The sequence below is a fragment of the Streptomyces sp. NPDC058092 genome, from assembly GCF_042884935.1.
Taxonomy (GTDB): Bacteria; Actinomycetota; Actinomycetes; order Streptomycetales; family Streptomycetaceae; genus Streptomyces.
Map to the genome: position 1 here is coordinate 279,629 of NZ_JBHVSY010000008.1, position 41,598 is coordinate 321,226.

Sequence of the window (41,598 nt, forward strand, 5' to 3'; positions counted from 1 at the left end):
GAAGCTCATGGCGTCAGGTCCTTCTGCGAAGGGGCGGGGATGGACAAGAAGCGGTCGGGAGAACAGGCGCGCACCGGGCTTCGCGAAACCGCTCCGCCCCTTGCGCACCATGGGCGCCGATCGTAGTGGGTGGCCGGGTGCTCCATCTCACGTCGTGTGCGTAATCTGGGTGAAATCCGGGGTCGTGATACTGGAGCTCCTCCCTTACCCCGGGCGGTGGTGCACGGACCGTCTGAACTGCAAGGATGTGGCTATGGACAAGCAGCAGGAATTCGTCCTCAGAACGCTTGAGGAGCGCGACATCCGCTTCGTACGGCTGTGGTTCACCGATGTCCTCGGCTACCTCAAGTCTGTTGCCGTGGCCCCCGCCGAGCTGGAACAGGCGTTTGACGAGGGCATCGGCTTCGACGGCTCCGCCATCGAGGGCTTCGCCCGGGTGTACGAGTCCGACATGATCGCCAAGCCGGACCCGGGCACGTTCCAGATCCTGCCGTGGCGCGCGGAGGCCCCCGGCACGGCCCGGATGTTCTGCGACATCCTGATGCCCGACGGCTCGCCCTCCTTCGCCGACCCGCGCTATGTCCTCAAGCGCATCCTCGCCAAGACCTCCGACCTGGGCTTCACCTTCTACACCCACCCGGAGATCGAGTTCTTCCTGCTGAAGGACAAGCCGGTCGACGGCAGTCGCCCCACCCCCGCCGACAGCTCCGGCTACTTCGACCACACCCCGCAGAACGTCGGCATGGACTTCCGCCGCCAGGCGATCACCATGCTCGAATCCATGGGCATCTCGGTCGAGTTCAGCCACCACGAGGGCGCCCCCGGCCAGCAGGAGATCGACCTGCGGTACGCGGACGCGCTCTCCACCGCCGACAACATCATGACCTTCCGCCTGGTGATGAAGCAGGTCGCGCTGGAGCAGGGCGTGCAGGCGACGTTCATGCCGAAGCCGTTCTCCGAGTACCCCGGCTCCGGCATGCACACCCACCTCTCCCTCTTCGAGGGCGACCGCAACGCCTTCTACGAATCGGGCGCCGAGTACCAGCTGTCCAAGGTCGGCCGCTCCTTCATCGCCGGCCTGCTCACCCACGCCGCGGAGATCTCCGCTGTGACCAACCAGTGGGTCAACTCCTACAAGCGCATCTGGGGCGGCTCCTCCCGCGCCGCGGGCGCCGGCGGCGAGGCCCCCTCGTACATCTGCTGGGGCCACAACAACCGCTCCGCGCTCATCCGCGTACCCATGTACAAGCCCGGCAAGACCGGCTCCGCCCGCGTGGAGGTCCGCTCCATCGACTCCGGCGCCAACCCCTACCTGACGTACGCGGTGCTGCTCGCCGCGGGCCTCAAGGGCATAGAGGAGGGCTACGAACTCCCGGCCGGCGCCGACGACGACGTCTGGGCCCTGTCCGACGCGGAACGCCGCGCGATGGGCATCGAGCCGCTGCCGCAGAACCTGGGCGAGGCGATCGCGCTGATGGAGAAGAGCGAACTGGTCGCCGAGACGCTCGGCGAGCACGTCTTCGACTTCTTCCTGCGCAACAAGAAGCAGGAGTGGGAGGAGTACCGCAGCGAGGTCACGGCCTTCGAGCTGAAGGCCCTGCTGCCGGTGCTGTAACCGCAGGTCAGCCGCACTGCGGCGACGCAGTGACGATCCGGGCCGGAGGCGGTGCGCCTCTGGCCCGGAGTCCGTTCATCCGCCCTGGGCCGTCTGTGGGCCGTCGGGCGTCGAAAGCGGTGGCCTCGGAGGTTGCTGTACTTCCCTGCTGTACAGCAGGGAGGTGATCGGGGTCGCTCGCCGTTACATCAGTCGGCCTCATTGGGCCGGGCCAAGTACTTCGTCGGCGCTGCGCGGTTCTGTGCGCGGCTGCTGGTTGAGCTTGTGGCGCTCGATGGAGGATCGCCGGTAGACCTCCTTGCGGGCCCGCATGATGTTGCCCAGGGGCGCGTGCTCGGCGGTGACCCGCCAGGGCGTGAAGGACAGCGCGTCCATCTTCTCCAGATTCTCCGGCTCGGAGATGTCCTGCTGCGGCAGCCGCAGCTTGGCCACGGTGACGGACGGTGAGAGCTGCTCGGGCCACTCCACGGTGGTGTCCTCCACCGGCATACGCTCCAGGTCGGTGCAGAGTTGGACCTGGACGTCGAAGGCGTAGGGCCGCTCCTGCAACTCGGCTTGCAGGGCCGGTCGGAAGACCTCGGCTGCCGAGGCCGGGTCGATGGTGCGCCGGACCACCGCGGCGGCGAAGGACGGGTCGGGGGTGATGCGCACCTTGGCGATGTAGTCCCCGTGCCGGACCGCGCCCATCGTCCAGTAGCTCGACAGCAGCAGGTTTGCCGGAGGGGTCTTTGACAGGCGCAGGAAGGCCAGGAACTCGTCCCACGCCCAGTCGTCCTGGTCCAGCGTTCCCTTCCCGGTCACGAAATCGGCGAAGAAACGATGTGCGCCGGGTCGGCCCTGGGAGAAGTAGGCCGGCGCGTTCAGGAACAATTCCTGGATGAACAGGTAGTGCTCGACTGTATTGCAGAAGAAGATCGGCCCGTTGATGTTGGCGTAGTCGAATGTGCTTGTGTCCGGTTCGTCTTCCAGCAGGGTCGGGCCGGGGATGTCGAACATCTTCAGCGCCAGTCCGGTGGCGGCGCCCAGCCGCGCGTCGGCTCCGGCATGAGGCGAGCCGTTGGAGAAGCGGATGAGCGCATCGTGGGTTCCCGGAGTCGCGTAGATGCCCTGGGCGTACTCGGGGGGCAGCCCGTCCAGGATCTCCACTTCCCCTCGGACCAGCCCGTAGCCCTTGGCGTGGGCGTCACGAAGGGCCCGTCCGGTACCACCGGCCTTGACCGACTCGGCGATGTAGCTCTCGGTCTTTTCGATCACCGTCTGCACGTTGCGGTCGAAGTTCGGATCGTCGTCTTCGACGTCAGGCGTGTAGCGGACGAACTGTGCTGCCATGACTTCGACCTCCTCGGAGAGCGTGATCGGACCTCAGGTGGAATCGCCGTCAGTCCTCCAGCTCGGCGAGCCAGCGCAGGGCACTCAGACCCGGCAGGAAGCAGTACTCGCCGCCGCGGGTGACCACGAAGCTGGGCAGGTTCCGCAGGCGACGTCGGACCGGCTTCTCCGGGATGGTGACGCTGCCGGTTCCACCGTGATGCCCGGCCACCGGGTCCTTCTCGCCGGGGTGGCCGATGAAGTTGCCGTCGTTGACCCATTCGGCCTTGATGAACTCGAACTGCCGTTCAAGGTGGGCCCCGATGAATGCTCCGACCAGGCCGCGGTCGGCGCCGTCGTCCTCCAGCACGCTCTCGGGCAGCGGCGGGCCGTAGGTGGTGCCGCGGCGGATGAGGCGGTGCATCCGTGCGTCGCCGATGATGGTGGCATCGCGGGGGTTGGTGCGCCGGATGTGCGCACCGGCGGGGCACCGGAACCCTCGGTCGTCGTTCTCCCGGTACAGGAAGTTGTTGACGCGGTGCGGATCGGCCGCCAGCTCCGGATCGTCGTGCTCCGGCGCCAGCGTCAGCGGCGCGCCGCTCGGCCAGCGCCCGACCATCTTGGCCGCCAGGAGTGCCTCCTCCTCGGCGCTGGAGCTGTTGGCGCGCAGGTACCGGCGCCAGGCCGCCACGTTGGTGTGGATCTTGCGAACGGCTACGTAGGTCCCGTTGCGCCCCAGCACATCAGGGCTGGGCATGGGCGGCAGGCTGCCGGTTTCGTCGGGGTAGCCGAGGATGAACTCGCCCGCCTTGATGGGGGCTTCCTGCGGGTTGGAGCCGGGCAGTCCGACACCCTCGATGTTCGGATGACTGATGCCGTCACGGAAGCCGAAGGTGGTGCGCCCGGTCGGGAGTTGGTGGACGTCCTGCTGCCAGATCACCTGGACGCCGGGTGTGTCCTCGTAGGCGACACGGGCCCGCTCCAGCTCCTTGTCCAGCTGTGCCGTATCGGAGGAGAGGGCGCTCAACGCGATGTGGACATCGCCGGTTCCGAACGGTGCCTCCCAGTGGGCCGGTGCACTCTCGCCCACGTCGCCGATCAGCTCCGCCCGAGCGGCCATGCCCTCACGAAACGCCTGTGGAAAGCTGTCCAGCGACTCCTGGGGCACCCTCAGCGCTTTCAGCCCCTGAAAGGTGAACGCCACAGCGACCCAGGCATCCTGGCTCCGGTCCGCGCTCGGCAGACCACCCGAGGTCACCGGGAGCAGCCGCTGCAGCAGGGCGCGTCCGGCGTGGCGGTCATCGACGCGCAGGAAGACGAACTTTCCCTCGTAGGGCACGGGCCGTGGACGCAGTGCCCCGCTCTGGACGTCGTCGATTTCGACGCTCACGCCGGCCGCGCTGCTGCTGTCCGCTGTGTTCATGGTCGCTCGTGCCTCCGCATCGGTCCCTGCCCGGACAGCCCGGCAGCGGCTGGTACGCGCCTGTCGGCGCGGTCCGACGATGTCGGGTCGGCGCCGAAGGTTGGCTGTGTCCCGCTTCTAACCTGCGGCTTCCTCCATCAGCTTCTGGAAGGCAGGCGTGGCCAGCAACTCGGCGTTCGCCGGGTTGTCCAGCGCCGCGCGGAACTCGGGGGTGTCCAGCACCGCCTGGAACGCCTCGCTCACGCGCTGGTCCTTCCAGACCTGCTGAACGGTCAGATCGGGATAGGAGCTGACGAAGACTCCCGCGGGCGCCTGGTGGGCGACGAACCAGTCCTTCACCCCCGGATCGGCGACGCCGGGGAACCCTTCGGTGTGCGAGAAGACCTTGTCGAAGCGGTCCCCGACTTCCGTCTGGGCAAAGTCGTCGATGTAGGTGTCCCAGGAACCGTCGAAGACGCTGGCGAACATGTGCCGGGTGTCATTGTCGAAAATCACATGCCGTGCGTCATGCAGGGTGCCGATCTGGCGCAACGCCGCATGGACGCGTTCGTCAGCCGTCGCGTCGGCAAGCGCGGCGAGATCCTCACGCAGCGCATCCGCATGGCCCGGCTTGATCTCCGTGAAGACGGTGAACTCGCTGCAGACCCCGTCCGACCTGCCCGGGCGCTCGGGGTGAGCCGTTTGGGTTGCACCTGTCGTCGCAGTCATCGTGGGACTCTCCTGCCACGGATCGGTGCGAGGGTCGCCCGAACATGAGGCGCCATCGCCCTTACAGATCAATCCTCACTGCGGATGCACTGCCTCGCATCCCGGGCCCTGGGCATGGTGGTCACCTGGGGCGGATTCCGCGGAATCTCCGGCACTGCGGGGACCAGCCTGATCCCTCCCGTCCCGAGAAGTTCCCGAGGACAGATCCGGCCAGGCGCAGGAAAATGGAACCGGTGGGACGTGCCGAGTACGTCGTCATCACCATTCTCGGGCAGCCACTTCCGCGCGGCCGTGAATACAGTGGCGCAGCCGATCGCACACCAACCCGTTGCGCCGCCGAGGCGGTCGGGGCACCTTCTCGCGCCAAACCCTGCTCAACCGGATCGCCACCCCGACCCCACACGGAGGCAACCATGGGCGCAGTTCTCGGTGACGTACTGGGTTTCGCAGCCGCCGTCGCAGTCAGCCCGCTCCCTATCATCGCCGTCATCCTCATACTCGCCACGCCTCGGGGACGTCTCAACGGCGTCCTCTTCACCATCGGCTGGATCCTGGGGCTCTCGGCACTGGGCGCGGTGATGCTGGCGATCGCTTCCCCGGCAGGTGCCTCCGCCCACAACCACCCGGCCACCTGGGTGGGAGCCCTCAAGCTCGCCCTGGGCCTGCTCCTCGTCCTCTTCGGCGCCCGGCAATGGCACCGGCGCCCAAAGGATTCCTCGCAAGCTCAGCTGCCGAAGTGGATGAGCGCGATCGACCGCCTCACGCCGGTCAAGGTCTTCGCACTCGGGCTGGCCCTGGCCGCGCTCAACGCCAAGAACGCCCCGCTGACCATCGCCGCGGGCGCCGCGATCGGCTCAGCCGGACTGCCGGTCGGGCAGCAGATCGCATCGCTGGCAATCTTCGTCCTGATCGCCACCCTCGGCCTGCTGGCCCCACTGGGAGTCTTCCTCCTCGGGGGCGAGCGAGCCAAGACCACGCTCGGCAACTGGAAGGACTGGGCAGCCCAGCACAACGTCGCCGTGATGGCGGCCCTGTTCTTCGTCCTCGGACTGAAGCTGCTGGGAGACGGCATCGGCATCCTCACCTCCTGACGGGCTTGCTCGCGTCGCCGTGTGGTTCGATCACAGACGTGCAACAGAGATGGTCGGCGTACTGATGGGCCGTCTGTGGGCCGTCGAAGGTCGGCTCATGGCGACCAACAACGACCACCGATGCCCCTGCAGTTGCAGCTCAGCGGGAACCTGGGGCTCATCATTCGAGGTGGCTCGGAGCGCGTACAAGTTCCTGCGCAAACGGAGACCCCCTCACCCATATTACCCCTGAGTGATATCATGTGTGGGTGATGTCCTGGTGATTGTTGTGGAACCGGCGAAAAGCTGGTTACACGGCTTGCGCCACAATGACAGGGACACGCTCCTCCAGATCGCTGCTGCTATCAACGTTCTGCAACGGGAAGGCCCGGCTCTCGGCCGCCCCCTGGTCGACCGCATCACTGGATCGAGCATCTCGAATCTGAAGGAGCTGCGGACGGGGTCGTCCGGAGCCAGCGAGGTGCGGGTCCTGTTCGTGTTCGATCCTGGGCGCAATGCAGTGATCCTCGTAGGCGGCGACAAGGCGGGCAACTGGTCCGGGTGGTATCGAACAGCGATCAAGGAAGCGGAAGACGCCTACAAGGCGTACGAGGAAGACCAGGAATGAGGAGACATGAGCGCCACCAAGCCGAAGACGGCCAGCGCCGTCGACTGGGATGACCTCAAGGACGAGTTCGGCTTCTCCCCTGAAGAGACCAAGGAAGTCGAGCAGCGCACCACCGCGTTGCTGTCGGAGGTGCGCGCGCATCGTCTCGCTGATGTGCGCAAGCGCCAGAAGATGACGCAGACGGCAGTGGCCAAGGCTCTCGGCGTCACTCAAGGGCGAATCTCGGCCATAGAGAAGGGCGCCATCAGTCGATCTGAGGTCGAGACTCTCGCCGCATACGTTGCAGCCCTGGGCGGGCAACTCAAGCTGGTAGCTGACTTCGGTGACGAATCACTGGTTCTGGGCTGAAGCGGCGGGCGGTCCCGGCAGCCTGGTGCGCGGACCGCTTTCATGCGCCGCTGCTCGTCAGGCTGTGACCAGCTTGAAAGGTGTGGCTGTCACCGAGGGGCTGGGTAAGTCGGCGGCCGGACCCTCCAGTCCCTCAGACAGTCGTCCACCGAAACCTGAGTCAGCCGTCGTCGCGGGCGTGGTGAACCATGGGGCTCGGCTGAGTCCACCTGGGCGCCTCGCTGATCGCCGCGGGTGTCAGCCTGCTGCTGCTCTGGGTCACCTTCGTCGGCAACGACTTCGACTGGCTGTCCTGGCAGACCCTCGTCATGGTCGGTGCCAGTGCCCTGATCCTGATCGCCGCCGTCGTGGTCGAGAGCCGGGTCAAGGAGCCGGTCGTCCCGCTCCATGTCGTACGCCGCCGCGACCCCGCGCTCGCCATCGTCGCGAGCCTCGCGGTCGGCATGGCGATGTTCGGCGGCGCGGTCTTCCTCGGCCAGTACTTCCAGATCGGCCGCGGCTACTCACCGACCGAGGCCGGACTCCTCACCATCCCGCTGATGTTCGGCGTGCTGGTCTCCTCCACCGTCGCCGGACGCCTGGTCTCCAGGACCGGCAAGGTGAAGCCGTACATCATCACCGGCGTCATCGTCCTCACCCTGGGCTTCCTGGGCCTGTCGACCATCGACCACGAGACCTCACTGGTCCTCGTCTCCATCGGCATGCTCGCGGTCGGTGCCGGTGTCGGCATGTCGATGCAGAACCTGGTCCTCGTCCTCCAGAACACGGTCCCGCTCGGCGAACTCGGCGCGGCCAGCGGCGCGATCACCTTCTTCCGCTCGCTCGGCGGCACGATCGGGGTCTCCGTGCTGGGGGCGGTGCTCGCCAACCAGGTCGCCACGAAGATCACCCACGGCCTGGCGAAGCTCGGCATCGACCCGGCGGCCTCGTCCTCGGGCGGCGCCACCCTGAACATCGACGCGATGCCGCCGCAGATCCAGGACGTGGTGCGCGCCGCGTACGGCGACGCGACCGGCACCATCTTTCTGATCTCGGCCGCCATCGCGGTGGTCGGCGTGATCGCCGCCCTGTTCCTGACGCCGACGAAACTGCGTGACAGCGTGGACCTTTAGCAGGTCCTGCCGTTCGTACGTGTGCGGCGGCTGCGGGGCGGGTCCGGGGGCGCGGTGAGCTGACGATCACTCGGGCCCGGGCCGCCGCGTACGCCGCGAGCCGTCCCGGCCGCAGGACATCGCCCGACGCCGCGACTGCGGTAATGTGACGCATCCCCACCCCGGGGACCGACCAAGGAGGTGAGACCCATTACCGCTGTATCAGGCTGGGTGCTCACCCCACACGATCGCGTGGTCGACCCGACATAATCGACCGCGGAGCGCCCATCGGCTTTCCCGAAAGGCTCCGCTTCATGTCGGTTCCCGCTTCACCACTCACCGTTGCCACCATCGTCACCACACTCCGCGCCGCCGGCTGCGTATTCGCCGAGGACGAAGCGGAGCTGATCGTCTCCACGGCCACCGACCCCGCCGAACTCGCCGCCATGGTCGAACGGCGGGCCGCCGGTCTGCCCCTGGAACACGTCCTCGGCTGGGCCGAGTTCAGCGGTCTGCGGATCGCCGTGGACCCCGGCGTCTTCGTACCCCGTCGCCGCACCGAGTTCCTGGTCCGGCAGGCCGCCGCCCTCGCCGGATCGGGGGCGGTCGTCGTCGACCTCTGCTGCGGCTCGGGCGCACTCGGCACCGCGCTCGCCGCGACGCTGGACCGCATCGAACTGCACGCCACCGACGTCGAACCCGCAGCCGTACGGTGCGCCCGCCGCAACATCGCCGACACCGGCCGGGTGTACGAGGGCGACCTCTTCGAGCCGCTCCCCGGATCGTTGCGCGGCCGGGTGGAGATACTGCTCGCCAATGTGCCGTACGTACCGACGGAGGACGTCGAACTGCTGCCCCCGGAAGCCCGTATCCACGAACCGCGCGTCGCACTCGACGGGGGAAGGGACGGCCTCGACGTCCTGCGGCGGGTCACCGCCGAGGCCTCGCGGTGGCTGGCACCGGGCGGGCATCTGCTGGTCGAGACGAGCGAACGGCAGGCGGCCCGGGCCGAGGAGACCATCTCCCGCAGCGGCCTGATCCCGCGCGTCGTCACCTCCGACGAGCTGTACGCGACCGTCGTCATCGCGACCCGGCCGGAGCCGTCCGGGAACTGAGCGCGGACGGGCGCAGGGGCGGCCCGGTCCGGTCCGGGCTCAGGATTCCGGCTTCCGCCGGACCACCGCCGTCCCGGCGTCCAGGTCCACCCCCATGCGGGGCGGCGCGCCGTCCAGCGCGTCGTCCTTCAGGACCTGTTCCTCCACCCGGTGCTCGATCTCCACGCGCTTCGCCGAGTTGAGGAACGCGTGCAGCTCATCGGCGACCGAGGCCCCCACGCCCAGCCCATGACGGGGCGTGCGGGCCGCGAGGACACGTCGCAACCAGTCGGGCCGGCCGGTACGGACGACGACGTAGCGGGCCGAGGCCAGCAGGAACGGCACCATCACCAGCACGGCCATCACTAAGAGGCTCGACATCATCACCATGCCCGTCCCAACGCCGGGCGCCGGGCCGACGTTCCCGCCGTCGTACGGTGAGCCCGGGACGCGCAGCCCCCGCTCAGCCGAACCGCCACCGCGTCTGGCTGAACGGGGCGCCCTTGCCGAAGCCGAAGACCGTACGCGGCGGCACCTCGAACACCAGCGCCACATGGCCCGCGTGCCGGAACGTGCCGTCCTGGACGTCGAAGTGCCACTGCGGGCCGTACTTCGACTCCCAGGCCGCGGCCAGCCGGTGCAGCCGGTCCTCGTCCGTCACCCGCTCCGCCCGGCCCTCGACCACCACGTCGAGCCCCTCCGAAAGAGTGTTGTCGCCGGTCGTCAGCACCACTTCCGGGTTGGCGGCCAGATTCAGGCCCTTGCGTTCCGACGCCCCCGTGCTGAAGTGCAGCGCGCCCTGCGACCACACCCCGATCAGCGGGGTGACATGCGGGCGGCCGTCCGGCCGGACCGTGCTCAGCCAGTAGATCTCCGCCCTGGTCAGCAGTGACTCCGCCACGGGCCACGGGCTCGCTGTCGCGCCCTCGGCGCTGTAACGGGCATCCAGCTCGGCGACGGGTTCGAATCCGGACATGCGGGCCTCCCGGTCGGGTCCTCGAATCGATCCTGCTTGCGCAGTGTGGACTGTGCACCCGCGCCGAATTCATCGGTGCGGGGCTAGGCTCGGAACGCTGGATGGTGTGTGGGCGGCGAGCAGGAGAGCACGGAATGACGACGGTGCCGGGGCGCAGGAGCAGCACGTTCACCCGACTGCTGCGGCACGGTTTCACCGACCCGTCCGCCGCGGAGCGGCTCCTCGACCTGCCCGAGCTGTCGTCCGTACGCTCCGATCCGGTGCTTCTCGACGCCCTCGGGGCCACCGCCGACCCCGATCTGGCACTGCGCGGGGTCGTCCGCCTCGTGGAGGCCGAGGAGCCGGACGAGCGGCAGATCCTGCTGGACACCCTCGTCACCGCCAAACCGCTGCGGGACCGGCTGCTCGGGGTGCTCGGGGCGTCCGAGGCACTCGGTGACCATCTGGCCCGCCACCCCCGCGACTGGCAGGCGCTCGTCACCTACGAGGCCACGGATCTGCACCCCGGGGTGCCCGAATTCGAGCAGGGGCTCGCCGGGGCCGACGACCCCGACTCGCTGCGCGCCGCCTACCGCCGGTGCCTGCTGGCCATAGCGGCCCGCGACGTGTGCGGTACGACGGACGTCGCCGAGACCGCCGCCGAACTGGCCGATCTGGCCACGGCGACCCTGCGCGCGGCGCTCGCCATCGCCCGTACGGCCGCACCCGCCGACGCCGCGCAGTGCCGGCTCGCCGTCATCGCGATGGGCAAGTGCGGCGGCCACGAGCTGAACTACGTCTCCGACGTCGACGTCATCTTCGTCGCCGAACCGGCCGACGGCGTCGAGGAGAGCGCGGGCGTGCAGGCCGCCACCCGGCTGGCCGCGCACATGATGCGGATCTGCTCCGACACGACTGTCGAGGGCACCATCTGGCCCGTCGACGCCAACCTCCGTCCCGAGGGCCGCAATGGACCCCTCGTACGGACGTTGTCCTCGCATCTCGCGTACTACCAGCGCTGGGCCAAGACCTGGGAGTTCCAGGCGCTCCTCAAGGCCCGGCCGGTGGCCGGCGATCCCGAGCTGGGTGCGGAGTACGTCGAGGCCGTCTCGCCGCTCGTGTGGCAGGCCGCGGACCGCGAGAACTTCGTTGCCGACGTGCAGAAGATGCGCCGCCGCGTCGTCGACAACATCCCCGCCGACCGCGTCGACCGTGAGATCAAGCTCGGCCCCGGCGGGCTGCGGGACGTCGAATTCGCCGTACAGCTGCTCCAGCTGGTGCACGGCCGCAACGACACGACCCTGCACAGCGGCTCCACGCTGGACGCCCTGCGGGCGCTCGCCGCGGGCGGCTACGTGGGACGGGTGGACGCCGCCCAGCTGGACGACGCCTACCGCTTCCTGCGCGCCATGGAACACCGCATCCAGCTCTACCGGCTGCGCCGCACCCATCTGGTCCCCGAGGGCGAAGCGGATCTGCGGCGGATCGGACGATCCCTCGGGATGCGCACGGACCCGATCACCGAAATCAACCAGGCGTGGAAGCGGCACGCCTCCGTGGCGCGGCGGCTGCACGAGAAGCTGTTCTACCGGCCGCTGCTGGACGCCGTCGCCCAGCTCGCTCCCGGCGAGTCCCGGCTCAGCGCGAAGGCGGCCGAGCACCGGCTCGAAGCCCTCGGATACGCCGACCCGGCCGCCGCGCTGCGGCATCTGGAGGCGCTGTCGTCCGGGGTGACCCGCAAGGCCGCCATCCAGCGCACCCTGCTGCCGGTGCTGCTCGGCTGGTTCGCGGACTCCGCCGACCCCGACGCCGGGCTGCTCGGCTTCCGCAAGGTGTCCGACGCACTCGGCAAGACCCCCTGGTACCTGCGGCTGCTGCGGGACGAGGGCGCAGCCGCGGAGAACCTCGCCCGGGTGCTCTCGGCCGGCCGGCTCGCCCCCGACCTGCTGCTCCGGGCGCCAGAGGCGGTGGCGATACTCGGCGACCCGCAGGGCCTGAAGCCGCGCGGCCGGGAGCACCTGGAGCAGGAGGTGCTGGCCGCGGTGGGGCGGGCGAAGGGCGCCGAATCCGCCGTCGCCGCGGTGCGCGGGGTGCGGCGGCGCGAGCTGTTCCGGACCACGGCCGCGGACCTCATCGGCTCCTACGGTACGGAGGAGCGCCCCGCCGAGCAGTACCCCGGAGCCCTCGTCGACCGGGTCGGCAACGCGGTCACCGATCTGAACGCCGTCACGATCGCGGGCGCCCTGCGCGCCGTCGTACGCGAACAGTGGGGGGACACCCTGCCCACCCGGTTCGCGGTCATCGGCATGGGCCGGTTCGGCGGACACGAGCTCGGATACGGCTCCGACGCCGATGTGCTGTTCGTCCACTCACCACGCGAGGGCGTCGACGACCACGAGGCGGCGCGGGCCGCGAACCAGGTGGTCTCCGAGATGCGGAAACTGCTGCAACTGCCCACCGCCGACCCGCCGTTGATGATCGACGCTGATCTGCGGCCGGAGGGCAAGAGCGGGCCGCTGGTGCGTACGCTGAGGTCGTACGAGGCCTACTACCGGCGCTGGTCGCTGGTCTGGGAGAGCCAGGCGCTGCTGCGCGCCGAGCCGATGGCGGGCGACGGGGAACTCGGCCGTGAATTCATCGAGCTGATCGATCCGCTGCGGTACCCGATGGAGGGTCTCGGGGAGGACGCGGTCCGTGAGATCCGCCGTCTGAAGGCCCGGATGGAGTCCGAACGGATGCCGCGCGGCGCGGATCCGACGCTCCACACCAAGTTGGGGCGCGGCGGGCTGAGCGATGTCGAGTGGACGGTCCAGCTGATGCAGATGCAGCACGGCTGGGCGGAGCCGGGGCTGCGGACGACCCGTACCCGCGAGGCACTGGCAGCGGCATGTGCCGCGGAGCTGATCCCGGGCGAGGACGCGCAGACCCTGGACGAGGCGTGGGTGCTGGCGACACGGGTCCGCAACGCGGTGATGCTGGTACGGGGGCGGCCGGGCGACACGTTCCCGTCGGGGCCGCGTGAACTCACGGCGGTGGGGCGGTACCTGGGGTACGAGCCGGGACATGTCGGGGACATGCTGGACGACTACCGGCGGATTACGCGGCGGGCGCGGGCGGTGGTGGAGGAGCGGTTCTACGGGGCGTGAGGGGGTGCGCTGCGCGGGCCTTCCGGGGCACCGCCCCGGACCCCGTCCTCAAGCGCCGGACGGATTTGATCTGCTCGCCCGGCGGTCGAGAGCGCAAGAGCGCCCGCTCAGTTGCGTCCCGCCGAGCCCGCGGACAGGACGGCCGCCGGCCGCGGCCTCTCCAGCGGCAGCGGCACCCGCTTCGCGAGGTGGTGCGGCAGTGAGCCGTACCAGGCGTAGGAGACCGCGTGACCGACGGCCAGACACAGCATGCCGCCCAGCGCGTCCAGCCAGAAGTGGTTGGCGGTCGACACGATCACGAGCAGGGTGACCGTCGGGTAGAGCAGGCCCAGGATGCGGGCCCAGGGCGCGGAGGCCAGTGCGAAGAGGGTCAGGCCGCACCAGAGCGACCAGCCGATGTGTATCGAGGGCATGGCCGCGTACTGGTTCGACATGTTCTTGAAGTTGCCCGAGGCCATCGAACCCCAGGTCTGATGGGCCAGTACGGTGTCGATGAAGTGGCCGCCGCTCATCAGCCGGGGCGGTGCCAGCGGATACAGGTAGTAGCCGAGCAGCGCCATGGCCGTGGTGGCGAACAGGGCCAGACGGGCCGCCGCGTAACGGCCGGGGTGACGGTGGAACAGCCACACCAGCACGCAGACGGTGACGACGAAGTGCAGCGTCGCGTAGTAGTAGTTCATCGTTACGATCAGCCATGTCACGGAATTCACCGCGTGGTTGACCGTCTGCTCGACGGCGATGCCCAGGTAGGTCTCGACCGACCAGATCCAGTCGGCGTTGCGCAGTGCGTCGGCCCGCTGTTCCGGGACGGCGTTGCGCACCAGCGAGTACACCCAGTAACTGGCCGCGATCAGCAGGACTTCGAACCGGACGCGTGGCCGGCGCGGGGACCGCAAGGAGCGCAGGGAACGCGGGGAACGAAGTCTTACCAGGCCGCTGTCGCACCGCCTGGCGTTCTGCTCCGCGTCCGCCGTCGGGGCCGCCTCGTCCACGATGGGTGACGGGGTGGCCCCCGACCGGGCCTCCTGTGACGTCACGCTCAATTCGCCCATAGCCGCAGAGTCTGCCAGAAAGGTCCTTCCCGCCCGGTCATCCTCCGGTCGGGTCCGGGCCGCACATCTGTGTGCCGGACTGCGGGCTAGGAGCGGGCGTGCGAACCTGGAGGAGGTCCGGCCGCCGGGGCCGGAGCGGGGCCGGGGCCCGCGGCCGTTGAACCGCGAACGACCAGCTCGGGCATGAAGACGAACTCGCTGTGCGGGGCGGGTGTGCCGCCGATCTCTTCGAGAAGGGTGCGCACGGCGGCCTGGCCCATCGCCGTCACCGGCTGACGGATCGTCGTCAGCGGCGGATCGGTGAACGCTATGAGCGGCGAGTCGTCGAAACCCACCACCGACAGATCGCGCGGCACCTCCAGCGACAGCCGGCGGGCGGCCCTGATCGCACCGAGCGCCATCATGTCGCTCGCGCACACCACCGCGGTGCACCCCCGCTCCATCAGCGCCGACGTGGCGGCCTGCCCGCCCTCCAGGGTGTACAGCGAGTGCTGGATCAGTTCCTCCACCTCGGCCGGAGCGAGGTTCAACTGCTCCTGCACGGTGGCGCGGAAGCCATCGATCTTGCGCAGGACCGGCACGAACCGCTTGGGCCCGACCGCCAGGCCGATCCGCTGATGCCCGAGCGACACCAGGTGCGTCACGGCGAGCCGCATCGCGGCCCGGTCGTCCGGCGAGATGAACGGCGCCTGGACCTTGGGCGAGAAACCGTTGACCAGGACGAACGGGACGCCCTGGGCGCGTAGTTGCTCGTAGCGCTGCATATCGGCCGAGGTGTCGGCGTGCAGCCCGGAGACGAAGATGATGCCCGAGACGCCGCGGTCGACCAGCATCTCGGTCAGCTCGTCCTCGGTGGAGCCGCCGGGGGTCTGGGTCGCCAGCACCGGGGTGTAGCCCTGCCGGGTCAGCGCCTGGCCGATGACCTGCGTCAGCGCCGGGAAGATGGGGTTCTCCAGCTCGGGCGTGATCAGCCCGACCAGTCCCGCGCTGCGCCTGCGCAGCCGTACGGGACGTTCGTAGCCCAGAACGTCGAGCGCGGCGAGGACGGATTCACGGGTGGCCGCTGCAACACCGGGCTTGCCGTTCAGTACACGGCTGACCGTCGCTTCGCTGACCCCCGCCTGAGTTGCGATATCGGCAAGCCGTGCGGTCATGGAAGTGGACTGTACCGGGCGTATGTCGGATTGCCCACCATCCGCAGGAATCGGGCGACCGTGCCTGTGAGGAGGTCCGGGGTCCCGTCGCGGCAACATCTTGCAAAGACTTGCGAGACCGGTTCAGGGGCCGCTGTCAGATCGTCGCACTTCTGGATTACGGGCTGTGGCCTGCCGCTGCCAGGGATCGACACCCCCCGTCAAGAGGCTTGACGGCAACCGTGCGGACACGCGAATGTAACGATCGCCGACGCTTGCAGAAATCTTCCGCAAACTCTTTCGGTGTTCTTTCATCCTTGTTACGTTCACGTCGACCCGGCGCCGCGACGGAGCGGTACGGCAGTTGAAGGAGTTCAGATGCGACGTGGCATAACAGCCACCGCCCTGGTCGCGGCCCTGGCGCTCGCGGCGACCGCCTGCGGCAGCGACAGCGAGTCCGAGGGCAAGAGCAAGAGCTCGGGCGAGCTCTCCGGCACGGTGACGTGGTGGGACACCTCCACCGCGGGCAGCGAGGACAAGGTCTTCAAGAAGATCGCCGAGGACTTCACCAAGCAGCACCCGAAGGTCCACATCAAGTACATCAACGTGCCCTTCGGCGACGCGCAGAACAAGTTCAAGAACGCGGCCCAGTCCGGCTCCGACGCTCCCGACGTCATCCGCGCCGAGGTCGCCTGGACCCCCGCGTTCGCGGACCTCAGCTACCTGGCCCCGCTCGACGGCACCGCCGCGCTGAAGAACCCGGACGACTTCCTGAAGCAGGCCGCCGCGTCCACCAAGTACAACGGCAAGACGTACGCGGTGCCGCAGGTCATCGACTCCATGGGCATCTTCTACAACAAGAAGATCTTCAAGGAGGCCGGCGTCGAGGTGCCCAAGACCGTCGACGAGCTGAAGACCGTCTCCAAGAAGATCAAGGACAAGACCGGCAAGACCGGCATGTACCTGCGCGGCGACGACGCGTACTGGTTCCTCTCCTTCCTCTACGGCGAGGGCGGCGACATGGTCGACGCCTCCACCAAGTCCGTCACCATCGACAGCCCCGAGGGCGTCAAGGCGATGAAGGTCGTCAAGGACCTCGTCGACTCCGGTGCCGCCAAGACCGATGCCACGGACGGCTGGGAGAACATGCAGACGTCCTTCAAGGACGGCAAGGTCGCCATGATGATCAACGGCCCGTGGGCCGTCGCCGACACCTACGCCGGCAAGGAGTTCAAGGACAAGGCCAACCTGGGCATCGCCCCGGTCCCGGCCGGATCCGCCGCGCAGGGCGCCCCGCAGGGCGGTCACAACCTGGCCGTCTACGCGGGCTCCAAGAACCTCGACGCCTCCTACGCGTTCGTCGACTACATGACGTCCGCGGACACCCAGGCCAAGGTCACCAAGGAGCTGAGCCTCCTGCCGACCCGTACCTCCGCCTACGCCAAGCAGGACGTCGTCGACAACGAGATCGTCGGCTTCTTCAAGCCCGTCGTCGAGACCGCCGTCGAACGCCCCTGGATCCCGGAGACCGGCAGCCTCTTCGCGCCGCTCGTCACCGAGTACACCAAGGTCCTGACCGGCCAGACCACGCCGGAGAAGGGCGTCAAGACGACCGGCGACTCCTACCGCAAGCTCCTCGAGGGCTGGAAGTAACAGGAAGGCAGGCCGGCTGATGGCTGTCCACACCGGCCAGTCGGTGGCGAAGGCCGCGGGCGACGACGTCGCCCGCGGCCGGAGCCGCGGTACTGGCAACCCCCCGCCGCCGGGCAGGCTCAGGCGGGCCCTGTCGACGCACTGGTACGCGTGGACCATGGTCGCCCCGGTCGTCGTCGTGATCGGCGTGATCATCGGCTATCCGCTGGTCCGCGGTATCTACCTGTCGATGACCGACGCCAACGAGCGCAACGTCGCCCGGTCCATCGGTGTCAACCACATGCCCGCCACGTACAAGTTCGTGGGCCTGGACAACTACACCGAGGCGATCACGGGCGCCCAGTTCCTCGACACGCTCGGCTGGACCCTGGTGTGGACGGTCTCCTGCGTGGCCATCACCTTCTCCCTCGGCATGGCCCTCGCCAACCTCCTCAACCGCCGGATCGCCGGCCGCTCCGCGTACCGGATGGCGCTCATCCTGCCCTGGGCCATCCCCGGCTTCGTCTCCGTCTTCGCCTGGCGCTTCCTCTACAACAAGGACAGCGGGCTGCTCAACAAGATCCTCTCCGGCGGCGGAATCGACGCCATACCCTGGCTGAACGACCCCACCTGGGCGAAGTTCGCCGTCATCACCGTCAACGTCTGGCTCGGCGTGCCGTTCATGATGGTCGCCCTGCTCGGCGGACTGCAGTCGATTCCCGGCGAGCAGTACGAGGCCGCGGAGATGGACGGCGCCACCGCCTGGCAGCGGTTCCGCCACATCACGCTGCCCGGACTGCGGCCGGTCTCCACCACGGTGATCCTGCTCTCCACCATCTGGACCTTCAACATGTTCCCGGTGATCTACCTGCTGACCGGCGGCGGACCCGGCGAAGCCACCCAGATCCTGGTCACCCAGGCGTACAAGTTCTCCTTCGAGATCAGCCCGCGCGACTTCGCGCAGTCCTCCACCTGGGGCGTGCTGATCCTTGTACTCCTGATGATCTTCGCTGCCGTCTACCGGCGAGTCCTGCGCACCCAGGGAGACGACTGGTGACCACCGCCCCCGCAACCGCCGCCCCGGCGACCCCCGCACGGCACTCCGTGCGCAAGGTCCGGCTGCGCGGCGAGCGTTCGCCGATCGCCTCCGTCGGGCTGCATCTCACACTCATCGTCGCGTCCGTGATCGCCGTCTTCCCCGTGCTGTGGGTCCTGCTCACCTCGCTGAAGCCCGCCGCGTACACGACGACCACGGACTTCTTCAAAGAGACGACGTTCGAGAACTACACGAACCTGATCCAGAACACGAAGTTCCTGACCTGGTTCGGCAACTCCCTGCTCATCGCGGGGCTCACCACACTTCTCGGCGTCATCGTCTCCGCCTCCACCGGCTACGCCGTCAGCCGCTTCCGCTTCCCTGGCAAACGCGGGCTGATGTGGACGCTGCTGATCACCCAGATGTTCCCGGTCGCCGTCCTCATCGTGCCGATCTACAACATCATGGCCGGCATGGGGCTGCTGAATCAGCCCGCCGGCCTCGTCATCACCTACCTCACCATCTCGGTGCCGTTCTGCGCCTGGATGATGAAGGGCTTCTTCGACACCATCCCGCGCGAGATCGACGAGTCGGGCCAGGTCGACGGCCTCACCCCGTTCGGCACGTTCTGGCGGCTCATCCTGCCGCTCGCCAAACCGGGCCTCGCCGTCACCGCGTTCTACTCCTTCATCACCGCGTGGGGCGAAGTGGCGTACGCCTCCGCCTTCATGGTCGGCGAGGACAACCTCACCCTCGCGGGCGGACTGCAGCTCTTCGTCAACCGGTACGGAGCCCAGTGGGGAGCGATGACCGCAGCGTCCGTGCTCATCGCGATACCCGCGGCCCTGGTCTTCCTCTTCGCCCAGCGCCACCTGGTCACCGGCATGTCCGCCGGAGCCGTCAAGGGCTGACGCAGCACGCCCCGTACGACCCGCACGCACCAAGTCACGGCGTCGCCGGAATCCCGACCCGGTCCCGGCGGCGCCCCCCACCCAGACACCCCAGGGACGACATGACCCAGCACCTCGCTGCCCCCTCCACCGGCACGTCCGCCGACGCTCCGGCCCACCAGACCGGCTGGTGGCAGGACGCGGTGATCTACCAGGTCTATCCACGGAGCTTCGCCGACGGCAACGGCGACGGCATGGGCGACCTCGCAGGCGTACGCGGCAGACTCCCCTACCTCAAGGACCTCGGTGTCGACGCGGTCTGGCTCAGCCCGTTCTACGCGTCGCCGCAGGCCGACGCGGGCTACGACGTCGCCGACTACCGTGCCATCGACCCCATGTTCGGCACCCTGCTGGACGCCGACGCGCTGATCCGGGACGCCCACGGCCTGGGCCTGCGGATCATCGTGGACCTGGTGCCCAACCACTCCTCCGACCAGCACGAATGGTTCAAGCGCGCCCTCGCGGACGGCCCCGGCTCCGCGCTGCGCGAGCGCTACCACTTCCGCCCCGGCGAGGGCGCGGACGGCGAACTGCCGCCCAACGACTGGGAGTCCATCTTCGGCGGCCCCGCCTGGACCCGGACCACCGACCCGGACGGCACCCCCGGCGACTGGTACCTCCACCTCTTCGCACCCGAGCAGCCCGACTTCAACTGGGAACATCCGGCCGTCGCCGACGAGTTCCGCTCGATCCTGCGCTTCTGGCTCGACATGGGCGTCGACGGCTTCCGGGTCGACGTCGCCCACGGCCTCGTCAAGGCCGCCGGCCTGCCCGACCTCGGCATCCACGACCAGCTCAAGCTGCTCGGCAACGACGTCATGCCGTTCTTCGACCAGGACGGGGTCCACGCGATCTACCGCTCCTGGCGCACCATCCTCGACGAGTACCCCGGCGACCGCATCGCCGTCGCCGAGGCCTGGACCCCGACCGTCGAGCGCACCGCCAACTATGTGCGCCCCGACGAGATGCACCAGGCGTTCAACTTCCAGTACCTCTCCACCGCCTGGGACGCCGCCGAGCTGCGCAAGGCCATCGACACCTCGCTCGACGCGATGCGTCCGGTCGGCGCCCCCGCGACCTGGGTGCTCTCCAACCACGACGTGACCCGGCACACCACCCGGTTCGCCAACCCGCCCGGCCTCGGCACCCAGATCCGCACGGCCGGCGACCCCGTACTGGGCCTGCGCCGGGCCCGCGCCGCCACCCTGCTGATGCTGGCGCTGCCCGGTTCCGCGTACGTCTACCAGGGGGAGGAGCTCGGCCTGCCCGACGTCACCGACCTGCCCGACGAGGCCCGCCAGGACCCGTCGTTCTTCCGCGCGGCGGGCCAGGACGGCTTCCGCGACGGCTGCCGGGTGCCGATCCCGTGGACCCGCGAGGGCAGCTCGTACGGCTTCGGCAGCGGCGGCAGCTGGCTGCCCCAGCCCGACAGCTGGGGTGCGCTGAGCGTCGAGGCGCAGACCGGCGACGCGAACTCCACGCTGGAGCTGTACCGGGCCGCGATCGCCGCCCGCCGGGTGCACCCGGGGCTCGGTGCCGGGACCGTGGTGGAGTGGCTCCAGGCCCCCGAGGGGCTGCTGATCTTCGCCCGCCCCGGCTTCATCTGCACCATCAACACGACGGGCCGTCCGGTACGCATCCCCGTGCGCGGCACCGTCCTGCTGTCCAGCACACCGGTCGTCACCGACGGCGCCGAGATCGAGCTCCCCGCGGACACCACGGTGTGGTGGACGGTGTGACGGTTCCCCTGCCCAGGGCCTCTTTTTCGGACGAGCCCGGCAAGATCCGGAAGACAGGCCCCGGGGTCGGTGGAGCGCCGAGGCTCTCGGACATCGCCGGCCAGGCAGCGGTCAGCGAGGCGACCGTCAGCCGGGTACTCAACGGGAAACCGGGCGTCGCGGACACCACGCGTAAGCGGGTGCTCGCGGCGCTGGACATCCTGGGCTACGAACGCCCCGTGCGGCTGCGGCAGCGCAGCGCCGGGCTGATCGGACTGGTGACCCCCGAGCTCACCAACCCGATCTTCCCGGCGTTCGCGCAGGCCGTCGAACAGGCCCTGGCCGGGCACGGCTACACCCCGGTGCTCTGCACCCAGACACCCGGCGGCGCCACCGAGGACGAACTCGTCGAGCAGCTCGTCGAACGGGGCGTCGGCGGGATCGTCTTCCTGTCCGGGCTGCACGCCGACCTGTCGGCCGACCCGGCCCGGTACGCCGCACTCGCCGAGCGCGGTGTGCCCTTCGTCCTGATCAACGGCTACAACGAACGGATCAACGCCCCGTTCGTCTCGCCCGACGACTCCGCGGCCGTACGGATGGCCGTCGGCCACCTCGCCGAACTCGGCCACCGCAGGGTCGGCCTGGCCATCGGGCCGCAGCGCTACGTGCCGTCCCGCCGCAAGCGGGAGGGCTTCATCGAGGCTGCCGTGAGCCTGCTGGGCCTGGGCTGTGCCGAGGCCGAACTCCTCGTCTGCTCCACGCTGTTCGGCGTCGAGGGCGGCCAGGTCGCGGCTGGTGCGCTGCTCGACCAGGGGTGCACGGGCATCGTCTGCGGCAGCGACCTGATGGCGCTGGGTGTGGTGCGTGCGGCCAGGGAGCGCGGGCTCGACGTGCCGCGCAATGTTTCGGTGGTGGGCTTCGACGACTCGCAGCTGATCGCGTTCACCGATCCGCCGCTGACGACGGTGCGTCAGCCCGTACAGGCGATGGCGGCGGCCGCGGTGAGCGCCCTGCTGGAGGAGGTCGGCGGCAGTCCGGTGGCAGCGTACGCGGAGTATGTGTTCCAGCCGGAGCTGGTGGTACGGGGATCCACCGCCGCGGTCCGCGGCGTCTGAGGGGCCGGTCGGACGCGTGGGGCCCTGACGTACCGGAACTCCCGGCCGACCGGGCCGTCTACGGCCCTGACGTACCGGAACTCCCGGCCGACCGGGCCGTCTACGGCCACCACCCGCTGATGGGCTTCGTCGACCACGACCGCGGCGGGTCCGGCGAACCGGTGGCAGGACTGCTCCGGCCGGGCAACGCCGGCTCGGACACCGCGGCCGACCACATCGAAACTGCCCGGCTCGCGCTCGCACAGCTACCCAAACGCTGCCGGCGCGGCCGGCAGACACTCATCCGTACCGATTCCGGCGGCGGCACCCACGAGTTCGTGGCATGGCTCGCCCAGCGCGGACGGTGGCTGTCGTACTCGGTCGGCATGACCATCACCGACGCCATCCACGCCGCTGTCCTGAAGGCCCCGGCCGGCGAGATCCGCGACGGCGCCCGGGTCGCCGAACGTACCGGCGACTGCCTCAAGGGCTGGTCGGCAAGGATGCGGCTGATTGTGCGCAAGGAACGTCCGTACCCCGGCGCCCAGTTGCGTCTCACCGACGCCGACGGGATGTGCCTGACCTGCTTCGCCACCGACACCCGGAACACCCCGATTGCCGCTCTGGAACCGCGGCACCGACAGCGGGCCGGAGCCGGGGACCGCATTCGCGCCGCGCGGGCCACCGGCCTGCGCAGCCTGCCCCCTGCACGACGCGGCCCAGAACCGACGCGACAGCCGGGCCACCAACATGCCCACAAGCAGAAATCTCTGCCCTGAACAAGCAGAGAGGGTCCGTCAGCAAGCCGACGGACCCTCGGGCAGGACCGAGGCCGACCTCGAGGCTCGTCCGCTCAAGAGCGAGTCGGGCATCGGTTCCTTGCGAGCAGGGTATTGGGAAGGCTCCACCGGGAGGGCCACGGTGGAGCCTTCCCATCCTTCTCTGTTTACCGACTGGCTACTTGAACTGCCAGTTGGACATTCCGACCACATAGCCAGTCGAACTCTCGCCGTACTCCGGGGTTCCCATGTTGTGCCACGGCAGGGTGTAGTTCTCGACCTTGCCCGGGCTGTTGGTGAACTGGAAGGTCAGGGTCACGCGCCAGTATTTGGACGAGCGGCCACTGCACCCGGCGTCCCAAATGTACTTCTGGACCGAGTAGTCGAACCTTTTGACCCCTGAGCATCCCGTCGGGCCCGAAAAGTGGGTGGTAGACGTATTCGCGGCGGCGGGTGCCACGTTGAGACACGTCAGTGCAATGGCTCCGGCGGCCAGGCCGACAGTGGTCTTGAGGCGTCGTTTCACGCCAGCTCCTTGGGTTGTTGAAGTGCTCTTTGGGTTGGTGAAGCCTTGAGAAGCTATCACTTTCGCAATGACTTGAGGAAGAGATTTCTGAGCCTCTTCGCCTCCTGACATGCCAAAGTCCGGCCTGGTCAAAGCAGTTGCCCTGGCGACAGAGGTCTCGTACGGTCTGACGGCGTAGATTTTCAGACGTTTGCTGCAAATAGTTTCAGTCACGAGCAGCCCATCGAGGCTGTGGCGCTGGGCGAGACGGATCCGCCGTCGGCCGGCGCGTGTGCATCTTTGACGAGGTTGTGCCGAGGTGGTTGGCCCGATGCGTCGTGCCGACGCCGCACTCAGCCCCGGCTGCGCCGAGATCGACGGCGCCTCCGCCGCGTACCGGGACCTGCTCACCATCCGGTCCACGGAGAAGGACTTCGACCTCGTTACCACCGGGCAGGTGCAGTCCGCCCTGTCCTTCCCGCTCTCCGGGAAGGACGAGACGCAGGGGTGATCACCATGCGGCTCGGAAAGCTGGTGGTGGTCCTCAACGCGACCCCCGCCGCCGCGACCCAGCAGATCGCCCAACTGGCGGGGAAGCGGTACGCCCTGCATCCCGTCCAGGCTGCGGGCGCGGATTCTACGGTCAAGAAGGCGACGTACGAGAGGAGTTCGGGAAGCTTCACCGTCCCGGGACGCACCGTGGCGGTGTTTTCCCTGAACTGAGTGCCGACAGGACTACGTTGAGAGGTAGCAAGCCGTCGGGGGTGCCGCAGCACGGCACCCCCGGCGTGCCCTTCCACGGGCCGGGACCGGCCGGTCCGCCTGTTTCGGCGACGGTGACCATGGCGAGCAACATTCCCGAGGAGACAACGAGCTTTGTCGGACGGAAAGCGGAACTTGCCCGGCTCGAACACACCCTCGCCACGCACCGGCTGACCACCCTCACCGGCAGTGGCGGTGTCGGCAAGACCCGGCTCGCCGTCCGCGCGGCCCGGCAGGCGGCGCCCGGACACCGCGACGGGACCTGGTGGGCGGACCTGTCGCCGCTGCATGACGACGGACTGCTCATCGCGACCGTCTCCGACGCGGTCGGGCTCTGCGACCACACCCTGCGCATGCCCATCGACGCGCTGTGCGAATGGCTCGTCGACAAGGAGCTGCTGCTCGTCCTCGACTCGTGCGAGCATCTGCGCTCCGCGTGCGCGCACCTGCTCGGCGAGATCCTCACCACCTCACCCGGCCTCACCGTGCTCGCCACCAGTCGGCAGCCGCTGGGCATCAGGGGCGAGAAACTTGTCGAAGTACCTCCGCTGCCCGTCGAGGGCGCGGGCGACGCACTGACCCTGTTCCGGGACCGGGCAGCCGCGGCGGCACCGGAACTCGCCCTCGACGCGCCGGGCAACGCCGAGGCCGCCGCCGAGATCTGCCGCCGCCTCGAAGGCATTCCGCTCGCCATCGAACTCGCGGCGGGAGCCCTCGGCCGGGACACCGTCGAGCAGGTCGCCCTACGGATCGGCTCCCGCTTCGACGTACCGGCCGACGACTCGCTCCGGCCGCGGCGCCACCGCACCCTGCGCACCGCCATCGGCTGGAGCCACGAGCTGTGCACCCCGCTGGAGCGGCTGCTCTGGGCGCGGCTGACCGTCCTGCGCGGCGACTTCGACGAGGCCGCGGCCCGCCAGGTCTGCGCCGAGGGGCCGCTCACCGAGGACGGTGTGACCGAGGCGCTGCGCGGTCTGGTCGCCAAGTCCGTCGTCGGACGGGACGGCGTACGGCACCGCATGCTCGACACCATCCGCGAGTACGGACGGATGTGGCTCGCCGAACTCGGCGAGGAACGGTCCGCCGCCGACCGGCACGCCGCCTGCTTCCTCGGCCTGGCCCGCCACGCCCACGCGGGCTGGACCGGGGACGACCAGATCTTCTGGTACCACCGCATCGCCGAGTCGCACGCCGACCTGTGCGCCGCCCTCGACCACCTGCTGGCCCATGACACCGCGGCCGCCCAGGAGATGGCGGGCCGGATCGGCTTCTTCTGGTGCTGCTGCGGTCATCTGCCGCAGACCCGCGAGTACGCGCAGCGCGCCCTGGACGCCGGACCGGCCGAGGGCCCCCACCGCACCCGCGTCCTGTGGGTGCTGGGCATCACCGTCATGCTCCAGGGCGACTACCCGGCCGCCCGGCGCCTGGGCTGGGAGTGCACCAGGGCCGCGGCCCGCGACGGCGCCGACGAAGGCATTCTCGCCGCCGCCTATCTGTGCGGCCTGACCCATCTGATGACCGGCCGCCCCGAGGCGAGCCTCCGCCTGGTCGACCGGGTGCTGCGCTCCACCGGCGCCGCCACTCCGCTGGAGTCGGCCTACCGGCTGCGCTGCCACCTCATCACGCTCTTCGCCCTGACCAGCCTGGGACGGCTGGACGAGGCGGCGGAAGCCGCCAAAGCCCTGCGCGCGGTCTGCGAAGCCCAGGACGAGTGCTGGACCCGTAGCTACGTCGACTACCAACTCGCCCTGATCGCCCTGCTCCAGGGCGACGCCGAATCCTCCGCCGCCCACGCCCGCTCGATGCTCGCGGGCAAGCACCGCATGCGCGACAGCTTCGGCATCGCGCTCGGCCTGGACATCCTGGCCGCGGCGATCGCCGCCCAGGGCGCGGGCGCCCACGCCGCCCGGGTCTACGGAACGGGGCAGGTCTACTGGCGCATGGTCGGCCACCCGCAACGCGGCACCCCGGAACTGGGTCCGCTGCGCGAGGCCTGCGAACGCCAGGCCCGCGCGGCCGTCGGCGACGCCGCCTACCAGCGTGCCTTCGAACGGGGCCGGACGGACAACGCGGAAGTGGGTCTGGCGGCCGCGCTCCAGGGCGAACTGCTCAGCTGATCCGTACCGCCGCTCACGGCAGCCGCTGCGCGGGAACGGCCGGAACGGCGGGCGCCAGAGCGGAGAGCCGGTTCAACAGCTCCCCGAACGGCCCGTCCGCCGGCTCCTGCGCGAGCACCCGCAGCACGATGCCCGCCATTTCCGTGCTGTACGCGGCACTCACCGCGGCCAGCGCCGCGAAGTCGTGCACCAGCTGCGTCTCCAGCTCCTCGCGCGGAATCCGCCGCCCGTCCAGCCAGATCAGCGCCGTCGACTCGGCCAGCGAGACCCACGAGCGCACGACCAACTCCAGCCGCGCCGGGGGGTCTTCGACGCCCAGATGGGCCAGGATCTGCTCGTACGCCTCCTGCCGCACCCCGTCGATCATCGCGTTCGCCGTCGACGAGCCGGCCGCCGGCCCGCCCCGCATCAGCGCAGCGAACCCCGGGCCGTGCTCGTCGACGAAGTCGAAGAACCGCCCCATCACCCTCAACAGCCGTGCCCCGAGCGGCCCTTCGCGCGGCTCCACGAACCGCGCCGCGAGCTCGTCGGCCGCCCGCCGCAGCGCCGCCTCGTACAGGCTCTGTTTCCCCGGGAAGTAGTGATAGACCAACGGCCGCGAGATCCCGGCGGCGGCCGCGATCTCGTCGATCGACACCTCGTCCGGGGCGCGGTGACTGAACAACTCCAGCGCGACACCGATCAACTGCTGTCTGCGCTCCTCGACGCCCATCCTGCGCCGCACCCCGGTCGTCATGGTGGACAGGGTACCGAGTGGGGTGCTGGGGGAAGGACGGCGGGCCGGGGCCACCACCCCGCATCGCTACAGGTCCAGCACCAGCCGCTCGCCCCGGCACCGCGACACGCAGATCAGCATCGAGTCGTCCCGCTCCGTGTCCGTCAGGAGTTCGTCGCGGTGGTCTATCTCGCCCTCCAGGACGCGCTGTTGGCACGTACCGCAGAAGCCCTGTTCGCAGGAGTACGAGACGTACGGGAGCTCTTCGCGCACCGCGGCCAGCACCGATTGGCCGGCCGCCACGCGGACCGTGCGGCCGGAACGGCGCAGCTCGACCTCGAAGGGACCGGAACCGGCCGATGACGTGGTCGCCGCCGTGAAGCGTTCCAGATGCAGGGTGCGGCCGGGCGGGAGTGCGGCGGCGACCGCGTCCATCAGGGGCTCGGGGCCGCAGCAGTAGACGGCCGTGCCCCGCGCGGTGTCCGCCAGGGCCGCGGCCGTGTCCGGGCGGCCCGCCTCGTCCTTTGCGACGACGGTCACCCGGCCGCCCTCCGCGCCCAGCTTCTCGATCTCGTCCAGGAACGGCATCGAGGCCCGCGAGCGTCCGCCGTACAGCAGCCGCCAGTCGGCGCCCGAGGCGGCGACGGACCGCACCATCGGCAGGATCGGCGTGATGCCGATGCCGCCCGCGATGAAGAGGTACGCGGGGGCCTCGGCGAGGGGGAAGCGGTTGCGGGGGGCCCGGACCTCGACCTCCTCGCCCTCGTGGAGCCGCGCGTGGACCTCGCGGGAGCCGCCCCGGCTGTCCGCCACCAGGCGGGTCGCGATCGTGTACGTGCCCGGGTCGGCGGGGTCCCCGCACAGGGAGTACTGGCGGACCAGTCCGGACGGCAGCAGGAGATCCAGGTGTGCGCCGGGCTGCCACGCGGGCAGGTCGGCGCCCTCCAGGCGGAGTTGGACCACGCCTTCGGCGGGTGCGGTCCGCTCGGTGATCAGCAGGCGGCGGGTGGTGGTCGAGCGGCGTTCGGAGTGGCCCGAGACCGGGTTCTCCAGGGCCGGCAGCGGCCACAGCGGGGAGTTCTGGATGCGGCGGCGCACGGCCCGCTTGGCGAGCAGTGCGACGCCCGTGACGAGGACGGCGGTGCGCAGGCGGGGCAGGGGGAGCGGCATGGTCAGCTGGGTCCCGTCATACGGGCCTCGGCGGCGGTGGCCGCGGGCGAGTGGGCGAGATAGTCGACGGCCTGGGCGGTGCTGCCCTCCTGCGAGGGGTGGTAGGCGTGGCTCAGATAGCGCGGTATGGAGCGGAGCAGATCACCGGTCGCAGGCAGGGTGCCGCGCCTGCCGCTGGTGTAGAACTCCTTGAACGACGCCTTGCCGTGGAGCAGGCTCGGGTCGTTCGCCATGAAGAAACGTGTGCCGCGCTGCCAGAGGAAGAGAAGCGCGGCGAAGGCCGTGGCCCAGGTCCGTATCCGCCGCCGGTAGCCGCCGTCGACATGCATGAACACGTCGAACGCGACGGAGCGGTGCTCGACCTCCTCCGCGCCGTGCCAGCGCAGCAGATCCAGCATGGTCGGATCGGCGCCGCGCCGGTCCAGCTCGTCGGCGTTCAGCACCCAGTCGCCGAGGAACGCGGTGTAGTGCTCGATCGCCGCGATCGTCGCCACCCGCTCCATCAGCCACCACTTCCGCGCCCGGCCCGGCGGCAGTGTCCGGTCGCCCAGCAGCTTCTCGAAGAACCAGTCGACCTGCGCGGTGTACGGCGTCGGATCGAGACCGAGCTCCTTGAGGCGGGGCAGGACATCGTCATGGGCCTGCGAGTGCACGGCCTCCTGGCCGATGAAGCCGATGACGTCCTGGCGCAGCTGCTCGTCGTGGATGTACGGCAGCACCTGGCGGTACACGCGGATGAACCAGCGCTCCCCGGCGGGCAGCAGCAGATGGAGCACGTTGATGGTGTGCGTGGTGAACGGGTCGCCCGGCACCCAGTGCAGGGGTGTCTTCTCCCAGGTGAAGGAGACCTTGCGGGCCTTGAGCTGCGTCCGCTCCGACGCGACCGGCGCTGGCTGCGTGTTAGACATATTGTCAATGTACTGATGGGTAAGCCGGGGTAACAGGGGCGTGCGGTGAATTTCCCCGCCTCCCGGGCGCCGGGAGTCAGCGCAGGGCGCCCACCCGACTGCCGTCCGTCAGCGTCCCGTTCAGCCGTGCCCGGTCGCCCGCCCTGGCCGGTACGGCGAGGAGCCGGCTGTCGGACCGCCCCTCCACCCCGCCCGACGTGGTCAGCGAGGCGAACTGCTCGCTGCCCGCCGCCAGTACGTACCAGCGCCCGCCGTGCGACTTCCACAGCACCCCGGCCAGCACCCGCGGATCACGCATCCCGCAGGCCGGCGAGTCCTCGGCCCGGGCCGCGACCGCCCCGGGCGGGCCGCCGGTCGCCACGGACGGTGCCGACGGGGCCTGGAACTGGGCGAGGACCCGGCTTCCGGTGCCCCGCCAGGTCTCCGCGCGGGTGCAGAGCCAGCTCGCCGAGCCGTTGTCCTCGGGCAGCGGCTGCTCGGCGTACTGCCAGGAGTTCACCGACCGCACGCCGTGCGAACGGACCGCGGGCAGCAGGCAGGCGGTCCGCGCCCAGCTGTCCCGCTCCGCCCGCCCGGAGACGTCGTGCGGCGCGGTCGGCGGGCCCGACGTCAGCCGGGCGGGGGTCAGCTCGCCGAGGTCCGTCATCAGCCGGAACACCGGGCCGTCGCGCAGCTCGATCGCGTCCCAGGAGCGGCAGCTCCGGGCCGTCGCCGGGCTGTTCAGTGCGGCGGTCACCCCATCGGCGGTGCGGTGCAGCGGCCGCGGGGCGCCGCCCGGGGCGAGCAGATCCCGTACGGACACGGCACGCACCCAGGGCGCGGTGAGGTAGCGGACCCGGCCGCCCGTGCGACCCACGATCAGGGCGCCGGACGAGGCCCTGTCGGCACTGTCGACCCGGGCGAAGTCGAGCGCCACGCCCCGGTCCGGTGCGGCGTCCCGGGGTTCCGCGTACCGCACGACGCGCAGCCCGTCGTAGAACAGCACCACCGTCGCCCGGTCCACCCCGCCCGCATACAGCAGCTGCGGCGCCCCCATCGGCGGCCCGACCGGCGTCCCGGGCGTCGCCGACAGGCTCACCGCGCTGTCCGGGTGCGCCCACACGGTGAGCGCGCGGTGCAGCAGCCGGAGGTCCCCGGCGTGGTCGCCACGGGTGGGCCAGGAGGTGAAGTCGGTACGGGGCGAGCGCCACCAGAACGTCGCCGGAACGCGGGTCAACCCGCCCGGGTCCAGGGCCTGTTCGACGGCGGTGTTCCGGGCGTACGGCGCCACGGCCGGAGCGTCGCGCCCCCAGCCGTGGCCCGGCAGCCCCAGCAGCGCCCCGCACACCAGCAGCGCCGCGACGGCCGCCACCGCCGCCTTCGCGTACTGACGGCGGCGCAGCAGATCCGGCGGCCGGGCCTGGAGCGAACAGGGATCGAACTCCGGGGATCCGAGGAGCTCGTACGGTGCCGACACGCCCTCCGCCGCCGCGAGCGCCGCATGCGGATCCGCCACCCCGGCAGCGGCGAGCACCCGCCGTACCTCCGCATCGGTCAGCCGCTCCAGACCGCGCAGGACGTATGCGGCGCGCCCGGGACCGGAGAGCGCCGACAGGGCCTGCTCCAGGGCGAGTTCCTCCGCTCCGCCGGAGTGCGGGAACAGTCGCAGCCCCCACGCCAGCGGGAGGAGGGGTGGCAGCCGGCGAAGCCGTGGACGGCCCGTCTCCAGCGCCGCACGCAGCAACCGCACGCGGACGTACGCATACCCTGCCCGGCGCCCCGACAGCAGGGACCGCTGGGCCAGGGCGTGCGCCGCCAGAACGCGGCGGTGGCTGCCGAGGGACGGCGGCAGGACGAGATAGCCGAGGCGGACCAGGCGCGGATAGTGCTCGACGAGCGCGGCCCCGGCCTGCTCCCCATCGGCCGGGGCGGCTGCGGAAGGTACCTCTGGCAGTGGTCGCACGTTCGGCAGAACGAGCGAATGGTGCGATGGTCACCCCGGCGCATTCGTGTCGTGCGATGCGCCGCGGTGCCATCCACGCGCGCCCCTCGCACCAGCTGCCACCCGCTGAGCTCGGCCGTGCCGCGCAGCCCGCTGCAGCGTACGCCGCGACAGTGGGGAGGAGTTGAAGGGCAGGGAAGGTTCCGTCATGGTCCGCACTCCTCGGTGTTGTTCATGGTCGGGCATGTGACAACCGGTGTGTGCGGTGCGTACGTCAATGACGGGGGAGGGGCGGGCATGGGGCGTACGGCGGTTTGTTCCGATCCATCCGTTCGACCGCCGCGACCGGGTGGCAGGGCATGGCCGCGCTCACTGAGCGGGGCCGCCCTTCCCCGGCTGAATGAGACGGTCAAGTGTCAGGCGAAGGCGGCCATGTGAGGGTCCATCGGCGCCCCGGTCATCCGGTTGCCCAGCGTCGACATCGTGTACGCACCGATGCCCAGGACCACTTCGAGCGCGTTGCGGGGGGTGTACCCGTGGGCCAGGAACGCCTGGAGCGTCGCGTCGTCCACGGCTCCTGACGTCGCGATCACGGACAGGGTGAACTGCCGTACCGCCTCCAGCCGTTCGTCCGGAACGACCCCTTGCTCGCGCAGGGCGCCGATCAGCTCGGGGTCCGCGCCGAGTGCGGTGAGCCTCGCGGTGTGCATCGCGACGCAGACGTGGCACTCGTTGCGGGTCGCCATCGTCAGGATCAGGACCTCGCGGGAGAGTGGGTCCAGGGTGGTCGACTCGAAGATCGCGCTGATCTGCAGGAAGCCGTCGAGCAGCTCCGGCGACGTGGCGAGCCGGGCGACGGCCGCGGGCAGATATCCCTGCTTCTTCGTCACCGCCTCCATGGTGCGGCGGGCGGCAGGAGGGGCGGTTTCGAGGGTGTGGCCGGGGAAAGCGGACGCGGACATGGGTGACCTCTCGTGGCGGATGCTCACGCTAAAATCGACAACGTGATTGACGAAAAAGTAAACCAGGTTGTCGAGTTCTGCAATGGCTGAGCCGGGAGCGGAGCCGTCCGGGAGTGCCGTGGCGGGCTTTGAGCTGCCCATGCTGCTGTTCGCCGGATTCCGGTCGATCATCGATGAGTTGCACCGTGAGCTGGCCGAGTGCGGCTTCCCCGACACGCGCCCCGCGTACGGTTACGCGCTCCAGGCCGTCGGCCGTGACGGCGCGACCGCCAGCGAGATCGGCCGCCGGCTCGGGGTCTCCAAGCAGGCCGCCGGGAAGACCGTCGAGAAGCTGGAGGGGCTCGGATATGTGCAGCGCGTCGACGACCCGGAGGACGGCCGGCGCAAGCTCGTACGGCTGACCGCGCGGGGCTTCGACCTCCTGGTCAAGTCGGCCGAGGGGTTCGACCGGCTGCGCGCCGACTGGGTCCGGGTGCTCGGCGAGGACCGGGTGCGCGCACTGGAGGACGACCTGCGCACCATGGCGCCCGGGGGCGCGTTCCGGCTGGACGTGCCGGGCTGGTTCGGTGACTGAGGCGGGCGCCGGTGCCGGGCTCCGGGCGCGCCGGGATGGTTCGGTGACCGGAGTGGGCGCGGGTGCCGGGCTCCGGTCCCGGCCCACGCTTGGACTTTAGGAGCGAGAGATAGGACGTATGTTGTGTACATCCTTCCCGAGGGTCGTCCTGTGCGGCAACATGCGCACGTCGACACCCAAGAGATCCGACCAATGCTGGTCGGGAATGGGAGGGAACCATGGCACGACGTACCCGTGTGCTCAGTGCGCTCGCACTGGCGGCGGCCGCCGCGCTCGTCCCCGTACAGGCCATCGCGCAGCAGCCCGTGGACCAGCGGTCGGCGCCGCCGGGCACTCCGTGCACCGCGCCCGTGAAGCCCGCCTCGCAGATGACCGTCGAGTCCTGCGACAGCCCGGACCGGATCATCGAGAAGGCCGCGAACATCGTTCCCACCCGCGGTCGACTCGCCTGGCAGCAGCGGGAGGTCACCGCCTTCACGCACTTCGGGATGAACACGTTCACCGGCCACGAGTGGGGCTCCGGCACGGAGGACGAGAAGCTCTTCGCCCCCACGGCCATCGACGCCGACCAGTGGATGCGCGCCTACAAGGCCGCCGGTGTAGAGCAGGTCATGCTCACCGCCAAGCACCACGACGGCTTCGTGCTCTACCCGAGCCGGTACACCGACCACTCGGTCGCGCTCAGCCCCGGCAGCCCCGATGTCGTGGCCGCGTACGTGAAGGCCGCCCGCAAGGCGGGCCTGAAGGTCGGGCTCTACCTCTCGCCCTCCGGCGGCGCCGAACTCCCGCACGCCTGGCACGCGCAGTGGGTCGACACGATCCGCAAGAAGCAGGCCGAGGGCAAGCCGCTCAGCCTGCCCGAGCGCATGGCCCTGGAGGACGGCGACCGCGCCCCGGCCGGTGAGGGCCGCTTCGGCAACGGCAGCGCGGTCACGCAGCGCACCATCCCCACCCTCGTCCCCGGCGACGACCGGGCCGCCGCGGTCGGGCGCGGCAAGCTGCCCACCTTCGAGGTGATGGCCGACGACTACGACGCGTACTACCTCAACCAGCTCTACGAACTCTTCACGCAGTACGGGCCGATCGAGGAACTCTGGCTCGACGGCGCCAACCCCTGGTCCGGCTCCGGCATCACGCAGAAGTACAACGTCAAGCAGTGGTTCGACATGGTCAAGGCGCTCTCGCCGAACACCGTCGTCTTCCAGGGCCCGCAGGGCGTGCGCTGGGTCGGCAACGAGAGCGGCATCGCCCGCGAGACCGAGTGGAGCGTCACCCCGCACACCACCGACCCGTGGACGGGGCTCGGCAGCCTCCCCAACGATTCGACCGACCCCGACATCGGCTCCCGGGCCAAGCTCCTTGCCCCGACGACCAAGTATCTGCAGTGGTACCCGGCCGAGGCCGACGTCTCGATCAGGCCCGGCTGGTTCCACCACCCGGAAGAGAAGCCCAAGACCCCGGGCCAGTTGATGAACCTGTACGAGAAGAGCGTCGGCCGCAATGCCTCCCTGCTGCTCAACGTCCCGCCGAACAAGGACGGCCGGATCGCCGACGCCGATGTCGCGTCACTGACCGCCTTCGGTTCCGACGTACGACGGATCTACCTCTGATCTTGGCCAGTGCTCCGCCCTTCAGGGCGGGGGTGAAGGTCATCCTTGACCCGGAGGCGCGGAGCGCTGGGCGGCTCTGCGTCTCCGGGTTGACGGTCAGACCGGGCGCTGCGGCACCGACGTACGCAAGCAGGGCCCGGCCCCGTACACCTTCGACCGGGTCGCCGTCCGGGAGGACGTCCGGCACGGGCAGCGGGTGGAGAAGTTCGCCGTGGAGGCCCGGATCGGCGGGACCTGGCAGCGGATCGCCGAGGGCACGACGATCGGCCACCGCCGCATCCTGCCCCTGGCCGCGCCGGTCACCGCCACCTCGGTACGGGTGAAGGTGCTGGAGTCCCGGGCGACACCGCATCTGGGGGCGACGACACTGCACCTGACCACGGCGCCGTGACCGCCGGGGCCGCGCAGCCCACGGGGACTGCGCGGCCCACGGCCACGGGCCCGGTTCAGCCCCGGTCGAGATAGGCGAGCACGGCGAGAACGCGGCGGTTGTCGTCGTCGGAGGGCGGCAGGCCGAGCTTCCCGAAGATGTTCGAGGTGTGCTTGGCCACCGCCCGCTCCGTGATCACCATGTGCGAGGCGATCGCGGCGTTCGAACGGCCCTGCGCCATCAGCTCCATGACCTCCAGCTCACGCGGGGTCAGCCCGCCCATCGGCTTGTCCTGCGAGCGCCGCGACAGCAGCTGCGAGATCACCTGCGGGTCCATCGCGGTGCCGCCCGCGGCGACCCTGCGTACCGCGTCGATGAACTGGTCGGCGTCGAAGACCCGGTCCTTGAGCAGATAGCCGATGCCGCCGTTGCCGTCCGCCAGCAACTCGCGCGCGTACAACTGCTCCACGTGCTGCGAGAGCACGAGCACCGGCAGCCCCGGCCTGGCCCGCCGGGCCGCCAGCGCACACTGCAGGCCCTCGTCCGTGTGCGACGGCGGAAGCCGGACGTCGACGACCGCGACGTCCGGCGCCGACTCGGCCAGGGCCCGGGTCAGTTCGGGCCCGGTCTCCACAGCTGCCGCGATCTCGAAGTCGTACGCCTCCAGCAGCCGTACCAGGCCGTCGCGCAGCAGGAAGAGATCTTCGGCTAGGACAACTCGCAAGGGATCTCCATGGTCACCATGGTGGGACCGCCCGCGGGGCTGCTGACGGCCATGATGCCGTCGAATGTACCGAGTCGGCGTTCGATTCCGCTCAGACCCGAGCCGGATCCGACCGCCGCACCGCCCTTGCCGTTGTCCGTGACGGAGACCCGCAGCATGGCGTCCGCGTGGTGGATGTCCACCCGGACCCGGTCGGCCCCCGAGTGCTTGGCGGTGTTCGTCAGCGTCTCGCTCACCGCGAAGTACGCCGCCGACTCGACTGCGGCGTCCGCCCGTCCGTTCATCTCCACCCGGACCTCCGACTCGATCGGCAGCCGCAGCGCCAACGCCTTGACCGCGTCCCCCAGTCCGCGCTCGGCGAGGACCGGCGGGTGGATGCCGCGGACCAGATCGCGCAGCTCCGTGAGGGCTTCGGCCGACGACTCGCGAGCCATGGCGAGGAGCTTCTTCGCCTGCTGCGGGTCCTTCTCGATGAGCGCCTCCACGACGCCCAGGTTCATTCCCATGGCGACCAGCCGGGCCTGCGCCCCGTCGTGCAGGTCCCGCTCGATGCGCCGCAGTTCGGAGGCGGCGGTGTCCACGGCCTCGTGCCGCGTCTCGGTCAGCCGGTCGATGCGCCGGGCCAGCTCCTGCTCCTGGGTGGGAGCCAGCATCGCGCGGGCGATCACGAAGTGCAGCCGCAGCAGTGGCTGGCCGACCAGGAGACCGATCGCGAAGAACACCACACCGAGCGCGGCGGCGGCAAGGCCCGTCGCCTGGCTGTCGACCGGCACGAACGCGTACCAGTAACGGTCGTCGGTGAAGACCCGCCACAACCCGGCCGCCAGGACGAAACCCTCCACCGGGTACACCAGCAGCGCGGAGGCCATGACCGCCACCACGTAGCCGGCGGTCATGTCGACCAGCAGCCACTGGATGTCACGCCAGGTCGCCGGGTCCTTCAGCAACAGCGTGGTCCGCTCCACCTGCCCGGTGAAGCCGGTGCGCACATCCTTCGGGAAAGGACGGTACGGGACCGGGATGCGGACGTCGCACCAGGTGACCGCGAGCAGCCTGCGCCGGTTGGCGTGCTTGCGGACCAGCTCCAGCACGTAGGGGGTGGTGACCAGGCCGATGCCCAGCGGGATGAAGACGATGGAGAGCACGGCCCACACGAAGAGGGTGATCGACCCGACCAGGCTGGCGATCGACACCACGACGCCCCGCCAGGCTGCCAGCAGCGCGCCCCGTGTCCGGGTCCGTATCGCGTTCATCTCGGTCCGTCTCCCCTCGCCGGGCCCTCGTGCCGGACCCGTCCGAGGACAGTCTCACCCGGACGGCTCCCCGGGGGTCAGCCGTTTCACCACCCGGGCGGGGGTGTACCCAGCACCACCCCGACACCTTCGCCCTACGGCTCCGTGAGAGGGGTGCCCGACGGCTGGGGCGGCCGGCCGGCCGTTCCTAGATTCATCAGCGTCCGTCAGCGACGCGTCCGGCGTCGGCTGCCATTGACTTCGATCCGACTTCTGGGGGCGAACACGCCATGAGGCGCAACCTCGCGGCACGCATCGGTGGGTGGAGCGCACACCACCGCAAGACCGCCATTCTCGGCTGGCTGCTCTTCGTCGTGCTCGCCACGGCCATCGGCGGGGCATCCGGTCTGGTCGAGATGTCCGACGCGGAGAACGCCGCGGGCGATTCGGCGCGGGCCGAGCGCATTCTCGACGACGCCGGGCTCGGGCAGCCGGCCGGTGAACTGGTCATGGTCTCGACCGCGAAGGCGGACGACTGGCGAGGAGCCGCCCGTGAGGTCGCCGCGGCCCTCGACAGGACCGGCGAGGTGACGAACGTCGCGGCGCCGATCCCCTCCAAGGACGGCAAGGACGCGCTGATCACCTTCGACATGAAGGGGGACGCGGCGACGGCGCCGGACAGGGTGCAGCCCGTGCTCGACGCCGTGTCCGGCGTCCGGGCGGACCACCCCGGCGTCACCATCCACCAGTTCGGCGAGGCCAGCGCCGGGAAGTGGCTCGGCGACCTGCTGTCCGAGGACTTCAAGAAGGCCGAGTTCACCGCCGTGCCCCTGGCCCTGGGCATTCTGCTGGTCGCCTTCGGGGCGGTCGTCGCGGCGCTGCTCCCGGTCGGGCTGGCACTGACCGCCTGCATGGCCGCCTTCGGACTGCTCTCGCTCGCCAGCCACCAACTGCACCTGTTCCAGACCACGTACTCCGTGATGTTCCTGATGGGCTTCGCCGTCGGCGTCGACTACTGCCTCTTCTACCTGCGGCGCGAGCGCGACGAGCGGGCGGCGGGGCGCGATGCCGAAACGGCCCTGCGGATCGCGGCGGCGACCAGCGGCCGGGCCGTGCTCGTCTCCGGACTCACGGTCATGGTCGCGATGGCCGGGATGTTCCTGTCCGGCCTGATGCTGTTCAAGGGCTTCGCGCTCGCCACGATCATCGTGGTCTTCATCGCGATGCTGGGCTCGGTGACGGTGCTTCCCGCACTGCTGTCCTGGCTGGGCGACCGGACCGACGCGGGACGGGTGCCGTTCCTCGGGGGCCGGGGAAACCGGCGGGGAAACCGGCGGGGGAACCGGCGCGCACGCACCAGCGGCGGATTCGCCGGCACGGTGCTGAAGCCGGTCCTGTCGCGGCCGAAGACCTTCGCGGCAGCCTCGGTCGTCGTACTGCTCGCCCTCGCCGCGCCCGCCCTGGGCATGAAGACCGAACAGCTTGGCCTGGAGAAGCAGTTCGGCTCCGACTCGCAGCTCTCGGTCGCCTACCGGCAGATCAACGAGACCTTCCCCGGCGGTCCCGCCCCGGCACGCGTCGTGGTCAAGGCCGACCACATCGGGACACCCGCGCTGCGCAAGGCGTTCGGCGGCTTCGACAAGGTCACCGTCCACACGGCGCAGAACGTCGCCGAGATCGAGGTACCGCTCCCCGGCGGCGAGGCCGACCTCTCCGAGCTGCGCGAGAAGCGGTTGCCCGCCGCGTTCGACGGCACGGGGGCCCAGGTGTACGTGACCGGGGAGACCGCCGGGTCCGTGGACTTCAACGACCAGCTGAAGCGCGGCATCGTCCCGGTCTTCGTCTTCATCACGGCCGTGACCTTCCTGCTGATGCTGTTCTGCTTCCGCTCGTACGTCATCGCCGTGACCTCGATCGTGCTCAACCTGCTCTCCGTGGCCGCCGCGTACGGAGTGATGGTCGCCGTCTTCCAGCACGGCTGGGGGGCCTCGCTGATCGGTTCGGAGGGCGTCGGCGCGATCGAGGCCTGGATTCCGCTGTTCGTCCTGGTCGTCCTGTTCGGACTCTCCATGGACTACCACGTGTTCGTGGTCTCCCGGATCCGTGAGGCCCGTGACCGCGGTCTGAGCACCCGGGCCGCCATCGACGAGGGCATCCGGCGGACGGCGGGCGCGGTGACCGGTGCCGCCCTGATCATGGTCGCGGTGTTCGCGGTCTTCGGGACGCTGTCGATGCAGGACATGCAGCAGATGGGCGTCGGCCTCGCCGTCGCGGTACTGCTGGACGCCACGATCGTACGGATGATCCTGCTGCCCTCCGTGATGGCCCTGCTGGGGGAGCGGAACTGGCGGACCCCGCGCGGGCCGGCCCGGCTGCCGGGCCTGGAGCACGGCGAGCCGGAGACGGGCACGCCCGAGGCCCTGGCGACGTCGGGGACGCGCGGCTGACCGACGGCCCCGGCCCGCTCACCAGCGGCCGGGGCGGTTGCGGCAGGTACCTCTGGCAGTGTTCGCACGTTCAACAGAAGGAGCGAATGGTGCGATGGTCACCCCGGCGCACCTGTGCCGTGCGATGCGCCGCGGTGCCATCTGAGGACGTCACTCACCCCGGCTGCCACCCGCTGAACCGCAGCCCGCTCCCGCCGTTCGCCGCGCTCAGAAGGACCCCACGTCCTGGACCGGGGGCCGCCCCCGGTCCAGGACGACCGTGGCCACCACCCGCAGGCTCGACCCGTGCGCCATACCCGCGGAAGCTCGGCCGGAGGGCACCATTCCTTGGCCCCGATTGGGACAATTCGACAACTCTCGGCAGGTGGAGCAGCATGGCTAAGCGGGAGGTGTAAAGATCGCTGGCCCTCAGTAATGGCGGCGCGGCCGGTCGACGGGCGCCGGGTAAACCGACCCCTACGCGATCCCAAAGCCATGAGCTCATATGATCTCGCTTTCTCTCCGCCACCCACCAGGCTCGGGCCGTCCGTGAGCATCTCTCTTCTCGGCGGTTTCGACATCGTGGTCGGCGATGAACCGGTGACCGTCCCCGTCGGCTCGAAGCGACTTCTGGCGTTCATCGCGCTCAATTACCGGGCTGCTGTCCCTCGGGCTCTGGTCGCCGGGAGTCTTTGGCCCGAAGCATCCGAGCAAGGTGCGAACACGAACCTGCGGTCGGCACTGTCACGCCTGCAGGGCCTCGGGAAGCAAGCACTGAATATCTGCCCCGCCGAGTTGCGACTCGCGCGGGAGGCCACCGTCGACCTGTACCGAGCTCGGTCGTTGGCCCAGCACATACTCGATCCCCGTGTCCCGGCCGAGGAGCTCGACCTCAACGCGGCGACCGTCGACCAGCTCTCCGTCGATTTGCTGCCCGGCTGGTACGACGAGTGGATGTTGCCGGAGGCGGAGCAATGGCGGCAACTTCGACTCCACGCCCTTGAGGCACTGACGGGAGTTTTCATCGACACGAAGGAGTTCGCCGGGGCTGTGACGGCCGCCCATGCGGCCGTCCAAGCGGATCCGCTGCGGGAGAGCAGCCAGGCTTCGCTGATCCGCGCCCACCTGGCGGAGGACAATCGGTCCGAGGCGCTGTGCGACTTCGAACGCTACGAGCAGCACCTCCACGACGAGTTGGGGCTTCGGCCCACACCGCGCCTGCGCCGGCTCGTGTCCGAACTTCAGCGGTCGCGTCCCGGTAACGGATCCCTGTAGCTGTGACTGCGTGAGCGGCCATGCACGTCGGCGTACGAGCCGACGTGCATGGCCGCGTACTTGAACGGGGTCTTGCGAGATTTTCGTGATGAGGGTGACAGCGCGTCCTTTGTTCACGCCAAGAAGATGGTGCTCGCGAAGGAGCGGGAGGCCGGTGCGGCCGTAGCCACGGCGCTTGAGGAGCTTGGCTCAGGTCACCTGGCCTCCGCACTGGCCGGAGCCCCACGTACGGGACCGCCCCGGCGGTGATCGCTTCGAAGTCGCTCTGCAGACCACCGGCGAACTGTTTGATGTAGGTGCTGCGGCCCTGGCGCACGGCCCGCCCCTCGACCTGTTCGGCGAACATCTGCCGTACGCAGCCGGGACTGTCTCGGAACAAGCGCCGTACCGACAGGTCGATCGCCACCGGGCGGCCACCGACCGCGAGATCGGCCACAGTCCGGGCGTACCGGCTGTGCACCCGCGACGAGACGCAGCTGCAGCCAGGACAGGTCAGCTCCACGTGATCGCCGGTACGAGCGGTAATACGAATCAGGCCGCCGTCCACGGACACCGCTCCACCGACACCGCACTCAGCTGCGGATGCACGATTCTGAGAAGGTCATCACGCTTGTCGGCCATTCCAGGTGCTGCGACGGAGCGTCACCGGTGCGCAGGAGTTGTACGGCCGACCTCACGAAAATCTCGCAAGCCCCATTGAATTCGTACTGACTGCGTACGTTCACGTGTATGCCGACAGGCATCGCCACATCCACTTCCTTGTCCTCCCGCGGCAGTAATGCTCGCCCTGGATCGACGGGCCGCCGTCACTCACTCAGTCCTATGGGGGTTTCCGTCGTGGCGTGGAGTCGTTGACTGCAGGGAAAATGGGCCGAACTCGGCCTGGGTGCCCGCGTGGTAAAGCGCCGCAGAGGCCTGAGCAGGCAGGGGAAGTGCCTGGCTGCTCCGAATCACGTGAAGCGAGATTTCGTCGCTGCTGAGGAACCCGATGTCGTCCGGGTGGGCGACATGATGGAGATCGTCACGGCCGTGTCGGGTCGTGCTTCGACTTCGCCGTGAGCAAGGCCTTCGACACAGCCCTCAGCTCAAGTACGTCCACGGTCATACCTTCCTCGGCCCGGCCGGCCGGGCCGAGGCCCGGATCAGGGCAACGTGAGTACCGGACCGGCTTCGCCGCGGAGCTGGTTGCATCGGGATGACTCCACAGTTCGAGGGGATGGCCCTATCACGGAATTGGCGAACCCGCCACTGCTCAGTGGCGGGTTCGCGTTGTCGAGTCCGGTCGGTAGGTTTGGCTTGGTCAGCACGCGACAGAGGTCACGTCTGTGCGCCCTGCTGGAGGACGTTGCCGTTCTCCGGGCCGGTCTGTGCGCCCTGCTGGAGGACGTTGCCGGGGCCGCCGGTCTGTGCGCCTTGCTGGAGGACGTTGCCGGGGCCGCCGGTCTGTGCGCCTTGCTGGAGGACGTTGCCGGGGCCGCCGGTCTGTGCGCCTTGCTGGAGGACGTTGCCGGGGCCGCCGGTCTGTGCGCCTTGCTGGAGGACGTTGC

Annotated in this window: 31 protein-coding genes and 6 pseudogenes (1 of these 37 running past the window's edge); 19 read left to right on the forward strand and 18 right to left on the reverse strand. The window is 69.8% G+C overall.

Going from position 1 to position 41,598, the window contains the following annotated elements:
- On the reverse strand, nt 1-9 hold the start of the coding sequence (locus ACFVV1_RS16375) for a DUF3105 domain-containing protein (protein WP_389989870.1). 669 nt of this gene lie to the left of the window's left edge; the window shows 9 of its 678 coding nt (coding positions 1-9); its start codon is at nt 7-9; its stop codon lies beyond the left edge, outside the window.
- 244 nt (nt 10-253) lie between these two features.
- Between ACFVV1_RS16375 and glnA the strand changes: the two genes are divergently transcribed.
- On the forward strand, nt 254-1,615 hold the full coding sequence (gene glnA, locus ACFVV1_RS16380) for a type I glutamate--ammonia ligase (protein WP_072483343.1): 1,362 nt from the start codon (nt 254-256) through the stop codon (nt 1,613-1,615).
- 198 nt (nt 1,616-1,813) lie between these two features.
- Here glnA and ACFVV1_RS16385 read toward each other — a convergent pair whose 3' ends face one another.
- The 3 genes from ACFVV1_RS16385 to ACFVV1_RS16395 all read right to left on the reverse strand — a co-directional run bounded on the left by ACFVV1_RS16385 (nt 1,814) and on the right by ACFVV1_RS16395 (nt 5,054).
- Complete coding sequence (locus ACFVV1_RS16385; protein ID WP_389989871.1) at nt 1,814-2,944, reverse strand: catalase family protein; 1,131 nt, start codon at nt 2,942-2,944, stop codon at nt 1,814-1,816.
- Nucleotides 2,945-2,993: 49 nt separating this feature from the next.
- A complete protein-coding gene (locus ACFVV1_RS16390; protein ID WP_389989872.1) occupies nt 2,994-4,346 on the reverse strand; it encodes a Dyp-type peroxidase in 1,353 nt (450 codons plus the stop codon).
- A 117-nt stretch (nt 4,347-4,463) separates the two neighbouring features.
- On the reverse strand, nt 4,464-5,054 hold the full coding sequence (locus ACFVV1_RS16395) for a hypothetical protein (RefSeq protein ID WP_389989873.1): 591 nt from the start codon (nt 5,052-5,054) through the stop codon (nt 4,464-4,466).
- A 413-nt stretch (nt 5,055-5,467) separates the two neighbouring features.
- Between ACFVV1_RS16395 and ACFVV1_RS16400 the strand changes: the two genes are divergently transcribed.
- The 5 genes and pseudogenes from ACFVV1_RS16400 to ACFVV1_RS16420 all read left to right on the forward strand — a co-directional run bounded on the left by ACFVV1_RS16400 (nt 5,468) and on the right by ACFVV1_RS16420 (nt 9,306).
- On the forward strand, nt 5,468-6,145 hold the full coding sequence (locus tag ACFVV1_RS16400) for a GAP family protein (protein WP_389989874.1): 678 nt from the start codon (nt 5,468-5,470) through the stop codon (nt 6,143-6,145).
- A gap of 244 nt (nt 6,146-6,389) precedes the next feature.
- Nucleotides 6,390-6,752, forward strand: a complete 363-nt coding sequence (locus ACFVV1_RS16405; RefSeq protein WP_389989875.1) for a type II toxin-antitoxin system RelE/ParE family toxin — start codon at nt 6,390-6,392, stop codon at nt 6,750-6,752.
- A gap of 6 nt (nt 6,753-6,758) precedes the next feature.
- A complete protein-coding gene (locus ACFVV1_RS16410) occupies nt 6,759-7,100 on the forward strand; it encodes a helix-turn-helix domain-containing protein (RefSeq protein ID WP_389989876.1) in 342 nt (113 codons plus the stop codon).
- 206 nt (nt 7,101-7,306) lie between these two features.
- A pseudogene (locus tag ACFVV1_RS16415) lies at nt 7,307-8,212 on the forward strand (MFS transporter); the annotation flags it as partial.
- Between the two features lie 293 nt (nt 8,213-8,505).
- Nucleotides 8,506-9,306: a putative protein N(5)-glutamine methyltransferase gene (locus ACFVV1_RS16420; protein ID WP_389989877.1), complete on the forward strand. Its 801-nt coding sequence runs from the start codon at nt 8,506-8,508 to the stop codon at nt 9,304-9,306.
- 39 nt (nt 9,307-9,345) lie between these two features.
- Here the strand turns inward: ACFVV1_RS16420 and ACFVV1_RS16425 are convergent, their stop codons facing one another.
- Both ACFVV1_RS16425 and ACFVV1_RS16430 read right to left on the reverse strand, forming a co-directional pair.
- Nucleotides 9,346-9,648 (reverse strand): DUF6191 domain-containing protein, encoded by a 303-nt coding sequence (locus ACFVV1_RS16425; RefSeq protein ID WP_389989878.1) that lies wholly within the window; start codon nt 9,646-9,648, stop codon nt 9,346-9,348.
- 100 nt (nt 9,649-9,748) lie between these two features.
- Nucleotides 9,749-10,261 carry a pyridoxamine 5'-phosphate oxidase family protein gene (locus ACFVV1_RS16430; protein ID WP_389989879.1) on the reverse strand — a complete coding sequence of 171 codons (513 nt, stop codon included), beginning with the start codon at nt 10,259-10,261 and terminating at the stop codon, nt 9,749-9,751.
- A gap of 134 nt (nt 10,262-10,395) precedes the next feature.
- On the opposite strand from ACFVV1_RS16430, the gene ACFVV1_RS16435 reads away from it, so the two are divergent.
- Nucleotides 10,396-13,386, forward strand: coding sequence for a bifunctional [glutamine synthetase] adenylyltransferase/[glutamine synthetase]-adenylyl-L-tyrosine phosphorylase (locus ACFVV1_RS16435; RefSeq protein WP_389989880.1), 2,991 nt, complete (start codon nt 10,396-10,398; stop codon nt 13,384-13,386).
- A 107-nt stretch (nt 13,387-13,493) separates the two neighbouring features.
- On the opposite strand, the gene ACFVV1_RS16440 is transcribed toward ACFVV1_RS16435, so the two are convergent.
- Together ACFVV1_RS16440 and ACFVV1_RS16445 are read right to left on the reverse strand one after the other, a co-directional pair.
- Nucleotides 13,494-14,438, reverse strand: a complete 945-nt coding sequence (locus ACFVV1_RS16440) for a phosphatase PAP2 family protein (protein WP_389989881.1) — start codon at nt 14,436-14,438, stop codon at nt 13,494-13,496.
- A gap of 86 nt (nt 14,439-14,524) precedes the next feature.
- Entirely contained in the window at nt 14,525-15,592 is a 1,068-nt protein-coding gene (locus tag ACFVV1_RS16445) for a LacI family DNA-binding transcriptional regulator (protein ID WP_389989882.1), read from the reverse strand.
- A 357-nt stretch (nt 15,593-15,949) separates the two neighbouring features.
- Here ACFVV1_RS16445 and ACFVV1_RS16450 point away from each other — a divergent pair, with 357 nt between their 5' ends.
- From ACFVV1_RS16450 to ACFVV1_RS16475, 6 genes and pseudogenes are all read left to right on the forward strand, one after another.
- The gene (locus tag ACFVV1_RS16450; protein ID WP_389989883.1) at nt 15,950-17,224 is read left to right on the forward strand and encodes an extracellular solute-binding protein; all 1,275 of its coding nucleotides are present in this window, start codon (nt 15,950-15,952) and stop codon (nt 17,222-17,224) included.
- A gap of 19 nt (nt 17,225-17,243) precedes the next feature.
- Nucleotides 17,244-18,260: a carbohydrate ABC transporter permease gene (locus ACFVV1_RS16455; protein ID WP_389989884.1), complete on the forward strand. Its 1,017-nt coding sequence runs from the start codon at nt 17,244-17,246 to the stop codon at nt 18,258-18,260.
- Nucleotides 18,257-19,150 (forward strand): sugar ABC transporter permease, encoded by an 894-nt coding sequence (locus ACFVV1_RS16460; RefSeq protein ID WP_389989885.1) that lies wholly within the window; start codon nt 18,257-18,259, stop codon nt 19,148-19,150. The genes ACFVV1_RS16455 and ACFVV1_RS16460 overlap by 4 nt, the downstream gene beginning before the upstream one ends.
- 101 nt (nt 19,151-19,251) lie before the next feature.
- On the forward strand, nt 19,252-20,928 hold the full coding sequence (locus ACFVV1_RS16465; protein WP_389989886.1) for an alpha-amylase family glycosyl hydrolase: 1,677 nt from the start codon (nt 19,252-19,254) through the stop codon (nt 20,926-20,928).
- Nucleotides 20,913-22,022: a LacI family DNA-binding transcriptional regulator gene (locus ACFVV1_RS16470; protein WP_389989887.1), complete on the forward strand. Its 1,110-nt coding sequence runs from the start codon at nt 20,913-20,915 to the stop codon at nt 22,020-22,022. The genes ACFVV1_RS16465 and ACFVV1_RS16470 overlap by 16 nt, the downstream gene beginning before the upstream one ends.
- 104 nt (nt 22,023-22,126) lie before the next feature.
- A pseudogene (locus ACFVV1_RS16475) lies at nt 22,127-22,727 on the forward strand (transposase); the annotation flags it as partial.
- 231 nt (nt 22,728-22,958) lie between these two features.
- On the opposite strand, the gene ACFVV1_RS16480 reads toward ACFVV1_RS16475, so the two are convergent.
- Complete coding sequence (locus ACFVV1_RS16480; RefSeq protein ID WP_389989927.1) at nt 22,959-23,099, reverse strand: hypothetical protein; 141 nt, start codon at nt 23,097-23,099, stop codon at nt 22,959-22,961.
- Nucleotides 23,100-23,628: 529 nt separating this feature from the next.
- Here ACFVV1_RS16480 and ACFVV1_RS16485 point away from each other — a divergent pair.
- Nucleotides 23,629-24,008, forward strand: a pseudogene (locus ACFVV1_RS16485) (alpha-1,6-glucosidase domain-containing protein); the annotation flags it as partial.
- 119 nt (nt 24,009-24,127) lie between these two features.
- A complete protein-coding gene (locus ACFVV1_RS16490) occupies nt 24,128-26,164 on the forward strand; it encodes an ATP-binding protein (RefSeq protein WP_389989888.1) in 2,037 nt (678 codons plus the stop codon).
- A 13-nt stretch (nt 26,165-26,177) separates the two neighbouring features.
- Here ACFVV1_RS16490 and ACFVV1_RS16495 read toward each other — a convergent pair whose 3' ends face one another.
- The 5 genes from ACFVV1_RS16495 to ACFVV1_RS16515 form a co-directional block, all read right to left on the reverse strand.
- Nucleotides 26,178-26,900, reverse strand: coding sequence for a TetR/AcrR family transcriptional regulator (locus tag ACFVV1_RS16495; protein ID WP_389989889.1), 723 nt, complete (start codon nt 26,898-26,900; stop codon nt 26,178-26,180).
- A 66-nt stretch (nt 26,901-26,966) separates the two neighbouring features.
- A complete protein-coding gene (locus tag ACFVV1_RS16500) occupies nt 26,967-28,049 on the reverse strand; it encodes a PDR/VanB family oxidoreductase (RefSeq protein ID WP_389989890.1) in 1,083 nt (360 codons plus the stop codon).
- Nucleotides 28,050-28,051: 2 nt separating this feature from the next.
- Nucleotides 28,052-28,957, reverse strand: coding sequence for a metal-dependent hydrolase (locus tag ACFVV1_RS16505; RefSeq protein WP_389989891.1), 906 nt, complete (start codon nt 28,955-28,957; stop codon nt 28,052-28,054).
- Nucleotides 28,958-29,033: 76 nt separating this feature from the next.
- The gene (locus ACFVV1_RS16510) at nt 29,034-30,899 is read right to left on the reverse strand and encodes a hypothetical protein (protein WP_389989892.1); all 1,866 of its coding nucleotides are present in this window, start codon (nt 30,897-30,899) and stop codon (nt 29,034-29,036) included.
- Nucleotides 30,900-31,294: 395 nt separating this feature from the next.
- Nucleotides 31,295-31,840 (reverse strand): carboxymuconolactone decarboxylase family protein, encoded by a 546-nt coding sequence (locus tag ACFVV1_RS16515; protein ID WP_389989893.1) that lies wholly within the window; start codon nt 31,838-31,840, stop codon nt 31,295-31,297.
- 82 nt (nt 31,841-31,922) lie between these two features.
- On the opposite strand from ACFVV1_RS16515, the gene ACFVV1_RS16520 reads away from it, so the two are divergent.
- Entirely contained in the window at nt 31,923-32,414 is a 492-nt protein-coding gene (locus tag ACFVV1_RS16520; RefSeq protein WP_389989894.1) for a MarR family winged helix-turn-helix transcriptional regulator, read from the forward strand.
- Between the two features lie 218 nt (nt 32,415-32,632).
- Nucleotides 32,633-34,406: pseudogene (locus ACFVV1_RS16525) on the forward strand (alpha-L-fucosidase); the annotation flags it as partial.
- 64 nt (nt 34,407-34,470) lie between these two features.
- Here the strand turns inward: ACFVV1_RS16525 and ACFVV1_RS16530 are convergent.
- Together ACFVV1_RS16530 and ACFVV1_RS16535 are read right to left on the reverse strand one after the other, a co-directional pair.
- On the reverse strand, nt 34,471-35,118 hold the full coding sequence (locus tag ACFVV1_RS16530; RefSeq protein ID WP_389989895.1) for a LuxR C-terminal-related transcriptional regulator: 648 nt from the start codon (nt 35,116-35,118) through the stop codon (nt 34,471-34,473).
- Nucleotides 35,103-36,371 (reverse strand): sensor histidine kinase, encoded by a 1,269-nt coding sequence (locus ACFVV1_RS16535; protein ID WP_389989896.1) that lies wholly within the window; start codon nt 36,369-36,371, stop codon nt 35,103-35,105. Before ACFVV1_RS16535 ends, ACFVV1_RS16530 begins: the two co-directional genes overlap by 16 nt.
- A 269-nt stretch (nt 36,372-36,640) precedes the next feature.
- Here ACFVV1_RS16535 and ACFVV1_RS16540 point away from each other — a divergent pair, with 269 nt between their 5' ends.
- A complete protein-coding gene (locus tag ACFVV1_RS16540) occupies nt 36,641-38,797 on the forward strand; it encodes an MMPL family transporter (protein WP_389989897.1) in 2,157 nt (718 codons plus the stop codon).
- A gap of 528 nt (nt 38,798-39,325) precedes the next feature.
- A complete protein-coding gene (locus ACFVV1_RS16545) occupies nt 39,326-40,051 on the forward strand; it encodes a BTAD domain-containing putative transcriptional regulator (protein ID WP_389989898.1) in 726 nt (241 codons plus the stop codon).
- A gap of 385 nt (nt 40,052-40,436) precedes the next feature.
- Here ACFVV1_RS16545 and ACFVV1_RS16550 read toward each other — a convergent pair.
- Nucleotides 40,437-40,604, reverse strand: a pseudogene (locus tag ACFVV1_RS16550) (transposase family protein); the annotation flags it as partial.
- Between the two features lie 764 nt (nt 40,605-41,368).
- A pseudogene (locus ACFVV1_RS16555) lies at nt 41,369-41,598 on the reverse strand (hypothetical protein); the annotation flags it as partial.

Excerpts from the sequence above, each read along its gene's own strand:
- ACFVV1_RS16425 (WP_389989878.1), bottom strand. The coding sequence starts at position 9,648 with ATGGCCGTGCTGGTGATGGTGCCGTTCCTGCTGGCCTCGGCCCGCTAC.
- ACFVV1_RS16420 (WP_389989877.1), top strand. The coding sequence starts at position 8,506 with ATGTCGGTTCCCGCTTCACCACTCACCGTTGCCACCATCGTCACCACA.
- ACFVV1_RS16500 (WP_389989890.1), bottom strand. The coding sequence starts at position 28,049 with ATGCCGCTCCCCCTGCCCCGCCTGCGCACCGCCGTCCTCGTCACGGGC.
- ACFVV1_RS16505 (WP_389989891.1), bottom strand. The coding sequence starts at position 28,957 with ATGTCTAACACGCAGCCAGCGCCGGTCGCGTCGGAGCGGACGCAGCTC.
- ACFVV1_RS16535 (WP_389989896.1), bottom strand. The coding sequence starts at position 36,371 with ATGAACGCGATACGGACCCGGACACGGGGCGCGCTGCTGGCAGCCTGG.
- ACFVV1_RS16445 (WP_389989882.1), bottom strand. The coding sequence starts at position 15,592 with ATGACCGCACGGCTTGCCGATATCGCAACTCAGGCGGGGGTCAGCGAA.
- ACFVV1_RS16395 (WP_389989873.1), bottom strand. The coding sequence starts at position 5,054 with ATGACTGCGACGACAGGTGCAACCCAAACGGCTCACCCCGAGCGCCCG.
- ACFVV1_RS16410 (WP_389989876.1), top strand. The coding sequence starts at position 6,759 with ATGAGCGCCACCAAGCCGAAGACGGCCAGCGCCGTCGACTGGGATGAC.
- ACFVV1_RS16400 (WP_389989874.1), top strand. The coding sequence starts at position 5,468 with ATGGGCGCAGTTCTCGGTGACGTACTGGGTTTCGCAGCCGCCGTCGCA.
- ACFVV1_RS16540 (WP_389989897.1), top strand. The coding sequence starts at position 36,641 with ATGAGGCGCAACCTCGCGGCACGCATCGGTGGGTGGAGCGCACACCAC.
- glnA (WP_072483343.1), top strand. The coding sequence starts at position 254 with ATGGACAAGCAGCAGGAATTCGTCCTCAGAACGCTTGAGGAGCGCGAC.
- ACFVV1_RS16495 (WP_389989889.1), bottom strand. The coding sequence starts at position 26,900 with ATGACGACCGGGGTGCGGCGCAGGATGGGCGTCGAGGAGCGCAGACAG.
- ACFVV1_RS16455 (WP_389989884.1), top strand. The coding sequence starts at position 17,244 with ATGGCTGTCCACACCGGCCAGTCGGTGGCGAAGGCCGCGGGCGACGAC.
- ACFVV1_RS16450 (WP_389989883.1), top strand. The coding sequence starts at position 15,950 with ATGCGACGTGGCATAACAGCCACCGCCCTGGTCGCGGCCCTGGCGCTC.
- ACFVV1_RS16520 (WP_389989894.1), top strand. The coding sequence starts at position 31,923 with ATGGCTGAGCCGGGAGCGGAGCCGTCCGGGAGTGCCGTGGCGGGCTTT.
- ACFVV1_RS16390 (WP_389989872.1), bottom strand. The coding sequence starts at position 4,346 with ATGAACACAGCGGACAGCAGCAGCGCGGCCGGCGTGAGCGTCGAAATC.
- ACFVV1_RS16465 (WP_389989886.1), top strand. The coding sequence starts at position 19,252 with ATGACCCAGCACCTCGCTGCCCCCTCCACCGGCACGTCCGCCGACGCT.
- ACFVV1_RS16430 (WP_389989879.1), bottom strand. The coding sequence starts at position 10,261 with ATGTCCGGATTCGAACCCGTCGCCGAGCTGGATGCCCGTTACAGCGCC.
- ACFVV1_RS16490 (WP_389989888.1), top strand. The coding sequence starts at position 24,128 with ATGGCGAGCAACATTCCCGAGGAGACAACGAGCTTTGTCGGACGGAAA.
- ACFVV1_RS16515 (WP_389989893.1), bottom strand. The coding sequence starts at position 31,840 with ATGTCCGCGTCCGCTTTCCCCGGCCACACCCTCGAAACCGCCCCTCCT.
- ACFVV1_RS16440 (WP_389989881.1), bottom strand. The coding sequence starts at position 14,438 with ATGGGCGAATTGAGCGTGACGTCACAGGAGGCCCGGTCGGGGGCCACC.
- ACFVV1_RS16385 (WP_389989871.1), bottom strand. The coding sequence starts at position 2,944 with ATGGCAGCACAGTTCGTCCGCTACACGCCTGACGTCGAAGACGACGAT.
- ACFVV1_RS16435 (WP_389989880.1), top strand. The coding sequence starts at position 10,396 with ATGACGACGGTGCCGGGGCGCAGGAGCAGCACGTTCACCCGACTGCTG.